Genomic DNA, 57,671 nt, shown 5'->3' on the forward strand with positions numbered 1-57,671 from the left:
AAGCTTGCTTGACCCGTGGCATGGTCGCACCCTCCGTAAGTTCTTGTGAAAACGCTCCGCAAGAGTGCGCTCGGCGAAACCGGCGCGCAAGGGTTACCTGTGCCGTAAAATGCGAAACATCTCATCGATCTCCATTCATCTTCATGAACCGAGATCGACACATAACCGCTTTTGGTTGAGTAAAATCACGCGATCCGCGTACACGCAGCAGCATGGACCTGTATGTCCGATTCTGACCCCAATCGGCGGTTGACGGATGTCTGCTATTCCGCCGCTGTTGGGGGATAAGCAGACATCCGTCGAACGGGCCAAAAATGACGCGAATGAGCCAAAGAGAGGTCCAGTCTACGACGCCGTGCAGACGTTACCGCGATCTTTACGAGGGCTCGAAGATGTTGTCGCGGTCCACCGGACCGCTTGGGTCGTCGTTCAACCACGCCGCAGTCAAACAAAGGGTCGAAGTGGCCGATGCGAACCCACCCAGGCAGTAGACAGCCAAGATCATTCATCCACGTATTCTTAAAGCCATCGCCGCGGACTTCACATCGAGCAGCGAACATACGGCATTTCCACTGGCACCGGCTCCTTGGAGCTGAGTGTGATCCGATTCTCTCCGGAGATTTTCACGTCGAATGTTACGTCTGAAGCCGCGACACCGTCGGAGCACGAAGCAATCACTCGCACATTCGGCCCGTCATCGTGCAACGATTTGACAGTGCATTTTTGAAATGTGCCGGTTATTTGCTTTCCCTGGACGATTAAGCCGCCCGCGTGGAGATCAGCATCTTGCTTGAACGCAAGCTTGTTATTCTCTTTGGTAAACACCTCACCGCAGGCCGAGGCGTCGACCGTCCAAGCTCCGTTCAAATCCGCAGCCTGTGTCGAGGCCGATTGCGTAACGAGAAGCACTAACAGCGCCAACGGATTGAAGGTTCTCATGAAACTCTCCGATTAAATGGTCGATAGACTACCCGGACCCCGTTCGATCGGACGTGGAATTGTAGCTAAATCGGTCTCTTCGACGCGGACGGGCGTAGCACCCCGACGTGGCCTTTCGTATCGCTCCGAGTGCGGCAAGTTAGCGGACCTTTCGTTGATCTAAGTCAATAAGTTCTCCGAGCACTCGGTCTCGCCCGTACAGCTCACGGTGACGCAGCCGGCTGCGGCATGGTGATCGTCGCGTTATTCACGACCGACGTCGGGGCGGCGGTCTTCACCTTGGCGATATACGGGCGAGAAGCGCGGGCGGCCTTCGTGATCAATCAACTCGATAAGCACTTGCCTGCAATTCTGGCCGTGGCGTGCATGATCGTCGCGGTCGAGGTGATCGCGTTGCTGGTGGCTTTCGGCTGAGGCCTTCGCGGGACCGCAAGCGCGGTCCGCTGGTGTGCTAGCCGGACGGCCGTCGGCCTCGGGTGCGCCGATGTGTTCGCTGTCCGGCGATCAACGCAGCGAAGGCGATGATCCCGATGCCGTCCACGACGAGTGTGTAGGTCTCCATGCAACAGCTGTTCCCTTACTGCCGAGCGTCCGCAGCCTAATCGAGTCTCGGTGTCCGCTCTGTTCGGTTTACGACACTGGGAACGTCGATCCGCCGCGCTCCGCGCCCGCCCACGCGTTTCCGCGCCTCGGCCAGGCTTCCAACGCTCAGCCAGACGCGGGGTCTCAGTGGGCTCGGCAGGATCGCCAGCGAGCGCGGCCCGGCCGTGCCTTGCCACGGCTCCACTTCCGATATTGCCCCCTTCTGAGACATGCGCGTCGGGCCAAATGGCCGCTTTGCGCCGACAGCTGCCGTCCCCGCGAGGTCGCGTTTTGAACCCAAGGCGACACAGGCGCTATCGTGCGAACGACGCACGATAGCTATCCGATGAACGTGGCGCCCCGTTTAGCCGAAATCGCATAGCGCGGGAGGGGTTGCTTTGCCTAACCTCCCGTCTGGATTAAAGTGGAGATCGCCCTGGCCGCGAACCATGACGCGCCGGGGAGGAGCCAGGCTCGGTCGGGCCCAGGAACGCAGCAACCAAGGAGGACTGCTCGTCAAACTCGGATGGAGGAGCTGATGCTCATGAGCAGGCCGGAAGCTCATCTTCAAGATTTGCAGATGATGGAGCGATGCTTTGAAGTCGCTCGACTTGGAGCGAAGAAAGGAGAGCTGCCGTTCGGCGCCCTGATTGTTTCTCGAGGACAGGTCATTGCCGAGGCGACAAATTGTGTTTCATCGGAGAGCGATGTGACGCGCCACGCCGAGCTCGTGGCACTTTCCGCGGCACAAAAGGTCCTCAAACGAAAGCGTCTGCAAGATTGCACCTTGTATTCGATCGTTGAACCTTGCCCGATGTGTTCGTTTTCTTCAAGGGAGGCGCGAATTGGTCGGGTGGTGTTCGCCCTCTCGTCTCCTGTGATGGGCGGATATTCGAAATGGGACGTGCTGAAGGACGACGATTTATCGAACAAGCTACCAGAGGTTTTTGGACCTCCGCCGGAGATCGTTTCCGGCCTGTTGGCAGCGCAGGCCGAGCGGGTCTGGAGCCAGTGGAACCCGCTCGCTTGGCGCTTCATAAAACGAAGAGGCTGCTTTGGATCGGCGGCGGATCTGCCTGAGCGCCATGCGGCCGCGCCGCGGCCCATCCTTTCGTGGGCTGCCTTGACCGCCTTTTTGGCTGCGCCGGCCCTGGCGGTGAGCAAGGCCTTCCTGCGCTCACGTCCGGGTTCGAAAGCTATGCCAAAGTTCGACCCGCAGTCCGACTCGTGAGCGCGCTGCCGACGTAGCCGTTCGGAATCGCCATCGAAATAACGCCGATCGCACAGGGGCTCGGGCCAGTTATCTTTTTGGCAACTCGGATTCGCACTTGTCTGGCCGGCGTCGCGCCGTGCGGGCAGCGGCACTGACGGCGGGATCGGACTGGTGTTAATGTTTGAGGTGCAGCAGTCGACGCGGTAAGCGGCCGTGAAGGTGCGGGAAACCGAGGTGAGTTCCAAGCCGTTGTTTGGCCCTGCGCAATGCCCTCACCGCAATAACAGCGTCAAAGGCTAATCGGCTAAGTCTAGGAAGTTGCCGTGGGTCGCTGACCACTGAACCTCCAATTTTGCGCAGTCTAGGCTTACCTGCGGGGCCGATCTTTATGAGCGCCGCTCTCGGAAGTATCCGATGGGCAGGGTTTAGAACAACGCGACAAGCGGCAAAGGGAATTCTGAATTCGGCAGCAATTCGGGCCACGATTTGCGACTCCATATCAGCCGCGACAGCCCCGGTGGTGGCATGGAAGTCCCGTCTCTCCTCAAAACTTGTCATCGGGGTTGCCACTCCAGCAATCGGAGAGTAGCCGGCGCCCGGGATCATCCGAAGGAGCTCCTGGGCCCAAGGGAGATCACTCGGATAAGCTTCATCTTTCCCGGCAAACACCGACGAAGCGATGACAACCTTACCCGGTCGGAGCTTCGGATCCAGCCCGCCGCATACGCCAAAGCTTATAATCCCGCGCGCACCTTTTCGGATGGCGTCACGCAAGTTAGATGCGGTCCGGTCACCATCGGCGATCATCGCTGTCATCCCCGCTATTCTGGCCTCAATTGCCAGTCCAACGACGGCGATCACAGCCTTCGCGTTGGGGGCACCAGTCCGATCCTCCTCTGCCTCATTTACGGTCACAAGCAGGGTCATCGCAGCCTTCTAAAACGAAAGTGTCTCTAGATTTAGCTTGCGATCCCAAACAAGGTAACTTGCGGGCTGTGCGCTTCTGCGAAATCTATGTAGGTGTGCTTTCGCGGTCACTAATCGTGGATCAGGCAGACAGCGCCGCCCCCTCGGTGATTTTCAGGCAAGTGCCGCTCCTGTGCCGCCACAGCCAGCCGAGAGCGACGGCGCGCTTGATACAGGTGCGGAATTGCTCGCCACTGCCGCCAGCCGTCAGAAATGGCTCATTGACGCGTTCGACGAAGATACGGCCATCCTCCACCGCTTGCCGTTCGCGATTTCGGCGACCCTGCGCGCGCAGCAACGAGATCGGCGAAGGGCTGCCGCTCGACGAATTTCATGCTGCCATCGTGATCTCGAGTGCGCCTTGCTGCAGCGCATGAGCCCGTTTGTGGCCCAACTCGGACCTCTGGTGAGGTGAGGTCTGCTATCGCGGCGTTATCGACGCCGGGCTTATGAGTACATGCCCTGGCTAGCCCCTCGGTTGGACGATCCTCGTCAGCATGGGGAAATGCTTGTTGCCGCCCGCAAACGGCGGGAACTGGACGAAATCCGCACGCATGCGCTTGATCACGTCTGAGCTCAGCGCGTGTGCGAGAGCTTCCGGGCTGTCGAACACCAGCTTGTTGCGCTGAATGTACGCGACCCGCTGCGACGGCAACCGGTCGACCCAGTCGATCCCAGTATAGATCTCGACCTGGCGAACGTTCGGGAAGGTCCGCATGATCGAGGGGTGATGGTCGAGATAATGCAGGTGCCACGCATTGAGGTCGTCAGCCGGCCCGGGATAGTGGACGAGGTAGCTGCACGGGTTCGTCGTTCCCTCGTGATGCGCGGCAAGGTCGACCGGGAACGAGCGCGTCACCATCGCCTGGTGCGTGACATCGAGTCCCGCAAGGCTCGGCAGGCCTTCACCCACCGCGAGGCCAGCGAGAACTCCGCCGCCGTCGAGTGCCGCTTCGCAGGCGAAGAGGTCCGGAAAGCGCAGTTGGACGGCTAAAGTCGGCCCCGGACCATCGGCCCCATAGGGGTGATCGACCGAATGCTCCAGCGGCGTGAACAGCAAGCCCTCGGTCATATGCGGAATCGATCCGATCATGGCCGCCGCGGCGGCAATATCATCGGACTGGATCCGGCGTTCGCCGGCCGGATCAGAGAACGTCATGAAGAACGAGATCATGAGGGAACTATCTCCGTTCCCTCCCCAGCGTGCAAACGGGCCACGAGCGCGGCGCGGACGTCGTCGGGCCAGGGTATGGCATGGTGGTCGACCAGCGACGTCGCGGCGAGGATCTGGCGGGCCTTCCACCGCGTCCCGTCCGCACCCGAGACGACGTGCGCCAAATGGAGCGAGGCGCGGCCGACCTTGACGATGTGCAGCGCGAACGTCAGGCGGGCGCCGAACTTCGATGGCCGGGAAAAATCACAGGTGAGATGCACCGTGGGCGTCCCGATCTTCCGGACCGTGATCAATTCCGGCCATGGAAAACCGATCGTTGCCCAGAACTCCTCGACGACGCCATTGAGGATGTTCAGATAGGACGGGAAGTAGGCGATGCCGGAGGGATCGCAATCCCCGAACCTTAGCTCGCGGTCGAAGGAGAACTGCGTCATCAGATCGCGACGACCGGGTGCCTGATGACACCGACGCCATCAACCCCGGCTTCCACCACGTCGCCCGGCCACAACCATTCCTGCGGAGACAGGCCGGCGCCAACTCCTTCAGGCGTACCCGTCGCGATGATGTCGCCGGGCTCGAGCGTCATGCCCGATGAAATGTCGGAAATCAGAACCGCAATGTCGAAGATCATGTATTTGGTATTGGAGTCCTGCTTCATGACACCGTTCTTGGTCAGCCAGAGCCGCAAGTCATGCGGATCGGGAATCTCGTCCGCCGTCACGATGCAGGGGCCGAACGGCGCATAGGTGTCCATGCCTTTGGAAAAGATCCACTGGCCCGCGCGGCGATTGTCGCGCGCGGAAATATCGATCATCACTGAATAGCCGAAGACGTGATCCATCGCTTTGTCGACTGGGATGCGCGTGGCGGTCTTGCCGATGATGACGGCGAGCTCGACTTCCCAATCGAGCTGCTGCGTCATCTTCGCATTGTGCTGGATGGCTGCGCCGGGACCGATCACGGAGGTCGGCGGCTTGGAAAAGACCACCGGCTGCTTCGGCAGGTCCTTGTCGGTATCGAGGCTCTTGGCGGACTCCGCGACATGGGCGCGATAGTTGAGCCCGATGCCAAAAATGTTCTTTCGCGGGCGCGGGATCGGGGCTTGCAGTTTCACGTCCTCGACTGGAACGGCCGAGCCGGCCGCGAAGCGGCCATTGGCGTTCTCAAGGCACTCCTTCAGCGCCGGCAACAGGGTCACGCCGTTGTCGATGAACGAGAGCATGTCGTTCGGCCATGCGAGATTGCGCGACGCACCGAGGCGCTCGACATCGACGACCAATCCGTTGACGACAACCCCGAGGCGGGCACCGCTGGTGCCGGAGGTGTAGGTGACAAGACGCATGTAAGCTTCTATCCGGCTCTTCTGGTTGAATTCTGCAAGGACGCGTCAGGCGGCGACCGGCTGATGGCCGGCATTGTCGCCATAGGCCTCTTCCCTGTAGAGACTGAGGCCCTCGATGACGGGCAGATCGTTGAAGCAGAACAGGCAGGCGTCCTCGCTCGAAGACGCGTTGCCGTGCTCGTGCCACGCCCAGGACGGAACGCAGAAGATGTCGCGCTCCTCCCATTCGAACCGCTTGCCGCCGATCACGGAATAACCGTGCCCCTTGGCGACCTGGTAGACGAAGCTTCCGGTGTGCCGGTGCGACTTCGTTGTCTCGCCCGGCCGCAGCAACTGCATGCTCGCGCCGATCGTCTGCATCACGTGCCCACCGGTGATTGGATTGACGTAGTTCATGAGGATGCCGTCGTAGGGCGATCCGTCGGTCGCGGCGGCATATTTCCGCAAAGCGTCGTAGGTCGGCTCCCACTCGTACTTGAACATGGGCGAATAGCCCTTCGACCATTTGGAGTCAGCCGGCCGAAGACCGGGATTGCCCCAGGTCCTGGTCATGTCGTCCACGGGGTAGCCGGACTCCTCCTGCTGGATTTTTGGATGCACGACGAAGAAGTTGGCCTCCAGCGCATTGACCAGCGGGATGTCGAGCCCATCCTGCCAGATGCAGACCGAGCCGTTGCCTTCGACGCCATGCTCGTGCCAGGTGCCGTTCGGCGTCAGCACGAAATCGCGCGCCCCCAACGTCATCTTGTGACCGTCAACGATCGTATAAGCGCCCGCCCCTTCCATGATGAAGCGCAGGGCGGAGGCCGAGTGCGCGTGCGCGGTCGCGACTTCACCGGGGTGCATCACCTGCAATCCCGAATAGAGCCAGCCGACCGCGGCCGACACATCACGGCGACCAGGGTTGTTGAGGTAGATCACCCGGCGCCCCGCTTTCTCCGGCGAGACCAGCTCCACCGAGCGCAGCACGTGCTCGCGCAGATCACTGTAGCGCCAGAGCACGGGAACGGACGCCGACTGCGGCTGCCACGGCTCGATCTTGTTGGCGACCGTCCACAGCGCGCCGGCTTCGAATTTCTCGAGATCCTTGTAGTAGGCCTTGAGCTCCGGAGTATCCTCGACATTGGCCCGGCCGATGACGTTTTCGCGCATCCCATCCTCCAAGTCCCGACTTGTGAGTCTTGCCTCGTAAGTCCTGTCTCATGGCGTCGCTGGCGCGACGCGTCCCAAACCATCATTCCGACTTGTCTGGAATTGACGTGAAGCCTGCCTGCTCGGCGGCGTCCGGTGCGAAACGTTCGCCCTCCACAAAGCCGAGCGGCCCCAGCGGACGGCGATTGACCCGCAAATCGAAAATGTCGAAGCGGTTGTAGTGCCCGACGATGTCATGCATCTGCTTCGGTTGAATGCAGCGGTCGAGATCGATGTCAGCGTAGACGATGCCTTCATCGTCGATCAGGGGAGCACCGACCACGCGGCCGTCCGGCCCGATGATCCCCGAAAATGCGCTCGACTTGCGCTGCAGGCGCGCCCGCGCATCGGGAACGATGGCCTCCATCGCCGCAATGATCTCTTCCGAGACCGTCGAGCAGGAGACGACCGTAAAAATCTTGCCTTCAAAGGAATGGGCAATGGCGCGCAACTTGATCGCCTCCGCCATGTCGTAGTCCGCCGGCGCGACGGGGAGCGAAATGTAGCTCGCAACGTGGACGAGCTCTCCCTGCCCCAACAGCGCAAAGCGCGCGAGCGTGTTGGTGTTCTCGCCACACGCGAGCCCGCCGAGACGCCCGATCTCGGTATCATAGACGCGCAGGCTCGACCCGTCACCGCCGGTCCAGGTCAGCTTCTCTGCCCAGGTCGGCACCAGCTTGCGGTGCTTGCCGAGCAGCGCGCCGTCCGGGCCAATGAAGACCAGCGTGTTGTAGATTGCTCCCAGGGACACCGGGCTGCGCTCGTTCACGCCGAGGACGACGTAGCACCCGGTATCGCGTGCAGCCTTCCGGACGACGTCGATCTCCGGACCCGGCACCAGGACCGATGCCTTGGCGAGCTTCTCGAACCATGCGCTTCCCGTGACGGGATCGGTGATCCAGTTCCAGTAGGGATAGCCTGGAACGAACACTTCGGGGAACGCGACGAGCTGCGCGCCATGGCCAGCTGCCTCACGCACCAGTGAGGCTGCCTTGTCAGCGGTCGCGCTCGCGTTGAGATATACAGGTGAAGCCTGGACGGCGGCAGCTTTAAAGCGCGGCAGCTTCAGCATTGGCACTACCCTGTCGCTGGCTCATGATCGCCTTCCGGAGCAGAGGTCCGCAAGCGTGACTACATAGCGCAGCGTTGACTTACTTCACATGTAAAAGTATGCTATCGCATATTTCTGGAGGGCGCAATGGCTGAACGGTCTTTTGCTCGCGAAGTCGAGGATCTCCGGCTCGGCGACGGCGACACCTTCCGCGGCGAAGGCATCCTCGCCATCACCAAGGCACTCCTGCAATCGGGCGTTGCCTATGTCGGCGGTTATCAGGGCTCGCCGATCTCGCACCTGATGGACGTGCTGGCCGACGCCAAGGACGTGCTCGACGATCTCGGCGTCGTCTTCCAGAGCTCCGCCAATGAGGCGGCAGCGGCGGCGATGCTGTCGGCCTCCGTGATGTATCCCCTGCGCGGCGCGGTCGCGTGGAAGTCGACGGTCGGCACCAATGTTGCCTCCGACGCGCTGGCCAATCTCGCCTCCGGCGGCGTCACCGGCGGCACCATGATCATCGTTGGCGAGGATTACGGCGAAGGCTCCTCGATCATGCAGGAGCGCACTCATGCCTTCGCGATGAAATCGCAGATGTGGCTGCTGGATCCGCGCCCCGATCATGAATGCATCGTCAACCTGATCGAAAAGGGCTTTGAGCTCTCGGAAGTCTCGAACACTCCGGTGATGCTCGAGGTGCGCGTCCGCGCCTGTCACATGCATGGAAGCTTTGCCTGCAAGGACAATGTGAGGCCGGCCCACACCATCAAGGACGCGCTGAACAATCCCAGGCGCGACGTCGGCCGCATCGTGCTGCCGCCGGCGGCCTACGAGCATGAGCAGGAGAAGATCAAGACGCGGATGCCTGCGGCGATCGGCTTCATCCGGGACAACAAGCTGAATGAGTGGATGGGGCCGAAGCAGGGCAAGGTCGGCATCATCATGCAGGGCGGGATGTACAACAACGTCATCCGCGCACTGCAATATCTCGGGCTGTCGGATGCGTATGGCAACGCGCAGGTCCCGCTCTACGTCATGAACGTTACCTACCCCGTGATCGACACGGAGGTTGCGGAGTTCTGTCTCGACAAGGACGCCGTTCTCATCGTCGAGGAAGGCCAGCCGGAATATCTGGAGCAGGCGATCAACACGGTGCTGCGCCGCAGGGACATCCAGGCGCGCGTCCACGGCAAGGACGTGCTGCCGATGGGCGGCGACTATACCGCGCAGGTGCTGCTTGGCGGGGTCAGAGAATTCCTCGAGAAGACCGAGCCGAGGCTGCTCGGCAACCGGCCGCCGGCGCCGGACGCAGTCCCCGTGCTCAATCACCCCGCAGTGGAGAAGCTGAAGCAGGTCGTGCCGGCGCGTCCGCCCGGTCTTTGCACCGGCTGCCCGGAACGACCGATCTTCGCCGCCATGAAGCTCGTCGAGGAGGAGCTTGGCCAGCACCACGTCTCCGCCGACATTGGCTGCCATCTGTTCTCGATTCTCCCGCCCTTCAACATCGGCGCGACCACCATGGGTTTTGGCCTTGGCCCGGCCTCGACCTCCGCATTCAACGTCAAGGCCGACAAGCGGTCGATCGCCGTGATGGGGGACGGCGGCTTCTGGCACAACGGGCTGACCAGCGGCATCGGCAATGCGGTCTTCAACAAGCATGACGGCGTCTTCGTCATCGTCGACAACTACTACACTTCGGCGACCGGCGGTCAGGACATCCTGTCGTCGCGCGCGATCAACAAGCGACGTAACACCAACAATTCGATCGTGCAGGCCGTGAAGGGCATCGGCGGCCGATGGGTCCGGCAGATCGACCGCACCTACGATGTCGGCCGGATGCGCGACACGCTGAAGGAAGCACTCACGACCAAGGAGGAAGGTCCCAAGGTCATCGTCGCCTCCTCCGAATGCATGCTGAACAAGCAGCGCCGCGTGAAGCCGCAAATGAGCAAGGCGATCAAGGACGGGTTGCGCATCGTCAAGGAACGTTTCGGCGTCGACGAGGACGTCTGCACCGGTGACCATGCCTGCATCCGCCTCTCCGGCTGCCCGTCGCTCTCGGTGAAGCAACTGGACGATCCTTTGCGCGACGATCCCGTTGCGTGGATCGACAACTCCTGTGTCGGCTGCGGCAATTGCGGCGAGGTCGCGGAAGCGGCCGTGCTGTGTCCCTCGTTCTATCGCGCGGACGTCATCCACAATCCGACCGGCTGGGACAAGTTCAAGTCCAAAGTCACCATGGCCGTGATCGGCTGGCTGCAACGGCGGCGTGAGCGCCGGCGTCCGTCGCTCGAGGCGCTGGCATGAGAGACGAGACCGTCCGACTGGCACTACCTGCCGCGGGTGACGCGACCGAGCGGCCGATCTCGATCGCCATCGTCGCGATGGGCGGTCAGGGCGGCGGCGTCCTGACCGATTGGATCGTCCAACTGGCCGAGAACCATGGCTGGGTCGCGCAGTCGACATCGGTGCCAGGCGTCGCCCAGCGTACCGGCGCCACGATCTACTACATCGAGGCGATGCCGCCGCTCGATGGCCGCAAGCCGATCCTTTCGCTGATGCCGACGCCCGGCGATGTGGACGTGGTCATGGCGGCCGAATTCATGGAGGCCGGACGCTCGATCCTGCGCGGTCTGGTGACGCCCGACCGCACCACTCTGATCGCGTCCAATCACCGGTCGTTTGCGATCGGCGAGAAGATCGCGCCGGGTAACGGCATCGCCGACAAGGGTGCGGTGACCGGCGCGATCGGGGTGGCCGCCAAGACCGAGATCATCTTCGACATGAACGCGCTGGCGAGCGCGAATGGCAGCGTCATCTCGGCCGCGATGCTCGGCGCGCTTGCAGGCGCCAGCGTGCTGCCCTTTAGCCGCGAGAGCTATCTCGACGTAATCGGCGCCGGTGGGAAAGGCGCTCAGGCCAGCATCCGCACGTTCGAGGCTGCGTTGGACCGGGTGCAGTCCAAATCCTCGGAGCCGGCGATGCCGCTGCCACCCAGGGCAGCCGATAACGCTCCCTCTCCCGCGGCTGTGGATCCGCGTCTTGCCGGTCTCATCGCCCGACTGACGCAGGAGCTGCCCGAGGCCGTACAGGCCATGAGCCGGGCCGGGCTGAAGAAGGTCGTCGATTTCCAGGACGCCGCCTATGGCGGCGAATATCTCGACATCCTCGGCAAGCTCCACGCTACCGATCGGAGCTCTGGCGGCACCTCCCGAAACTTTGCCTTCACGCAGGCCGCAGCAAAATATCTCGCCAACGCCATGACCTATGACGACGTCATTCGCGTCGCCGATCTCAAGACCAGATCCAGCCGCCGTGCACGAATCGAAGACGAGATCGAGCTGTCGCGGGACCAGGTGCTCCAGACCACCGAGTTCATGCATCCCCGCATGGAGGAGGTCATGGGCATGCTGCCGGCGAGCCTCGGCCGCTGGCTTGGCGGCAAGCCGCGCCTCCTCGGCTGGCTCGACCGTCGCGTCAACAAGGGACGTCGGGTGCGGACCTATGCGCTGCCCTGGTTCCTCACGCTCTATGTCGTGGGCGGACTTCGCGGCATGCGCCGCCGCTCGCTGCGTCATGCCGTTGAAACGGCCCATCGGGACGCATGGCTCAAGGCCGCGGCAGAGGCGGTCCAGGCCAACTATCAGTTGGGCGTCGAGATCCTGCAATGCCGGCGGCTGGTCAAAGGCTATTCCGATACCCACAGCCGCGGCCTGTCGAAGTTCGACAAAACGCTGGCCGCGATCAAGCTGGTTGAACAGCGCGAGGATGCCGCCGACTGGGCGCGCCGGCTGCGGGAAGCCGCGCTGAAGGACAGCGCGGGCAAGGAGCTCGACGGCGTGATCCAAACCATCAAGACGTTCGCATGACGTCGGGGACGGCACGGGATTGGATTGTTGCCGTTCGCTTCCGTGGACGTCAGGATCGGACGTCTTGACTGCGATTCTCAAGGCGTTAATCGGAGCAGAAGACACACTGTAATTCTCCCCCTCCCTGAGACACTCTGTACTCGATGGTTATGCGATGCCGGCAGCACTCAAAGAGAGCATTGGTCCCGCGTTTGGGCAGATTGAGACCCGGCTTTGGCTGCAACTGCTGTCTCTGCACAGCGAACTCTTTGCGTCCCTGAATTCCATGCTGAACTCGGAGTTCGGCTTATCGCTGGCGAAGTTCGACGTGCTCGCCCAGCTCGATCGCTACCGGGACGGAATGGCGCTCGGACAGTTGTCGCAGAACTTGAAAGTGTCCGGCGGCAACGTCTCGGGGCTGGTGCAGCGTCTTCTGGCTGACGATCTCATCAGCAAGGAAATGTCGGGCGAGGACCGCCGGTCGTTCATCGTGCGCGTGACGCCGAAGGGCGAAGCGCTGTTCAGGAAGGCGGCTGCTTTACACAAGAAGCATCTCAGCGAACGGCTCGAGAGTATTCCCGCCCAGGAGCTGGAAACCGCGCTTTCGGTGCTGCGGTCCCTCTCCTCGAAACTTCGCACCGAGAGCAAGAAGCAGAGTCGCAGGAAATAATGGCCAAAGAATCCAGGAGCAGATGGAGATCCGGTCCACCGCGGACACGGGACCAGCTGCAAAGCTATGTTCCCTATCTTTTCAACCGGCTCGCCAATCGCTGGAACCTCGATCAGAACCGCGACCTGAGCGAGCACAACATCAACAACGTCGTATTCCGGACGCTGTCGGTCCTGTTCATCTACAAGACCCTGACCGTGAACGAGATCGCCGTTCTCGCCGTCACCGAGCAGTCGACCGCGAGCCGCATGGTCGAGTCGATGGTGTCAGCGGGTCTCGTCAAGCGCGAGATCGCCGAGGAGGACCAGCGTCGCCGCGTCGTTGGCTTGACACCTGATGGCGATGCCCTCCTGCGAAAGATCTGGCCTATCATGGAGAAGAACTATGACCGGCTGACCGTGGGCATCGATCCCGACGATATCGAGGTCTGCGCCCGCGTGCTGGCCAAGATGGTCGAGAACATCCGCCAGAACCAGATCTGACCCCGTTTGTTTGAGCATGATCTTTTCGGAAAACCGCTTCACACTTTTCCGGATCATGCTCTGCGATCAGGGACTGAGACCGACGAGGCTGGTGCCACCACAGACATAGAGCACCTGCCCGGTCACGAAGTCCGAATGCTCGTCGAGGAAGAAACTGATCGCGTGCGCCACGTCCTCGCGTGAGCCGAGCCGCCCGACCGGAACGTTGCGCGCCATCCGCTCCTGCTGCTCGGAACCCTTCGGGATCACGCCCCAGAAATTGTCGGTCAGTATCGGACCCGGCGCGACCACGTTCACCGTGATCCCGCTCGACGCCAGCTCCAGCGCCCACGTCCGCGCCATGCCATGCACGCCGGCCTTGGTGGCGGAATAGGCCGAGCGCGTGGCCGCACCCATGGCGGCGCGCGAGCTCACGAAAACTATCCGCCCGAAGCGACGCGCGCGCATTCCCTCCATCGCCGCCTGGGTCAGCAGCATCGGTGCCCCCAGATGCAACTGCGCCAGCGTCAAGATGTCTTCCGGCTTCGCGTCGGGCAGCAGGTTCGGCAGGATGATGCCCGCATTGTGCACGAGACAATCGACGGCATGATCCCGGCAGACCTCCTGCGCAATTGCCCGCGTCTCCGCGATGCTGGTCAGGTCGGCGCGATAGGCCGTGAGCAGATCGTGGGTCCAGTCCGGCTTCTCCAGCCCGACCGAGACGACCCGCTGTCCTTTGTCGACGAGCTTCTTCGCCAGCGCTTCGCCGATCCCCGAATTGCCTCCGGTGATGAGTGTGGTGCGGGCCTGGCTCATGATCGGCTCCCTGCAGACGACATGTGTCACACCTGCCGCCGCTTGAGGTCGCGGAGATCGAAGAACGCGCCATCGCGCATCAGCTTTGCGACGAAATCCTTCAGTCCGCCGCGCTGGATCTTCTCGGTCGCGGTCAGCGGAAGTTGATCGACGAAGCAGATCCAGCCCGGCGCCTTGTAATAGGCCATCTGGTCCAGGCTCCAGCGCACGATGTCTTCGGCGAGCGCGCGGTCGGCGCCAGCCTCTTCAGTGATGATGACAGCCGCGACCTCGTCACCCCGCACCTCATCGGGCGTTGCGGCGACCGCGGCCTGCCGGATCGCGGGATGGCGGTTCAGAACGGATTCCACCTCGACCGCGGCAATGTTCTCGCCGGAGCGCCGGATCACGTTCTTCTTGCGATCGACGAAATGGAGGTCGTCATCCACATCGCGCGACACGATATCGCCGGTGTGGAGCCATCCGTCCTTCCAGGCCTCGGCGGTAGCTTCCGGATTCTTCAGGTACTCCCTGAAGAAGCCGTAGCGCGGGTCGACACCGGCGCGCCGCACCAGCAGCTCACCCGGCGTTCCCGCCGGCGTATCTTTGCCGCCCTCGTCCACGATCCGAACATCGACTTCGGGCGCCGGACGGCCGAAACAGCTCGTGCCAACCTTGCGCGGCTCGACATTGGCGGCAATCACGCCGCCGCTTCCGGTCTCGGTCATCGCCCAGGCCTCCAGCAGCGGAAAGCCGAAGCGCGCCTCGAACGGCGCGTGCAGCAGCTTGTCCACGCCAGCGCCGAAGCCGAACCGCACGGTGTGCGTGCGATCCTGCGCAGACGGCGGCGTGCTCATCAGCATCGAGGGCATGACACCGAGATAATGCAGGCAGGTCGCCCGGCTGTCCCGCACCGAATTCCACCAGGTGCGCGGATGGAAGCGATCGAGCATGGTCAAGCTGCCACCGACCGACAGCATCGCCATCAGCGAGACCGCCATCGCGTTCATATGGAACAGCGGCAACGGCGTGATCATCCGCTCGCCATCGCTCCTGAGATCGATCAACCCGCCGACATCACGATACCAGTCTCCGGAGTGCAGAAAATAGGTGTTGGTGAGCACGCAGCCCTTGGGCTGGCCGGTCGTTCCCGAGGTATAGAGCAACGCGCATTCGCTCGAGCCGTCACCCGCACTCGCCGGCCGCGCGCCACCGAACGGAGGCGGAATGTCGCCGCTGTCCGTCACCACCGGAATCGGCCGTCCGGCCTGGCGCGACGCCGTCTCGACCTCGTCGCGCCGTTCAGCGAGGACAAATGCCGCATTCATCTCGGAATGCGCGATGATGTATTCGAGCTCGCTGAGCCGCAAATCCGGGTTGATCGGCACCACGGAAACACCGAGCGCGTTCAGCGCGAACCACAGTTCGACGAAGACCGGCCTGTTCTGGAGCAGAAGCCCGACCCGATGGCCTTCGCCATAGCCGCGGCCCGCAAGCGCCGTGCGCCAGCGCTCCACCCGTTCGAGCATGGCACGATAGGAAATCTCGCCGGCCGCGATGCCGTAGATGTCGGCTGTCTCCGGCAGCACGTTGAGAAAGCCGGCCTCCCCCCGGCGGAGGGCGATCTCGCGGAAGCGGGCATGGACTGTGGACGCAGCGGCCAAGGGCATACTCACATGAAGAGCTGGATATTGCCGAACGGCGCGTCGAAATTGACGAGATCGACACGCTTGAGCTTGATTTTCAGGCTATCGCCGACCTGGACGAGGTCGTGCGACGCCCACCCCGAATAGCGTTCCAGCAAGTCGCCGCGCGTCTCGGTGTAGATGTAGGACGTGCGCGCCTTGAACACGCCGGCCGCGGCATCGCACGCAACGATCTGCGGCGCCTGGAGCAGATGGTGGCAGCGGCTCTTCGGCTTCTGGCTGAAAGTACGCTCACCAGCCAATCGCTCGACACGCACCTTCAACAGCAGCAGGTCCTCGTACATCAACGAGGGCTGTAGCACCGGGTCCTGCTGCTGCCATTCCAGCGGCATCCAGTAGCGCCCTTCGGGATGAAACAGGTCGAGCCACGGCTGCCATTGCATCGTGTCGAGAAGCTCCGCCTCGCGATAGATGAAGTCCGCGATGGTTTTCTCGTTGATCATTCCGCGGCCTCGAAGTGCTTGTCCATGTCCATGGTCATGAATTTGGCCCAGGCATGAAACTGGTTCCGCATCTGGCGCTCCGACGTGCCGTTGATGACCGCAGTGACGTCCTGCTCCTCATTGCTCTCGTAGAGCCGGCGCAGATTGACCCATTGATTGCCGTTGGACTTCAGGCCTTCCTGCGCGCGCTCGTACATTTCGAGATCGTCATGCCCGACGATCGAGGTCGGCGCGTTGATGAAGCGATTGTACATCAGCGCGCGCTCATAGAGTTTGTCGGGCGCGCCGACCAGACGATAGACCCAGCTCTCCACCAGCGTCTTGTCCACCGCAATCGGGATGAAATTGCGAAGAATCTGCACCGCACCCTTGACCATGATGTTCGGGAAATAGACCGTGTTGTGCCGGACCTCTCCCAGGATCTCGTGGGTCCGCTGCTCGCCGTAGGTTGCGACCATCCGGCCTAGATAGCCGTCGATGTCCGAATAGTTGGAATGGATGGAATTGGCGACGCCGGTGTGACCATGGCCGTTCGGCCAGATCCGGATGCCGCTCTGCTCATAGAACTCGTACGGGCTCATGAAGGGCCCGTAGAGCTGCACGGCCATCGGCGTCTCCGTGGAGTCGCCCTGCTCGCGCTTCCAGACCTTGACGGCGGTGCCGGCCGAGCTCTCATGCGCCACCATCGGATGGCAGGTGTCGGTCTGATTCTCGACCAGCATCTTCCAATTGCAGGTGTGCATGTAGCGGATCGGTGCGGCCTCGACGGCGAGCTTCCCCTCCGGCGAACGGTCGACCATGTTGTCGATCGTCGACAGGCTTTCGCCAAAATAGTCCTCGAAGGAGACGCCGCTGTCGCTCAGTCGCGCGAAGATGAAATCGCGATAGATGACGACGTTCTTGACCTTCGATAGCCCCTCGTTCGCCTGGGTGTCCGTGAAGCCGGTTCCCTCGTAGCCCTTCTTCAGGGGGATCGCGAGCAGCGAGCCGTCGGTCTTGAACGACCAGGCATGATAGGGACAGCGGAAGAACTTGCCGGTGTTGCCGCACGGCTCGGAGGCGATCTTGACGCCCTTGTGCGGACAACGATTGTAGAACACGTGGATGGAGCTGTCGCTATGACGGCTCGCCATGACCGGTTGCCGGCCGATATTGGCGGTGATGAAATCGCCGGGCTTCGACAGCTGGCTGGCATGCCCGACATAGATCCAGCTATTCGGGAACAGATGCTCCATCTCGAGCTCGAAGATTTCAGGGTCGACGTAGACGTCGCGATGCACCTCGGCGTCACGCACCAGCCGCTCGATCGCGCGGGCGTTCTTTCCATATTTCGCCATGGCGTCCCTTGCTCCCCGTTAGAGATCCAACACGAGCCGTTCCGATTTCGCACGCGACACGCAGATCTGCATGACCTTGTTGGATGCCTTTTCGTCGTCGCTGAGAATGACGTCGCGATGATCGGGCACGCCTGCGATCACGTCACACTGGCAGATGCCGCAATCGCCCCGCTGGCAGTCGTAGAGGACGTCGAGCCCTGCGGCTACCAGCGCATCGATGATGCTTTGATCTGCGGCAACACTAATGACCTGCCCCGTCGATTTGAGCTCGACCTCGAACGGCTTGTTGGGAGAGCCGGGCCGCTCCGCCTTGAACAGCTCGAAATGGATGCGATCTGCCGGGATGCCCCTGGAGAGCGCGCCCGCCTTCACCGCGTCGATCATGCCGGCAGGGCCGCAGACGTAGACGTGAGCCTCTACTGGCGCATCGCCGAGCGCCGCCGCAATATCCAGGCGGGACTCGTCGCTGTCGTAATGAACGGACAAGCCCTTGGGGCAGATGGCCTGCAACTGCGGCAGGAAGGCCAGCCGCCCAGGCGTTCGTCCGGCATAATGCAGGCGGTATGGGATTCCCCGCGCGTTCAGCTCCGCAGCCATGGACAGGATCGGCGTGACGCCTATGCCGCCGGCGAACAGCAGCACCGGCGCGGCTCCTTCTTGCAGAGGGAAATTGTTGACCGGCGCGGTCGCTCTCACAATGTCGCCGGTCTTCAGCGCATGCATGAACTGCGAGCCGCCGGTTGACACCTCCTCGCGCAGCACCCCCAGCGCAACAGTGCCTTGGGGCAGGCCCGGCAAAGCCATCAGGGAATACGGCCGGTCGCCCCCGTTCGGGAGCGACACGCGGATGTGCGCACCCGCTTGCCATCGCGGCACGGCTCCGCCCTCCACGCCGAACACAAGGCTCCGAATGAACGGCGTCTCCGCAACAACCGACTGCACCTTGAGCTTGAGCGGATGCGTGTCCATTCAGGCATCTCACAATATATGAATTTGCATATTTTTATACATGTAATAACTGGCTGTCAATCGTCGTTGCGGCGAGACTGGAATTGCAACGAGGCGCCGGCTTGGGCTACGGCAAGCAACGCGCCCATTCCGTTCAGCGGGCAAAGCGCCTTCGGTGACTACCTTGCGAAAACCGCAAGATGCACGCGGCGCCTCCGTGCGTTCGCTCTCAGTTGGACCGCGCTCCCATCAAACCGTCGAAGCAGTGGATCGCGTGCAAACGAGTGCTCGGCTTTGCCGACAGTAGATTTCTCTTGATTTTCCGGTGCACACGTCGCGCACACGCCGCCTTCTAACCAATTGAAAAATCTGGTCGCTCGCGCCAATCCATCATGGGCCAATATGATCCAGTTCAAGGCAAGTAGGACCGATTCTAGCGAGAAGCATTTCCTGACATTGGTCGAGAACGATTTTGATAACGATTACTGGGTGCGCCGCTGAGGTGAAGTTGCCGTTCATGACGGCCCTCTGACTCCGGCCCGCCTCGAGACGTAGGCCGTCAGATCGCGTCGTCGACGATCAAATGGGGCTTGCCTTGTGAGCAGGATTCGACACGTGCCCTAATGCGAAAGGTTGCGGCAAGGTTTTCCGGAGTCAAGACGTCGGCCGCCGTGCCGAAATCGTGCAACGTTCCATCAGAGAGGATAGCGACCTTGTCGGCGAATTTGAGTGCCAGGTCGAGATGATGCAGCGCGATTAGCACGAGCATACCGCCCTCATGCGCAAGGCTGCGCACCTGCCGCAGCGCTCCCAGCTGACGGTGCATGTCGAGTGCGCTCGTCGGCTCGTCCAAGAGCAACACCTGCGGTTCGCGCACGAGACATTGGGCAAGCCCGACGAGCTGGCGCTGTCCACCGCTCAGCTCGGAAAGGATTTCACTGGCAAGATCGCCGATATCGAGTGCAGCCAGCGCCCGGTCCACCGCCGCCAGATCAGACCTCTCAAGACGCCAGCCGCTGACCTGCTTTCGCGCAAGAAGGACGGACTCGAATACAGTCAGAACTGCGCTTGCCGATTGATCCTGGGGCATGTAGGCGATCGCGCGATCCGCATCGCGCACACCTTCCAACCGGCACTCGCCGGGCCCTGGAAGAATGGCTGCCAGGCGCCGGAACAGCGTCGACTTGCCAGCAGCATTCGGTCCAATGACGGCCACCACTTCGCCGCCATGACACGGCGGGAGCGTCACATCGCGCAGGACCTGGCGCGAACCGAAGCGAGCGCCGAGGCGATGCGTGCTCAGCACTACCATATGTCTCTTCCGCTCTTCAGGATCAGACAGAGGAAAACCGGCAAACCGATCGCTGAGGTGACGATGCCGATCGGCAGGACGGCGCCGGGTACCGCGATCTTGGCCAGGATGGAGCTGACCGACATGATCAGCGCACCAGTCAGCGCGCTCGCGGGCAGCAGGAAGCGTTGGTCCTCGCCGACCATCATGCGGGCGATGTGCGGACCGACCAGACCGATAAAGCCGATCGTGCCGACAAACGCGACGGGGATCGCCGACAGAAGGGAAACAAGGATCAGGGTTTCAAGCCGCAGGCGCCGCACAGGAATGCCGAAGCTCGCCGCACGCGCCTCGCCAAGACGCAACGCCGTCAGTTGCCACCGGCGGCGCAGAAAGACCGGCAAGGTCAGACACACGACGAGCGCGGTGATGGCAAGCTTGGGCCATGTCGCCTTGGTGAGACTGCCCATGGTCCAGAAGACGATGGCCCCGACCGCCTGCTCGGCCGCGAAATATTGGGTGATCGCGAGCGCCGTGTTGAAACTGAAAACCAGCGCTATGCCCAACAGCACGATCATCTGGATCGAGGCCCCGCGCCGAAGGCTTGCCAGATGGATCAGGAAAGCGGTTGCCATCGCCACGACGAATGCATTGGCCGCGACGATGTAGTCGCCTGCTATGGGAACCAGCGCGACACCGAACGCGAGCGCCAGGGCCGCGCCGAAGCTGGCACCGGCAGAAATGCCCAGCGTGAACGGGCTCGCCAGCGGATTGTTCAGGATGGTCTGCATCTGAGCGCCGCCGATGGCAAGCGCCACACCGACTACGACGCCCATGAGGGCCGATGGCATGCGGATCGACCAAACAATGACGCGCGTCTGCGCATCCACCTCCGCCGACAGAACGAGGGCACGCACAACCTTTCCAAGCCCATAGCTTGCAGGTCCCGTCGAGAGGTCGCCGACCAATGCGATGCATACCCCGACCACCAGCATGAGGAGAACGATCCACCGCCTGGCGCTGAGCGCCTGATAGGCGTCGCGTCCGGCTAAAGACAGGGCTTCGGTGTGGACATCTGTCATCACTGGCTGTCCGAAAGGCTGACGCTATAGCCGGGGCGGAAGCCTATGGGCAGGAAGCGGCGATGGTATTCAGCAAAGGTTGCATTGGGGTCCAGATCCGCAAACAGGTCGGGGTGAAACCACTTCGCCAATTGTTGAACGGCGACAAATTCATATGGGCTGTTGTAGAACTGGTGCCAAATGCCGTGAAAATTCCGTGTCTTCTTTGCCGCGATACCGGTATAGGCGTCGCGAGTAGCGAACCATTCGAGCTTCTTGCGCGTCACCAGGGAATCTGCCCCGGGTCCGAGCGGAATCCAATGGCCGCCCGGCACATAGGCTTTCCAGTCGGCGCTGGTCACCACCACATGTTCGGGATCTGCGACGATGACCTGCTCGGGACTGATCTGCCCGAAGGTCGAAGGAATGATGTCGCTGCCGATATTGTGGCCGCCTGCGAGTTCGACATATTTGCCGAAATTCTCGGCACCGAAAGACAGGCAGCAATCCTGCGAGTAGCCACCGATCCGTTCGACGAACACATTGGGGCGTTTCGGTTGCTTGGCGGCGAGGACATTGGCAACCGCGGCCATGGCCTGGTGGCGGAATGCGATGATCTCCTCCGCGCGCGCCTCGCGCCGCATGATCCTGCCGAGGAGCCGAATGGTCGGCTCGGTGTTTTCCAGGGGGCGGTGGCGAAAATCGATATAGAGAACCGGTATGTTCAGTGCCGCGAGCTTCTCGATGTAGTTGGCGTCCTTGTTGGCCTCCATGGCTTCAAGGTTGAGCAGCACGACATCAGGCTTTTGGATGATCGCCGATTCGATGTCGATCAGGCTGTCCTCCTGCCCTTTGAAGGAAGGGAGCTTCGATAGCTCGGGAAACACTTCGAGATACTGCGCGTAAGTGGCCGGATCTGCCGCAATCAGATCGCTGCGCCAGGCAACCAAATGGGCCAAGGGATTTTTGGGCTCCAGCGAGGCGACGAGATAGAGCTGCCGGCCCTCGCCCAGAAGCATGCGCTTGACGGGCGCGTTGAGCGTCACCCGTCGGCCCGCGATATCAGTCAGGGTAAGCGCCGCCTGTGTCTGCGCCGGATCAGGCTCGGCTGCAAATGCCACCGTTGGAAGCAAAGCGAGCAGGACAAGAGCCCTCACCACGGAATGCACCAGCGATCGGTAATCTGTCATGGCCAGCTTCCTTTGGGGCGCGCAGTCTTGAGCCAGATGCCGAGCGCCGACACGAATGACAAGGCGTAGAGCGTGGCGACGAGCGGAAACGCAGCTTCAAGACCAAAGAGCTGCGTGATGCCGACGCCGGCAACGATGCCGCTCGCGGAAGCGATCTGCTGGGAAGCTTGCGCAAGGCCCAGAACCGAACCTTGCCGATCATTCGACACGGCTCCCGAAATGAGCGCGAGAAGCGCCGGAGTCGTTCCCCCAAGAAGCGCGCCCCAGATGAAATACAGGAGTGCGAATACGGCAACGGAGCCCGTGCTGCCCGCCAGATGCGTCACCAAAACGCACGCGGCCGAAATGAGCACGTTTCCGCCCAGTACGTAGGAAGGCGCGCGATTCTCGAAGAGTCGCGCCCATGAGGGTGCGGCCACGACAAAGCCGCACGCGAGCAGCCCGTAAGTGAAGCCGGCGACCCAGTGCCGGGCGCCAAATATTTGGGTCATGTACAGTGAAAAAGGAACCTGCAGGACCATGCGACTGGCGAGCAGCATCCCCATCAAGGCGAGAACAGCTGCGATCGGAACACCCGCCGACGCCGTATGTTTTGCGGTAGCTGCGCTTCCGCGATTGACGACAACGGCTCCCAGCGCCGGTACGGGCAGGCTCGACCAGGCAACGGCAGCACACAGCGCACAAATTATCCCGGCCGTCAGATTTACTGCGGCAAAAGGGAAGCGATCGAGAATTAGGCCGCCCAGGAAAGCGCCGGCCAGCGAGCCCACATTGGTGGCAACCTGAAGCCAGGCGAAGAGGCTTGCGCGATCCTTCCCGCCGGTAATCTGCACGCCATAGGCCTGCGCTGGGGCGATATATCCGGCGCAGGCTCCCTGCAAGAAACGCAGCGCCATGATAGCCCAGACATCCTGTGCAACGGCAACAAGGAGTTGCGTGACCGCCAGACCGCCAAGCGCGCGAACCATCATCAGCCGATTGCCGTAACGATCGCCGATTCGCCCCCAAAGGGCGCTGGTCAGTGACATGCCGATCATCGGACCAACGTAGACGCCAACACTTGCCAGTCCGAAGACGCTGTCGGAAGGGCTAAGCACCTTGATTTGGATCGGCCAGAACGGACCACTCATTTCCATGGCCCCCATGGAAACGAATTGCAGGCCGAACAGCAAAACAAAAACGGGTCCGAAGCCGCGCACCGCGGCGGAAGCATTAGTCATTCGGCTCCCGCCATTGGATTTGGCAGCTCGTGCTCAAGACGATAATCGCGATAGCGTTCCAGATGCATCCGTAGCACAGAGCGGCTCGGCCAGGGTCTCTCGAGAAAGGCCTTGCGTTCTTCCACCCAGAACGCATCCGACAACATGCGCGGCCTGAGCGTATCGAAAGCTGCCTCGGTTTCTTCCCGCAAGATGCGCCAAAGGTTTGTGTTTGGAAGTGCATAATGTTCGTCGAGGCACAATGCGACTTCATGAAGATGGCAGACGAGGCAGGCATCGATGACGAATGAGCGCACGAGGCTGATATCGTCATCAAATGTGGTCGGTAAGATCCCCTTGCGCGTGAAGGACTTGAGCTGATGCCCTCGCTCCCTAAGCAGGGGCGCAAAGCTGCGGCCATCGCCGAAATCGCGGATCAACAGTTTTCGCGGATGGCCGGCTTCATCGAACAGGATCGTGCTGTTTTGCTGATGCGCCTCGAAGGCTATTCCATAAAGCAGATACATGGCGAGCGTCGGCCGGAGGACCGTCGTTACATAGGCGCGGAAGAACGCAAATATCGCTGCTTCGCTCTCATCGCCGCCTCTCGCAATCAATTCGCAAATGAGCGGGCGGCCGTTGATCGGGCTTGCCGTCAAGAGTGACGCGACGGTGACCGGCAGCAGTCCGTCTTTGCGGGCGAGAGCGTCAGAGTTACGGTAGACAACCGAAAGAAAGCGCCCCGGATGCTCGTCGCCCGTTACGGGGTGGTGCAGGATCGCCCCTAGCTCTTCGGTGAAGATCTCCAACCTGTCGGAAATATCCGGCTCTTTCGACAGAATATCGGAAATCAGGGTGCTGAGACGCGGCCCCATGTGGATCGACTTGGCCTGCAGGGTGCGCTGCTCGCTGGTCATCCAGAGCGCCACCGGCAGCTTGATGAAGGGCCTCGGCTCCTGCGTGTTCGGCAGCATTGTGCGGAACGACATCGACGGCAGTGTCACGACCTCCGGGCCATCCGGGTCGAAAACTCCGGAAGCTATTTCAGATGCGAATTCACGGAGCACGAAATTTTCAAGGTGCCAGATATGGACAGGCAGAGGCAGCCAGTCCTCGGGAGACTTTCCGCGTTTATTCAATCCTTCGGCCCAGTCGCGCCAGAACTCGGGAAAATTTTGTGCGAACCATTCCGAATAGCTGCCAACATGCGGCATCTTCTCCACATAGGACCATTCTCTGCGCAGCGCTGCGACTCGGACGCGCACACGGGCACCGAACTCAGGCGACAAGGCGGTGACGTCCCCGGGCGACAGGTCGGGTTTGGCCTTCCACGTCGGATAGAAGGGGTGACCTTCCAACGCGCCCCATTGATCGAGAGTCATGGCCGCCAGATGCGGCGGCAGGCTCTTTTCCAGATATGCGAGGAATCCTCGCGCGCCTACTGCGGCTACCTTCCCTCGCAGCTCGGCGCTCCATTCCTCCCGGTGACGGCGCGCCAGGACATCGTTGCGCATGCTGTCCTCGACGTCGCGTATCAAACGCTGGACGCCGTCCGATGCAGGCGAGATCGCCAAGGCGGGGGCGACCTCCCGGATGAAGTCGGATGGATCATCGATCCGGTATCGGACACCGGCCTCGTCCAGCGCTTCGATAGAACCACGATTTTGCAACATTCCGGCGGGCGCACGACGCAGGTCAGCGAAATGCAGGACGCGGCGCGACTGCCAGAGGGGAAGCCATGCCTGGTTTCCGTCGCGCGACCACAATAACGCGTCTGGTACAAGAAGACGCTCGGCGAACAGGCAGCGGACCAGCCGTCCGAGCGCATTGCGCGATGCGGCCAACCAAAGCTGCGCGGCCTGCGCCTCAGCTTCGGCATCTGCGGAAGAAGACATCCTCTTGTTCATTACGCTTCCTCAGGCCAGTTGGCGGGCAAGCAAGCGGGCACGCCTTCGGTGAACCCACCGTGGTATTGGAGCGCCCAGTTGTAGGTTTTCGTGATCGCGGGAGTTGTCACATCAAGCCGCGCGGCCAATTCCACGAGCAGCGCCTGTCCGAAGGCTATGTCTTCGTGGAAAGCGCGGCTTGCGCGATCGATGACAAGGCCCGGCCCGTCCGGGTTAGGAACAAGTGGGGCGTGAATGCCGGCGTAAGCACGGTTGGTTCGCAGCAGCGTATACATGGTCCGCTTGTCCTCGATCTGGCTGCCATAAGCCTCGATCAATTCCTGGCGGAGCGGCTTCACCGAACTCAGATCAATGCCGAGGCGTAATTCGACCGCACGGCGGATTGCCTGGTTTTCCGCATCGCACGCCTCCAGCAATTCAGCGCCGGCGCGCGGGCAATCGCTCCACCAGCAAAGGGGGCGATCGAACGGCTTGTTTTCCCAAGGTGCGCCGGGACCGACCAAAGCATAGAGCACGGCGGGATGCATCAAGGCGTTGCCCGGCGTCAGCGTGATTTCCAGATAGTCCTGCAGCAGCGTGACGGGAGCTTCATAAAGGCGGCTCAGCATCGCCTGCAGTGTGGCGCCGCTCGCTGCGACCTCGCGACGATGAAGCGCCGCGAAGAGCTGAGCCTTGGCCCCTCCCATCCGTACCCGATCGCCTGGGACCAGGTCGAAAGCCGTATGGGGCACGTCCTTCAAGCCCCAGATCACCACATTGTCTGTGCCTGTTAGGGCTTTGGCTGCCAGCCAGTTGAAGCCGCAAAAGCCGGGAATCGCACCGACATAGACGCGCCTGTCCCGGGGGAGATGCCGCGCGAAGTCGTGGAGAAGCGCAGGCCGCGCCTGGGCCGGCTGCGTCACGATCACCATGTCTGCGTTGATGAGTGCCTCTCTCGGATCGGTGCCGACATAGTCGGGCCGCCCGGTCAAGACGTGGCCGTCGGGCGTTTGGGCCTGCCAAACACCGTCTCCGCTCGTCCACCGTTCGGCAATGGCAGCCGCTCCGGTCAGCACGGAAACGGTGATGCCTGCACGCTGCTTGAAGAGCACGGCATTCAAATGCCCCGTGCGCCCTGCACCGCAGATCGTCACCTTCATGCTGCGCGCGCCCTACCCGGTAGCCACGCATCGAGCTGTGCGGCGATTGTCGGATCCAGCAAATCGCGCTTGGCCATCCATTCATCGTCGAAGACCGAGCCGAGATATTTCTCGCCCCCGTCCGCAACTGGCGTGACCACCGTGCCGGACAGCTTGCCGGCCGCAATGTATTCGAGCGCCTTGTATATGGTGCCCCCGGTCGAGCCTCCGACCAGAAGACCGTAGCGCCGTGCGATGAAACGTGCTGTTTCGAAGGCTTGGGTATCGGTAACCTGTACCCCTTCATCGATGCATCCATAGTCGAGCACCTTGCCGATTTCATCGCCGGCGGGCGTTCCCGTGCCCGACTGGTAGTAGGGATGGCCGGGTTTGCCGAAGACGATCGAGCCGGCCGGCTCCACGGCGATCGTGCGGACCGCTGGGTTAACCCGCTTCAGACGCTGGGCGATGCCGGTCATTGACCCGCCGGTGCCGACGCAGCCGACAAATGCGTCGACGCCATCTGGAAGCTGTGCCAGGAGTTCGTCGACGAAGCCAGCATAGCCTTCCGGATTTGCCGGATTGTCGGATTGGTTCATGAACAACGCGCCAGGAAGCTGGGCACCGAGTTGCGCGGCCAGTCGTTGGCGCTCCACCACCGCAACCTCGTCCTCCCGATAGTCGCCTTCGACATAACGAATTTCCGCGCCCAGCGCGCGCATCGTGCGGATCTTGTCCGGCGCGGCGTGATGATCGACAACGGCAATGAAGCGCAGGCCCAATTCCAAGGCGGCTATCGCCAGTCCAATCCCGGTATTTCCGGACGACGATTCAACGATCGTGCCGCCCGGCACGAGCCGCCCATCCTCGAGTGCCGCAAGCACCATGCTGTGCGCCATGCGGTCTTTCATGGAGCCGCCCGGGTTGTTCTTTTCAAGCTTCAGCACGAGCGTGGTGCCGCTGTTGGGTACGGCAATCGGCATCACCGGAGTTTGGCCGATCAACTGGCTTACTGTCGTGCAAAGCATTGTGCCTCTCCTATTGTGTCGGGAACGAGCGCTAGCTGCCCTTTTGCGTCCTGAACCACGCAAAGACGGCCCGGCATCGGGTGGCGATGGAATTGGTTCTCAAGGAGGTCCATCTGGTAGCCGCTGGTATTGGCATAAACCAGAAGATCTCCCGCCCGCGGAGCGATGGGAAAGGTGAGCCATCGATTGCTAAGGACGTCTTCGTCCAGGCAACTATGGCCCGCCAGATAGGCCCGGATAGGTTTCGTAGCGGCCGGCGGCGATGTGGCCGGAATCAGGATGGGATCGACGAGGAATTCGGAGCCAAACCAGGTTTCGCAAGCGCTGAAGCTGCTGCCCTCCACGAAGATGACATGAGCATCAGGGCCAACCGCTTTCACGCGTAATACCCGGAAGACGGATATAGCGGCTTGATCGGCCAGTGCTCGACCGGGCTCCATCCCCAGCATCAGCCCTTCCTGGACAAGATAGTTCGCGATGCTGCGGCCATCGGCCATCGGCGCGCGCAGGAGGCTCCGTAGCCAGCCGGCAGCAGAAAGCGCTCCACCGTAAGGATAGAAGGAGCCCGGCACCCTCCCCGTGCGGTAGTCCTCGGGCATCTGCGTCTCAAGATGCGCTTGATAGGCATATCGATCGACATATTGGATCGGCAGCCCGCCCCCAATGTCGATCATGCGCGGCGCAAAGCCTTGTGCGCGGGATTCGTCGATCAGGCCAGCGGCTTCTCTAATGGCTTGCGCACGAGATTCCCAGCTATAGCCACTCAGGTGGAAGTGCAGCCCGTCAAAGCACAACCTGCTATCACCAGCAATGCGCGACAGACATTGCCGGATGGCCGCCGCCGGCATGCCGAAGCGACTCTGCGTCTGGTTAGTAGGACGCAAGCGCAGCAGTACCGCCTGAGCCGGGCCCACTGCCGGAATGCAGCGGATCAGATCCTCGAGCTCTTCCGGTGAATCCACCGATATGAGAGCACTGCAGTCGATAAGCTCTTTGTGGAACAGAGCCGTCTTCGCCGGGCCGGTTGCCACAAGTTGTGTGCCATCGGCACCAAGCCGTCTGGCATCCCGCAACTCATAAAGGCTTGAGACGTCAATGCCCGCTCCTGCGCGCAAAGCTCCGGCCAACAGAGCGTGCGATTTGTTGACTTTCGCTCCGTAGTAGATCGCGTTCGCGACACCGCTCTCTCGCAAGACGTCTTTGAGTGCGGCGAGATTGGTCTGCAGCTCATCGGGCCAGATCAGATTGACCGGGGACCCATGTTGGATAACCCAATCGATCAGCAGCGGGCCGTTGCCCGCCAGCAGCTCTGCCGTGCCTGGCCGCAGAATCGGCAAGAGACCTACACCGGGCTTATGGCCATGCAAGGTCACGCCCCCGCCCTTTCGGCATGGGCGACAGTGCGTTCCGTCGGAGCCAGGTGGCGCAAGCTCTCCAACGACAGGTTGCAGCTGGGAAGGCTCTGATCAAAAATATGTCGCGTCGTCTTGCAGGGAAACTTTCGACCACTGCGCGCCATCGCGAGGATGCTCGCAGGCGTGATCGTCAGCCCCGGCCGCCAGCTCTCGACCCGCACCGCGCCGTAACCCAAGAGAACCACCGGCACGAACGGCAGTTGCAGACGGTGCGCGACGGTCAGCCGGTGATGACCGTCCATCACACAGAGGACATCCTTCTCTGCCGTAATCGGAACCGTCCAGCAACCTGCGCTGAGGATCTGCGCCTGCAGCTCCGCTACCCTGTCCGGATCGACCTCTTCGGTGGGGATCAAGCATGTTGGCGAAAGGAGGCAAACTTGCATATCGACCAGCCTGATCCTTGTCAGCAGCATCCGTTCATGAAACGCCCTACCAAGCAGTAAGAGCAGCGATTACATGTCGACGGTCATCGACAGGAGATATGTGCGCGGTGCACCGAGGAAAAACGTTCCGAAAGAAGCCACGCTGGACCAGTAAGTCGCGCCGGTCACATTCTGAACGTTCGCGCGAAAAACCGTCTTCCTGCCGTTGACCGCCGTCGTGTAGCGGGCGCCGAGATCGAGCCGCGTCCAATCCGGGATCGGCTGCTTGTTTGCGCTATCGATGAACTGCTTGCCCGTGTAGATGACTGCGCCATTCAAAGTGAGCCCCCTCATCCATGGGAGATCCCACTCGGCTCCGATATTTGCCTGTATGTTCGGAACCCCGATTGGCGTGTTGCCCACATTTGCCGCAACGGCCGTCTTGGTCAGGGTGCCATCCAGCAACGAAACGCCTCCGAGTAGACGAACATCAGGCATGAGTTCGCCGTAGACGTTGAACTCGAGCCCTCGGACTTGCTGTTCGGCGGTCGCCGCGAAACGCCCGGCGGACAATTCTCCGCTCGCCTTCGATATCTCGAATGCGCTGAAGGTGGTTGCGAACCGGCCAAAGTCTACCTTGATGCCGGCCTCGTACTGCTTGGCGATGTACGGTGCAAGCACTTCGCCGAAATTGGAGGCGGTCTGCGGCGCGACATCGCCCCGGCTCAGACCTTCGATGTAGTTCGCGTACAAAGAGACGTTGTCCCGGGGCCGGATGACGAGACCGACCACAGGCGTGGTCGCGCTCTTGTCGTAGGACGACGTCAGCGTTCCGACATTTGAGAGATAGTTGTTCGCTTCAATGCCCTGGCGCCGTACACCCAAAGTCAACAGGACGCGCTCATCGAGTACGGACAAGGTGTCGGCAATCGAGAGCCCAGTGAGTTCACTGTCCGAGAGCCGAGGGCGTCCAGCGATCTCGTTTGCGAACTGAGTCGACGCCTCGGTCGGACTATAGATATTCGAGGTGACCAAAGTGCCATTGGTCAACCGCCGGTACAGTGCATCATGATAGACCGAGGCCTGGAAGGCGACGGCATGGTGGACGAAGCCGGTATCGAAACGGGCGCGGACACCGCCATCATATGTGGTTCGATCGATGCTAAGCCCGAAGAATTGAGGCGTCGAGGTGGTATCTCCGCTCGTGTTGATAATCGTCGGGAGACCAAAGAATCGCTCGACATTGGTTCGCGATCCGCCCACGTCGGCGAACAGCGTAACCTGATCGCTTATATCGTATTCGTTCCGCAGCAAGGCAGATTGATCGTTGATGCGCGACCATTCCCAGGGTTGCGTCACGTTCAGCCGACCGTCCGGAGCCTTTGGCACTTGTAGGCCGGAAGCCATGAGAAAGGGACGTGATGGAGCGTCGAAGCGATCGGTCTGGGCGATGAGGTAGAGCCAAGACCTGAATCGCTCACCTTGATAGTCGAGGGCCAGCGATCCGACGCCCGTCGCTTCAGATTGGCGGTCAATGGGCGTGTCGCCGTCGCGCGCGCTGCCGCTGGCACGCACGCCCCATTCCTTGCTGTCGCCGTATCGCCTCGCAACATCCCAATGACCGCCGAACTGTGCGGCCGAGCCATAGTCCACGGTGAAGCGGGTCAAATCTTCTCCTGCGCGCTTAGGCACGACATTGATGACGCCGCCGACGCCGCCATTGGGCGCGATGCCCGAGAGCGCGGCTGAGGGACCCTTGAGCACTTCGATGCGCTCGACGTAGTCCGTAAAGATGCGATATGTCGGCGCGATCCCGTAGAGGCCCTCGAAGGCGAACTCACCGTTGTTGCCTTCGTTGACCGGGAAGCCGCGAATGTAGAAGGAATCCAGAACGCCACCCGTGGGATGGGAACTACGCACGGATGGATCCAGGATCAAGGCACCCGCAGCCGTCGCCGCCTGCTGGTCCCGGATGAATTTGTCCGTGAAGCTCGTCACGTTGAACGGTGACTTCATTGTGTCGGTGTTTCCGAGCAGTCCAAGCCGTCCTCCCTGAGCGACCTGACCGCCTGCAAACGCGGGCACGACACCCGACTGCGACGGCTTCGATTGCATCGCGACCGTCTCCGGTTGCGGAGCACCAGGCACCCTGGCGCGGCGTGACGTTGACTGGACCCGGACAGCGCTTCGTTTGGCTGGTGCGCGGCGGACCGACTGCTGCGTCGGAGCGTCGACCGTAACTGGTGGAAGGGAGTTGGCGTCCTGCGCTGTTTGAGATCGAGCAGGCGACTCTAACCAGCCTAGCAAAGCCACCCCACTCAGCAATTTCGCACCAAGGCGAACTGCCGCCCCAACCTCACCTGCACGTCGCATTCCAGAAAGTCCCTCATCAACAGCACGTCGCCACGCGAAACAAATCCGCGCCCGACCGACGTCTGTGGCGCGTGAATCAGCTTCTCCGCAGACTCGAACTTCGGATCGGTTGCTCGATCCTTGTATTGCAATGTCAGATTGCCATGGTCTGCATCGCCTCTTTAGAGAGGCGCTATCGTGACCGCAACGCAAATGCGTGCGCTGCGACTTAGAATGTCTCGATCACCGACGTCTCGAGTCAGTCGACACCGTGCTTGGAGAGATTCCAAAGGTCCGCTGGAAGATTGCAAATCAAGACTGTCGAAGTTTTTCAGGAAAGATATTCGAGAGCGCTCTCGCCAGAGAGCCATGCTTTCCCTTGACGCGGCAACGCTCCGGACCTCGTCGTGGACAGGCTGCTGCGCGTCACCATTTCGCTCCTGCCGCCCTCACTGCGACGACGTACCGCAGCACAAGATGTGCGACCTTCTTGACGTCACGCTGCCGCTCACGCTGCGCACACCGGAGCAACGACCACGGCGATCACGCAGTTCAGATCGTCGTCCTTTATGATCGTCGTCGGCTATCAGGAATTGACCTACGTCGCCAACCGGATCGTGCCCGATACCTCTTTAAGGAGTTCGAGACCTTCGGCATCGCCAGTCTCATATGTCTGCTCGTCTGCAGCATCCTCAGTGCGGATCCGGCGATACAGCTCACCCTGCCCCGTGCCCCGGCACGGTCCCGCTGAGATGATGCGGTGCCTTATGCGATCCCCATCGAGACGTTGCAAAAAGGACGGTGCTGGATCGATGCCGCCCAACGAGTTGATCCCAGAGTCGTTTGAACCATTTCACGTGGGCCGCCACTCTCTTACCGTCGCGATGAGCCGGGCCCACATAGCGTGTACGCAGTGTGGTAGTCTTTCGATCGGAGGAAACGAGAGCCTTGATCTCGTGGCCGATATGCCCAGCGGAACGATCCTCAATATCCTTCGTGCGGTTGATATCCTGAACGCGTGGTTCGTCGTCCTGACTATCCTTCTCGGGACCGGCGCGCTGACCCTGCACGGATACGACCTGTGGCGCGTCCAGATCCGGTCCGCGTTCGATTGGCTCGTGCCGGGCGCGCTCCTGCTCGATTACAGGAGCGGGCACCTGTGACCTTTCAGCTGAGCTCGCAGTCTGCACGTTAGCGCTGTGATGCAGACAACGACGTGCCGTTTCGATTTCACCGTCGCTGGCGCCGTGATTTCGTGCCCACTTCTCAGCGGTTGCTTCCGAGTATTTGGCGACATAGAACCGAACAACGGCGCAGGAGACGCCTGCTGTGGCCGTTTGAGTGAGCGCAATCAACGCTACAAAGGCTGAGACTGCTCCTCTGATCATCGCGATCCCCGTGAGAGAACTAACGCAGCTAACTTCGAACGCCTCTGCTTTGGTTCCGCTCGCCATTGATCTTGGGATGAGGGTGCGCGGATCCCACTGGCTGGGCATAGTTGGCACTCGTCCAGCTCCGCCGTCCAGTCATTGGTGGGAAGCGCGGCGACAATTTCAGTCCCGAGCGTTTACAAGTTATCTATAGAATCGCAGCAATGATGCAGTGATTTTGCGCGAGTGATTTTCGGCGCTCTCGCTCCACGCGCGCTGAAATACTTGCGCGCTGTGCCGCGTTGGCGGAAACGGAAATTGAGAGAGCCAAATCGCGTTACCAAGAGTTGGTTCTCACACGCTTCTCTTCCTTAAGAATAAGTAAAGCGCGGGAGCACCTATGCGTCCAGGTAGTTCGCGCAACGAACCTATGCCGATCAGGGTTTGGTGAGATACCTTGACGGACCGATCGTTAAGCCGCGTGAGCTTCCAGGAAACGCTCGGCGTAATGGCAGGCGACGAGGCGGCCGTCGAGCGGGCGCAAGGGTGGACGCTGCGAGCGGCAGAGGTCTGTCACATGGGGACAGCGGGTCGAGAAGACGCAGCCCTTTGGTGGATCGAGCGGCGAAGGCACCTCGCCCTTCGGCACGACACGCTGGCGTTTGCGGCCAAGACCCGGCGTCGCGTCGAGCAAGGCCTGCGCATAGGGGTGCAGCGGCCGCGCAAAAATGCGCTCTTTCGATCCGTGCTCAACTGCGATTCCCAGATACATGATCATCACGTCATCTGCGATGTGACGCACCACGCCGAGATCGTGCGAGATGAAGAGGTAAGCCAGCCCCAGTTCACGCTGGAGATCGACCAGGAGATTGATAACCTGCGCCTGCACCGACATGTCGAGCGCGGAGACGGGCTCGTCGGCAACCAGCAGCTTCGGCCGCAACATCAAGGCGCGCGCGATCGCGATGCGCTGGCGCTGGCCGCCCGAGAACATGTGCGGATAGCGGCCATATTGCTCCGGCCGCAACCCTACCCTCGCCATCATGTCGAGCGCCTGCGCCAGCCGCTCCTGCTTCGAGAGCCCGGTGTTGATGATCAACGGCTCTTCCAGTATGGCGCCGACGCGCTTACGCGGGTTGAGCGACCCATAGGGGTTTTGGAACACGATCTGTACGGCTCGGCGCAACATCTTTGCGGTGCTGGCCGAAGGATTGATCGCATCCACCCCATCGAGCATCAGTGTGCCGGCGCTCGGCTTCTCGATCAGCGTCACGAGCCTTGCGAGCGTCGACTTGCCGCACCCGGACTCACCGACGATCGCGAGCGTCTTGCCGGCCTCGAGCGCGAACGACACTCCGCCCACGGCCTGCAGATGCGCGCGGGCTCGGAACCAGCCTTGCTTCATCTCGTAGCTGCGCTTGAGATCGGTGGCCGTCACAAGCGCCGTCATGACACGGTCTCACGCTTGAGGGTGGACGCCCCGCCGGTGCCGGCCCGATCGGCCGCGATGCGCTCGTTCCGTGTCGGGTCGCCGAGCGGATAGTGACAACGGATCAGGCCGTCCATCCAGGGGCGCAGGTCGGGACGCACCTTGTCGGCCAGCTGCGTTGCATAGGTGCAACGTGGATTGAACAGACACCCCCGCGGCCGATCGTAAACCCCGGGTACAACGCCGGGAATGGTGGCGAGCCGTCCGCCGTCGCTCGCCTCCGGGCGCGCCGCCAGCAAAGCGGCCGTATAGGGATGCTGCGGCGAGGCGAACAGGCTTATGGTCGGGCGCTGTTCCATGATCTGGCCGGCATACATCACGGCGACGCGCTTGGTCGTGTCCGAGACCACGCCCATGTTGTGAGTGATAAGGATCAGCGCCATGCCGCGATCGCGATGCAGGGACAACAGAAGATCGAGGATCTGCGCCTGGATGGTGACATCGAGCGCTGTCGTCGGCTCGTCGGCGATCAGCAGCTTCGGATTGCACGCGATCGCCATCGCGATCATGACGCGCTGGTTCATGCCGCCCGAGAGCTGGTGCGGATAGGCCGACAGCCGCTTCTCGGGGGACGGAATGCCGACTTGCTCGAGGAGTTCGACCACGCGCCGCCGCGCGGCCTTGCGATCCATCCCTTCGTGGATGTGCAATGTCTCGGCAAGCTGATAGCCGATCGTGAAGGAGGGATTGAGCGACGTCGTCGGTTCCTGGAAGATCATCGCGACGTCCTTGCCGGTGAGCGCGCGCCGCTCGCGATCGGTCAAGGTCAGCAGATCCCGCCCCTCGAACCGCAGCTTGTCGGCCTCGACGCGCCCCGGGTATGGCACAAGTCCCATCAAGGCCAACATGGTAACGCTCTTGCCGGATCCGGATTCTCCGACGATCCCCAGCACATCGCCTCTTTCGAGCGTGAGGTCGATGCCATCCACAGCGCGCACCATCCCGCTTTGCGATGGAAACGCGACCGATAGATTTTCAATCTCGAGGAGCGGCATCAGGTCGCCTTTCGACAGTGATCATGCGCTATCGCTTGAGCTTGGGATCGAGCGCGTCACGCAGTCCGTCCCCGAGAAGGTTGAATGCCAGCACGGTTATGAGAATCGCCAGGCCTGGAAGTGTGACGACCCACCAGGCCCGCAGCACAAATTCGCGCGCATCCGCCAGCATGGTCCCCCATTCGGGCAAGGGCGGCTGCGCACCGAGACCGAGAAAGCCAAGCGCGGCGGCGTCCAGGATCGCCGTCGAGATGCCGAGCGTCGCCTGGACGATCAGCGGCGCGGCGCAATTCGGTAACACCTCCTTGAACATCAAGCGAAGCCGGCCGGCGCCCGCGACTTTGGCCGCGGTGACGTAGTCTTTCGAGACTTCGCTGATCACTGCAGCGCGCGCGATCCGCACATAGTGCGGCAGGAGCACGATCGCGACCGCCAGCATGGCATTCATCAGGCCGGGCCCAAGGATCGCAACGATCACGATCGCGAGCAAAAGGCTTGGCAGCGTCAACGTAATGTCCATCAGCCGCATGATCGCGATCTCGATGACACCGCGAAAAAAACCCGCCACCAGCCCAAGGATCGTTCCGGCGACCACCGACAGCGTCACCACCGCGATTCCGATCAGAAGCGAAAGCCTTGCTCCGTGAATAAGACGGGAAAGGATATCGCGGCCGATCGCGTCAGTGCCGAGCGGATAGGCCATCGATCCTCCCTGCTGCCAGAACGGAGGTTTCAGAAAGGCCGCATTGTTGGTGACGATCGGAGAATGCGGCGCAACGAAATCGGCGAACAGTGCAAGGAGGATCAGAACCACGATCACGGCGAGACCCGTCACGGCGCCGAAATTTACCTTGAAATCCAACCAGAATTCCAACAGCGGATGCGGCGGAGCTCCGGCTGCGACGACGGGATTTTCGAGGGCTTCGGCGGTCATCTCGTGTACCGGATTCGGGGATTGATCAGCCCGTACGTGACGTCGACCAGTAGATTGACGATCATGACGATCGCACCGATCAAGAGCGTGCCGCCCTGCAACACCGGATAGTCGCGGCGATTGATACCCTCGATCAGCCATTTGCCCACGCCGGGCCATGAGAAGATGGTCTCCGTGAGGATCGCGCCCGTAAACAGGACACCGACCTGCAGCCCGATCACCGTCACCACCGGAATCAGCGCATTGCGCAGCGCATGGATCGCGATCACCCGGAAGCGCGGCAGCCCCTTGGCGCGAGCGGTGCGAATGTAATCTTCGCCCAAAACCTCCAGCATGGCGGACCGTGTCATGCGGGCGATCACGGCGAGCGGCACGGTGCCGAGCACGATCGTCGGCAGCACGAGATGTGACAAGGCCGAACGAAACGCGCCGAAATCGCCGTCCAGCAGCGTATCGATCAGCAGAAAACCGGTCACTGGTTCGATGAAGTACTGCACCGCGATCCGGCCCGACACGGGAGTCCATCCGAGCTGCACTGAAAAAAGCAGGATCAACAGCAATCCCCACCAGAAAATCGGCATCGAATATCCGGTGAGCGATATCCCCATCACGCCATGATCGAAAATAGAGTTGCGGCGAACCGCAGCGATGATGCCGGCTGGCAATCCGAGGCACAATGCAAACAGGATCGCGCAAACAGACAGCTCGATCGTCGCCGGGAAAAGCATCAAAAATTCGGAGATCACCGGCTCATGGGTAACGATCGAGCGGCCGAGGTCGCCATGCGCCATCCGTGACAGATAGAGGCCGTACTGGACCAGCACGGGCTGATCGAAGCCGTAGTCAGCGCGCAATTGCGCGAGCCGAGCCGGATCGATGCCGTGTTCGCCCGCCATGGTCTCGATAGGATCGCCGGGTATCAAGCGGATGAGAACGAACACAAGCAACGTGATCCCTATGAAGGTCGGAACCACGAGACTCAGCCGGGTAAGAGCGAACCGGAGCATGCCGTCCTCAGTCATCTCGAAGGAAGGAGACGGGCAAGAAAAACGGCGGAGCGGTGAAGGCCGCTCCCCGATCTGGCCTCCTACTCCTTGACGTCGACGCCGTAGAAGTTGTGGCGCCCGAACGGCGACAGCTTGAAGTCGACCACCCTCTTACTGACGGGCTTCAACTGCACCGCGTGCGCGATGGTGAACCACGGAGCCTGTTCCTTGAAGATTACCTGGGCCTGCGCATACAACTTGGCCCGCTCGGCCTGATCGCTGACGGCCTTGGCCTTTACGACCAGGTCGTCGAACGGCTTGTAGCAGAACTTGGCGATATTCGAACCAGATGCCGATTGCGCCGAGTCGCAGCCCAGCAATGTGTGCAGGAAGTTGTCAGGATCGCCGTTGTCGCCGGTCCAGCCCAGCATACCCATCTGGTGCTCGCCGGCCTGCATCCGCTTGCGGTACTCGCCCCATTCAAATGACTTGATTTCGGCTTTCACGCCGATCTTGGCGAGGTCGGCCTGCATCAGCTCGGCGATGCGCTTAGCATTCGGATTGTAGGGGCGTTGCACCGGCATGGCCCATAGATCAGTTTCGAACCCGTTCGGAAATCCTGCGTCGGCCAGAAGCTTCTTTGCCGCGGCCGGATCATAGGGATCGTCCTTGACGTCGTCGTTATACGACCACATCGAGGGTGGGATGGGATTTTTGGCCGCGATGCCGGTCGACAAATAGACGGCGTCGATGATCGCCTTCTTGTCGATCGCCATGCTGATGGCCTTGCGCACGCGCACGTCGTCGAAGGGCTTTTTTTGCGTCTGGAAGGCCAGATAACCGACGTTGAGGCCCGGCTGTTCCAGGATGGTGACGTTCGGATCTTTCTTCATCGCGTCGATGTCGGCCGGATTCGGATAAGGCATCACGTCGCATTCGCCCTTCTGGAGCTTGGCCCAGCGAACGGATGCATCCGGCGTGATCGCGTAAACGAGGTCGTCGATCTTCGCCTTTCCGCCCCAATATCCGGGGAACGCCTTGTACCGGATCACGGCGTCCTTTTGATACTGCACCAGATAAAACGGTCCTGTGCCGATCGGATCCTGGTCGATCTTTTCGGGCGTGCCGGCCTTCAGCATTGCATCGGCATATTCCTTCGACTGGATGGCCGCGAAAGGCATCGCGAGGTCGGCAAGAAATGGGGCTTCCGGTTGATTGAGCGTCACCTTGATGGTGTAATCGTCGACCTTCTCGACCGACTTCAACAATTTCGGCATCCCCATGTCGCCGAAATAGGAATGGTTCGGACTCGTCACCTTGAAATACGGATTGTCCTCCTTCCATTGCCGCTCGATCGAAAATATGACGTCGTCGGCGTTGAAGTCGCGCGTCGGCTTGAACGACTTGGACGTCGAATGCCACTTCACGCCCTTGCGCAGGTCGAAGGTATAGGTGATGCCGTCCGGCGAGATCGTCCACTTTTCTGCGAGGGCCGGCACCACTTGCGTGCCGCCACGTTCGAACTCGACGATGCGGTTGTAGATCGGCTCATTGCCGTCGAACGAGGTGCCGGTGGTGTTGACACCGGGATAGAAGTTCTCGGGGCTGCCCTCCGAGCAGAAAACCAGGGTTTTGGCAGAAGCAGCCGAAGCGAACACAAGCGCCGAAGCGCAGACGGTGGCGAGCAGAATTGATCTGTCCACTGTTGGAACTCCAGGTGAATTCTTTGGGCGCGGTGGGCCCAGGCGCCCAAGACGGCGAACGAGCTTGCTATCGGGTATTGCCGCTGTCAATGCGTAGCCGGTGCGCGCTGCGGACCGCCAGCCTTGCATCGACCCCTGACAGCTCATCGGGGTTCGAGGCGGGGAGCGCTGCCGCCTGATCTCACACCAACCAAACTACGCTATCTCATCCAATCCTTCGCATGAGGGGGCTTGGCCAGCAATGCACCAAATGATGTCTTCCCATCGCCGCCGGCGTATCCAGACTAGACCTGCACCGAGCTCAGCTTCTTCAGGCAGCGCAGCGCAAACGATGATCGGCTGTGGCGGATACCCGGAATGCGATAGAGCTTCTCGCGCAAAAAGCGTTCGTAGCCGGCGGTACTTTCGACCGCGACCTTCACGACGTAGTCGTAATCGCCGGTGGTGAGATAGGCCTCGATCACCTCCGGCAAGCTCGTGAGCAGCTGACCGAAACGTTCGAGCATCTCCTCGTCGTGGCGATCGAGCGTCAGCTCGATGATGACCGTTTCAGGCAGGCCCAGCTTGTCCTGATTGAGCAGCGCGACGTAGCCATCGATGTAGCCCTGCGTCTCCAAACGCTTCAGCCTGTTCCAGCACGGCGTGGTGGAGAGCCCGACCCTGTCGGCGAGTTGCGCCGTCGTCAGGCGTGCATCCTGCTGCAAGGCGCGGAGGATCTTGCGATCGATCTCGTCGAGCCGAAGCGCATCCTTGCGCGGAGTCTTGACCGGCCCTGTGGCACGTCCGACTGGCACCATACCAAGAACTCCATTCTCGACTTACGACCGATATGCAGAACATCCATACTGCCAATTTAGACTATACCCAGATTAAAAGAACAACAATCCTGACCTTTTCCAGTACGGTATGCCAACAAAACGAGACATAAGCGGTGTTTGTTCTCGAACTTCGGACCAGCGATATGCACGCCGCGCTCGGCCGCCTGCTCGACCAGACTCGCGTCGCCGGGCTTCGGCTTGCTGCCGTCAGCGCGCGGGCCGACGCGAGCGAATGCCGCATCTCGGCTTCCATAGACATCGATGACCGCGACATCATCGACCGGCTCGTTCGTCGGGTTGGCGCGTTGTTCTGCATCGATGCGATCGAGGTGAGAGGTGAATGCCAATGCCCGACTCCGACCTCACACATGACACCATGAGCCCGCGGCGCGAGGCAGTTCGTTCCGAGCATCCGCCTCTGAAGCTCCACGTTCCGGAACCGGCGGTGCGCCCGGGCGGCACGCCCGATTTCTCGAACATCCGCATCCCGCGCGCAGGCCAGGTCGATCGTCCCGAAGTCGATGTCGACGCCGAGGCGATCCGCGACCTCGCCTTTTCCGTCATCCGCGTGCTCAATCGCGACGGCGAGGCTGTGGGTCCCTGGGCAGGCCAGCTTAGCGACGACGAATTGCTCACAGGCTTGCGCCACATGATGACATTGCGCGCATTCGACGCGCGCATGCAGATGGCACAACGTCAGGGCAAGACGTCATTCTACATGCAGCATATGGGCGAAGAAGCGGTGAGCTGCGCCTTCCGCAAGGCGCTTCTTCCGGGCGACATGAATTTTCCGACCTACCGCCAAGCGGGACTCTTGATCGCCGGCGGCTATTCGCTGATCGAGATGGCCTGTCAGATCTACTCCAACACGCATGATCCCCTGAAGGGGCGCCAGCTGCCTGTGATGTATTCCTCACGGGAGCACGGCTTCTTTTCCATCTCCGGCAATCTTGCCACCCAGTACATCCAGGCGGTCGGCTGGGCGATGGCATCTGCGATCAAGAACGATACCAAGATCGCCGTTGCGTGGATCGGCGACGGCGCAACCGCCGAGTCCGACTTCCACGCGGCGCTGGTGTTCGCCTCGACCTATCGCGCGCCGGTCGTGCTCAATATCGTCAACAATCAGTGGGCCATCTCGACCTTCCAGGGCATCGCACGCGGCGGCTCCGGCACATTCGCAGCGCGCGGTCTTGGCTTCGGCATTCCGGCGCTGCGCGTCGACGGCAATGATTACCTTGCGGTCCATGCGGTCGCGAAATGGGCCTGCGAGCGTGCACGCCGCAACCTCGGCCCGACCCTAATCGAGCACGTGACCTATCGCGTCGGCGCCCATTCCACCTCGGATGATCCCGCGGGCTATCGGCCGAAGACGGAATCAGAGGCATGGCCGTTGGGAGATCCCGTGATCAGGCTGAAGAACCATCTGGTCGTGCGCGGCGTCTGGTCGGAGGAACGGCACAAGCAGACCGAAGCCGAGATCCTCGACACCGTGGTCTCGGCACAGAAGGAAGCTGAAAGCTACGGCACGCTCCATTCCGAGCAGCGACCTTCCGCGCGCGACATGTTCGAGGGCGTGTTCGCGGAGATGCCGCCGCATCTGCGTCGACAGCGCCAGGAAGCCGGGGTCTGAACCATGCCACGACGGACAATGATCGAAGCGATCCGCGACGCCATGGACGTCATGATGTCGCGCGACGAAGACGTCGTCGTATTCGGCGAGGACGTCGGCTATTTCGGCGGCGTGTTTCGTGCAAGTCAGGGCCTGCAAGCGAAATACGGAACGAGCCGCTGCTTCGATACCCCGATCAGCGAACTCGGCATCGTCGGCATCGCCGTTGGCATGGCGGCCTATGGATTGAAACCTTGTGTCGAGATCCAGTTCGCCGATTACATGTATCCAGCTTACGATCAGATCGTCTCCGAGGCCGCGCGGCTTCGCTACCGCTCCAACGGCCAGTTCACCTGCCCGCTCGTGGTCCGCATGCCGACCGGCGGTGGCATTTTTGGCGGGCAGACGCACAGCCAGAGCCCGGAAGCGCTGTTTACCCATGTCTGCGGCATCAAAACGGTGGTCCCCTCGAATCCGCGCGACGCCAAGGGTCTCCTGATCGCGGCCATCGAGGATCCCGATCCGGTCATCTTCCTCGAGCCGAAGCGGCTCTATAACGGCCCGTTCGATGGCCATCATGACCGGCCGGTGACGCCATGGTCGAAGCATGATCTCGGTGAGGTCGACGACGGACATTTTGCGATTCAGCTCGGTAGTGCCGCGATCCGCCGACAGGGAAGCGCCGTCACCATTCTCGCCTACGGCACGATGGTTCACGTCGCCGAGAGCGCCGTAACCGAGACCGGAATCGACGCAGAGATCATCGACCTTCGCACGCTGCTGCCGCTCGATCTCGACACCATCGAGACGTCAGTCAAGAAGACCGGACGCTGCGTGATCGTGCACGAGGCGACGTTGACCTCGGGCTTCGGCGCCGAGCTCTGCGCGCTGGTCCAGGCGCGATGCTTCTATCATCTGGAAGCGCCGATCGTGCGCGTCGCCGGCTGGGACACGCCCTACCCGCATGCGCAGGAATGGGACTACTTCCCGGGACCCGCGCGAATCGGCCGCGCGCTGATCGAAACGTTGGAGGCCTGAGATGACGGAGCGTGCCGTCAAGCTGCCCGACGTCGGCGAAGGCATCGCCGAAGCCGAACTGGTGGAATGGCATGTGAAGGTTGGCGATGTCGTGCGCGAGGATGCCGTGCTCGGCGCCGTCATGACCGACAAGGCGACGGTGGAAATTCCCTCTCCGGCGGAGGGTCGCATCATCTGGCTCGCCGGCAAGGTTGGCGACCTGCTCGCCATCGGCTCGGACTTCGTTCGGCTTGAGGTGGATGGAAAGAGCGAGCCGGCGACGGAGGAGACGAAACCGGCGCCGCATGCGGCTAACCCTTCGGCCAAAACGCCTGATCATGCCGCAAGTGCCCCGCGCGCACCGTCGAGCGAGCCGACCGTCGCACTGAGGCCGCGGCCCACCGCAGCGCCGCAACTCCGCGCAGACGAACGGCCTTTGGCCGCCCCCGCGGTCCGGCTCCGGGCGCGAGAAGCGGGCGTCGACTTGCGCCAGCTTCGCGGCACGGGCCCGGCCGGGCGGATCACCCACGATGATCTTGATGCCCATCTCGCCCGCACCGGCGCGGCAACGACGCGCTATCCGGCGAGAACAGCGGTTGAAGACATCAAGATCGTCGGCTTGCGCCGCAAGATCGCCGAGAAAATGTCCATTGCAAGCTCGCGCATTCCGCACATCACCTATGTCGAAGAGGTCGATGTCACTGCGCTCGAGGATTTGCGCGGCAAGCTCAACAGCCAGCGGCGCTCCGACAAGCCGAAGCTGACGCTTTTGCCGTTCCTGATGCGCGCGATGGTGCGCGCGATCGCCGAGCAGCCTCGTCTCAATGCCCATTTCGACGATGAGGCTGGGATCGTCCACCAGCACGCCGGCGTCCATATCGGGATCGCCACGCAGACGCCGACCGGCCTGGTGGTACCCGTCGTTCGGCATGCGGAAGCGCTCGACCTCTGGACTTGCGCCGCCGAGGTCGCGCGGCTCGCCGAAGCGGCACGGAATGGCAACGCCACCCGCTACGAACTCACCGGCTCGACCATCACGATCACCTCGCTCGGCGCACTGGGCGGGCTCGTGACGACTCCCATCATCAATCACCCTGAGGTCGCGATCATCGGCGTCAACCGTATCGCCATCCGTCCGCATTGGGACGGTGCCGCCGCCTTCGTGCCGCGCCAGATGATGAATCTGTCGTCCAGCTTCGATCATCGGGTTATCGATGGGTTCGACGCGGCCCAGTTCGTGCAGCGCATCAAACTGCTTCTTGAAACGCCCGCCATGATTTTCATTGACGCGTAGGACGATGACCGAAGTTACCTGCAAGCTGCTTGTCATCGGCGCTGGCCCCGGCGGATACACCTGCGCGATCCGCGCTGGCCAGCTCGGCATCGATACGATCATCGTCGAAGCCCAGAAGCCGGGCGGCACCTGTCTCAATGTCGGCTGCATTCCTTCCAAGGCCCTGATCCATGCGGCCGGCGAATATGAAGCGATTGCTCGTGCCGCGGAGGGGACGAGCGCGCTCGGTATTTCCACTGCAAAGCCAGCGCTCGACTTCGCCAAGACCATCGCCTGGAAGGACGGTATCGTCCGGCGCCTGAACGGCGGCGTGGCCGGCCTCCTCAAGAGAGCCGGAGTGAGGCTCATGGCCGGGTACGCTCGATTTCGCGACGGCAAAACCGTCGAGGTCGAGACGCAATCCGGCGCACAGGTGATCCATGCCGAAACGGTGGTGATCGCGACTGGCTCCGAGCCGGTTGCGCTTCCGTTCTTACCGTTCGGGGGCCGCGTGATCTCATCGACCGAGGCTTTGGCGCTCACCGAAGTTCCGGAGAGGCTTGTCGTGGTCGGCGGCGGTTATATCGGCCTCGAGCTTGGCACCGCGTTCGCGAAAATGGGGGCGGCCGTCACCGTCGTCGAGGCCGCACCACGAATTCTCCCGCAATATGATGGCGACCTGAGCGAGCCAGTCGCAAGGCGCCTAAGCGCGTTGGGAGTTACGGTCCTGACAGGGGCAAAGGCGAAAGCGCTCGTCGCTGACGGCACGGCGCTCGCGATCGAGACCGCGAGCGGCGAGCAGACGTCACTCGAAGCCGACAAGATCCTCGTTACGGCTGGCCGCAGGCCCGCGACAAGAGGTTTTGGCCTCGAGACGCTCGATCTCGACATGGACGGATCTTTCATCCGGATCGACGACCGATGCCGCACCTCGATGCACGGCATCTCGGCGATCGGCGATGTCACGGGAGAGCCGATGCTGGCCCATCGCGCCATGGCGCAAGGCGAGATGGTGGCCGAGATCATCGCCGGCCGTCGTCGCGCCTGGGACCGGGTATCGATCCCGGCTATTTGCTTCACCGATCCCGAGATTGTCACCGTCGGCCTGTCACCGGGCGAGGCAAGCGGCAAGGGTTTCGACGTCAAGACAGACCTCTTTCCGTTCAAGGCCAACGGCCGTGCCCTGACACTGGATCGGGAGGACGGTTTCATCCGAACCGTGGTGCGGGCCGACAATCATCTCTTGCTCGGCATCCAAGGTGTGGGAGCCGGGATCGCCGAGCTTTCGGCCGCGTTCAGCCTTGCGCTGGAGATGGGCGCGCGCCTGTAGGATGTCGCCATGACCATCCATGCGCATCCCACCCAAAGCGAAGCTCTTCACGAGGCTGCGCTGAGGTCGCTAGGTCACGCGATTCATATCTGAACGTGTTGCTTGATGCCGGCCTGGTGCATTGCCGCGTGCTGCTGGATCTCATCGGCGCGTGTCCGCTCCTCGTGCGCGAAGCCGGAGGAAATTACCCCTTCAACACTGCTTCGATCTCCGCACGTCGCGGCATGGCAGGCGCAGTCCCGGCGCGCGTCACCGAGATTCCCGCCGTGGCCGAACCGAAGCGCGCGGCCTCGAGCGGATCGACGCCGTCCGCGAGAGCCGCCGCGAAGCCGCCGACGAATGCATCGCCCGCGCCCGTGGTCTCGACCACTCTGCCCGCGTCAAAGGGCGGCACGTGCAGCGAGCGGTCCGGCGCGTGAAACAGCGCTCCACGCTCGCCGAGCGTGATCAGAGCTGTTCCGGCTCCCTTGGCCAGCAGCACATCTCCGGCTCGGCGAGCGCCCGCAAGGTCGCTCACGGCAATCCCGGTCAACGCCTCAGCCTCGGTTTCGTTGGGGACGACGTAGTCGCACAGCGCAAACAGACTGCTATCAAACTTGATCGCAGGGGCCGGGTTGAACACCGTGATGCTTCCTGCGGCGCGCGCGATTTCGAGCCCTCGCTGCGCTGCATCCACTGGCTGCTCAAGCTGCGTCACGAATACGCGGCTGGTCCGGATAGCATCAGCCGCCCTGTCGACATCGGCCGGGCCGATACCGCCGGCCGCCCCGGGCACCACGATGATCGCGTTGTCACCGCGCGTCTCGTGGACATAAATGAACGCGGCGCCGGTCGGGGCCTCCGTGGTCCTGGCCACGCACGGCTTGATTCCCTCGGCCTCCCAGGTCTTGATCGCAAGCTCGCCGAAGGCATCGCTACCGATCCGGGAGATGAAGCTCACGCTGGCGCCGGCGCGCGCGGCGGCCACAGCCTGGTTCGATCCCTTGCCGCCGGGTCCCATCGCAAATCCCGATCCCGCAATCGTCTCACCGATCGCGGGCATGTTGCCGGCGCGGAACGCCAGGTCGACGACAAAAACCCCAAGGACGGCGACACCATTCTTGTTCATGTCATCACTCTCCGTTCAGCCAGATGGCACGCAGCGCACAGAGAACGTCGGCGTCGAGCAGCGAATCGATGCTCTTTGGCATGTTGCCTCCCTCCCTTTGTTCGAAATCGTCCGGACTCTGGCGGTCCAGGACCCGGTTGCCGTCATTATGAGGCGGCTTCTCTAGTCTCCATACGGAATCCAGATGTTCTTCACCTGCACGGCATGGCGGAGCAGGATCGGCCCCTCACTTGCGGCCTTGTCGTACCAGTCGAGCGCGAGGCCATGATCGACCAGCGTGCGCTTGAGATTGCCGATCGAGAGCCGTTCGGCTGCTTCCGAGGTGTCCTGCGACCCAAAAACCCAGAGCGCGTCGACATCGTCGTGTTCGGCAAGAACCCTCGCAAGTCCGTCGCGAGCGCCAGTGACAATATTGACGACGCCCGCCGGCACATCAGACGTCTCCAGCACCTGGTAAAAATCGGTCGCGGCGAGCGGATGCCGCTCGCTCGGCACGACAACGACCCGGTTGCCCATCGCTACCAGCGGCGCGACCAGACTGACGAAGGCAAGCAGCGGCGCCTCATCGGGACAGGCGACGCCAACCACGCCGATCGGCTCATGCATCGCGAGCGCCACACCGCGCAGCGGCGGTGCATGGACGGTCCCCTCGAATTTGTCGGCCCAGGCACCATAGCTGAACAGCCGCTCGATGCTTGCATCGATTTCGGCGCGCGCCTTTGCGCCTGATAAACCCGTCATATCGGCGACACGCCGGGCAAACTCGTCACCGCGTGCGGAAAGGTTCTCGCCAAGGTAATAGAGGATTTGAGCCCGATTATGCGCCGTGGTCCTCGCCCATGACTCGGCGGAGCGCGCCGCGGCAACGGCATTACGGATATCCTTGCGGTTGCCTTCGCCGGCCTCGCCCAGATGCCGGCCCTTCGGCGACAGCACAGCACGCGAGTAGTTTCCGTCGGGACGCACCTGCTTGCCGCCGACGAAAAGTTTGGCCGTCCGATCGATCGGCGGCACGCCAAATCCGGCGCCGTCGCCAGAAGCAGCCGGCAGTGGCGATGCCTTGACCCTCGCCTTGCGTCCGCTCCATGCCTTCGGCTTGAGATATTCATACATGCCTTCACGGCCACCCTCGCGGCCGAAGCCCGACTCGCGATAGCCACCGAATCCGACGCTCGCGTCGAACAGGTTGGTCGCGTTGACCCAGACCACGCCGGCCAACAGTTTCGGCGCGATGTCCAGCGCAAGACCAATCGTCTCGCTCCACACGCTGGCGGCAAGTCCGTAACGCGTATTGTTGGCAAGCATCACGGCCTCGTCGGGCGTGCGGAACGTCATCGCCACGAGCACCGGGCCGAATATCTCTTCGATCGCGACTGTTGACGACGGATGCACCTTCCAAAGCAGGGTCGGCGGATAGAACCATCCTTCCGTCGGCATCGCGCCGGACGCCTGGTACTTCTCGGCCCCTTCCCTCACCCCGGTCTCGACCAGCGAGGTGATCCGCTCGAGCTGCACCGGCGCCACTACCGCGCCCATGTCGATCGCCTTGTCGAGCGGCATGCCGACACGAAGCGTCTCCATGCGACGGATCAGTCGCTTGCGGAAGGTCTCCGCGATTCCCTCCTGCAAGAGCAGGCGCGAGCCGGCGCAGCAGACCTGTCCCTGGTTGAACCAGATAGCGTCGACGACGCCCTCCACCGCGCCATCGATGTCGGCATCGTCGAAGACGATGAACGGCGATTTGCCACCGAGCTCGAGCGTCAGGGATTTGCCGGAGCCGGCAGTCGATTGACGGATCAGCCGCCCGACCTCGGTCGATCCGGTAAAGGCGATCTTGTCGACGCCGGGATTCTCAACGAGCAAGGCGCCAGTCGCACCGTCGCCCGTCACGACGTTCAACACACCCGACGGCAGACCGGCCTCGGCCGCAAGCTCGGCGAACAGCAAGGCGGTAAGGGAGGTAAACTCTGCCGGCTTCAGCACCACCGTGTTGCCCGCGGCCAGCGCGGGTGCGATCTTCCAGGCCAGCATCAGCAGCGGAAAATTCCACGGGATGATCTGCCCGATCACACCGATCGCAACCTGGTCGGCGAATTCGCGCTCCTGCAATTGGGCCCAGCCGGCGTGATGCAGGAAATGGCGCGCGGCGAGCGGCACATCGAGATCCCGGGTTTCCCGGATCGGCTTGCCATTGTCGATCGCCTCGAGCACGGCAAACAGCCGTGCATGACGCTGCAACATGCGCGCCAACGCATAGAGATGGCGCGCCCGGCCGTGACCGCCGAGCTTTGCCCATGGCAACTGCGCAGTGCGCGCGGCGCTGACCGCCGCCTCCACATCGGCGGAAGAGCCTTGCGCAATCCGGGCCAGCGTCTTGCCGATGGCAGGCTCGATCGTCGTGAGGTGCTCGCCCGAATGCGGCGCGACAAATTTGCCGTCGATGAAATGCCCGAACGAGGCGTCATGCCGCGCCAGCCAGGCGCGCGCCTCACCGTCTGCCTCGGGGGCGGGACCGTATTCCATCGTCTCGAAATAATCTGCGACGCTCATCGCTGGGTCTCATCCCACGGGGTGGCGGTTGAAGGCCGAGTAGCGACCGGTGACGTGATGCTCGAGCTGCCGCTCGATGTCGGCGAGCAGGCTCGACGCGCCGATACGGAACAGATCCGGCTCGAGCCAGTCGCGCCCCAACTCCTCCTTCATCAGGAACTGATAGTTGAGCACGTCCTTTGCCGTCGAAATTCCGCCGGCCGGCTTGAAGCCGATCCTGTGTCCCGTGCGCTCCTGATACACGCGGATCATCCGTAGCATCGCGAGCGTCACCGGCAGCGTCGCATTCACGCCTTCCTTGCCAGTGGATGTCTTGATGAAGTCGGCACCGGCCATCATGCAGACCATCGACGCCTTTGCGACATTGCGCAGCGTCTTGAGATCGCCCGTGGCAAGGATCGTCTTCAGATGCGCGTCGCCGCAAGCGGCGCGAAAATCGCGAACCTCCGCGTAGAGGGCTCGCCAATCGCCGGTCAACACATGCTCACGGGTGATGACGATGTCGATCTCCCGCGCGCCGTCCCGGACGGACGCCTCGATCTCCTTGAGCTTCAGGTCATGCGGCACAAGACCTGCGGGAAATCCGGTGGAGACCGCAGCGACCGGGATGCCGGATCCGTTGAGCGCCTCGACGGCGGTCGCAACGAAGCGATGATAGACGCAGACAGCGCCAGTATGCAGCTCGCGCGCAGCAAAGCCGAGCGCCGCTAGGAGATCGCCGCGCACTGGGGCCTTGGCCTTGGCGCAGAGGCGTTTCACCCGCTCGGTCGTATCGTCGCCGTTGAGCGTCGTCAGGTCGATGCAGGTAACCGCCTTCAGAAGCCAAGCGGCCTGCGCGTCTTTCTTGACCGTTCGCCGGCCCGGCAAGCTCGCAACACGCCTTTCGGCCGCCGATAGGTTGATCCTGATCTCGTCGACCCAATCCATCTCGAGCGCGTGGCCGCTGTTGCGCAAGACCGAGTGCGTATGCCCCTCGCCCCGCGCATGAGGCTGCACGGCTACAGCGGACGCATCCTGTATCAAGACGCTCTGCTTCATCGACGCGCCCGTGCAGTCCTAGCGAATCGACGAGATCGCCAGATAGATTGAATGAACTGATCGCAGCATGTGATCCTCCCTGGTCCTGTCTGCCCGGGGGTTTGCCGCATGGGCGACGGATGGCATCGCTGGGATGTTCCGTTAACCCTCGACGGGCAGCATGTTATAATTATAACATTTCGGCGTTGGCAAACTCACAACATTGTAAGATCATTGTCAACCGGATAAGCAAGCTCGGTGACCAAAATGGCCGAAACACCGAACGCTCGATCAAGCGAAACGCGCGTCCAGCGCCTGCAGAGACTGCGCCGCGCCGTCGAGACGAGCGGAGCGCTGCACTTGAAGGACGCGGCCGGGCTTCTCAAGGTTTCCGAAATGACGGTTCGACGCGACCTCGCCGGACCGGAGGCAGCGCTCGCTTTGCTTGGCGGCTACGTCGTCAACGCGGCTGCGCCGACCGGAATCAAGTACGCGTTCGAGCAGGAGATCGACCAGCACACCCAGGACAAGCGCCTCGCCTGCCGGTCTGCTGCCGCCTCAATCAAGGAAGGCGACACAATCTTCATCGACTGCGGCACCACGATGCAGTCGCTGGCGGACTGCCTGCCCGAAGATCTGCCGCTCTCGATTATCTGCTATTCGCTGAACGTGGCCACGATCGTCACGCGGCGACCGGCCACGCAGGTGATGCTGATGGGCGGGCTCTACCACCCGTCATCGCAGTCATTTGCATCGGACGACGGCCTTTCCTACCTGCGCCGGCTCGGAATCAACAAGGCGTTCATATCCGCCGGTGGCGTACACTGGACCCGCGGCACCAGCTGCTCCAACTTTCATGAGGTAGCGATCAAGCAGACTGTGATCGCGACCGCGATGGAGAGCATTCTGGTCGTCGATGCCAGCAAGCTCGGCAGCCTCAAGCCGGCCTTCTTCTCCGATATCGGCGCGTTTTCGCGGATCATCGTCGGCGGCTCGGCATCGTCAGACATGCGCAAGCATTTCCGCAGCCTTCCCGTGGAATACATCACCAGCGCAGCCTGATCCGGACGGGGGCTGGTTCGCCCGGATCAGGTCTGCTTGGCGATGCGCGGCCTGTGACCACGCATCCCGGTCGCTCAGTTGCAGGCGGGCTTCGCCTTGTTGCAAGCGTCAGCCAGCTCCTGCGGCGGCTCCTTCTTGAAAACCGTCCGGTAGGATTCCAGCACGTTGGACTGCGTCACCGGCAGCGACTGCACACCGATCCAGCCCGGCGTTTCCTTGCCGAGCAGCGCGTTCATCATTGCCATCGCTTCCGCCACGCCCTGGTCATAGGGGCGCTGCGAGCCCGTCGCCTTCAACGGACCACCCTTGGCGATCTCGATCGCCGATTGCAGGCCGAGATCGACCGTGGTGACGGGAATGTCGATGCTCTGCGCCCGCATCGAGCTCAGCGTATCCAGCGCGGGCTGATCCCAGACGGCGAACAATCCCTTCACATCGGGATTGCCGGTGAGGAAGTCGCCCGCGATCTGCGAGACTTTCGGCGGATCGGTGAAATCGACCTGCTTCATTTTGATGTCCGGACGGTTCGCCTTCATCCATTCCCGAACGCCCTTTGTGCGCTCGTTGGTGCTGAAATAGTCGACGCCGAAATTGACGAGGCCGATGGTGCCGCCTTGCGCAACACAGGAAGCAAGGATCTGTGCCGCGATCTGGCCGTTGCCCTGGCTGTCCGCAGAGACCATCGAGGCATACTCTTCTGGGTGCTTCAGGCCGGTCGGGATGCTGTCCATCAAGACCAGTTTGATGCCGGCCATGGCGATCTTCTTATAGGTCGGTGCCGTCGCCGTGAAATCGACCGGGATCGAGATAATGCCGTCGGGATGCTGCTGGATGGTGTTCTCGATGTCGGCGATCTGCTTGTCCACCTGATATTCGGCGGATGCGACGCCCGTCACCGTGACACCGTACTTCTTCAGCGTATCGGTGATGCCCTGGATCTGGAGCTGCGACCAGTCGAGGTTGACCGTCTGCATGGAAATGCCGACCTTGAAGTGCTTCTCCTTGATTTTTGCGGCGTCAGCTTCCGACAGCGCGAGCACCTCGGGCGACGCCGCCTTTTCGCCGTGGGGCCCCTGACCGACGATCGATTTCGGTCCAAGCGTCGCGAGATCGACGCCCTTGACGCAGGTCGCAGGCACTTCGGCGCGGGCCGAGGGGACGATCGAGACGGCTGTCGCCGCGATCAGCGCGGTCAGCGGCAAGGTTTGTCGTAAGATTGGCTTCATTATTTCCTCCATTTTGGCCGCCGATTCACTGGAGGGCCGGCGGCCTTGCCCCCACCCAAGCAGCGCAATGATCCTGTGCTCATGCGCTGCGCTTTAGTCTGACTAGCGTTTCGTGAAGGCGACCGCGGCAACGATGATCGCGCCCTTGATCACGAGTTGCATCGGCGAGCTCACGCCGAGCAGCACAAGACCGTTGTTGAGGGTGCCGATCATCAGGCTGCCGAACAGCGTCCCCAGGATGTAGCCACGCCCCCCGAACAAGCTGCAGCCACCGAGGATCACCGCGGCGATGACGTCGAGCTCCATTCCCTGCACGACGTCGGGCCGCGCGGCATGTGAACGCGCCGACAGCACCAGCGCCGCGAGGCCGGCCAGCGTGCCCGTCAGGACAAAGGCCGCTGTCGTCACCCATTTGGTGTTGATTCCGGAATAGAGCGCCGCGGTCGGGTTGCCGCCGACCGCGTAGATGCGACGGCCGAACACGTTGTAGTGCAGCAGCAGGATGCCGAGGATCGTCGCGACCAGCGTCCAGGCGATCGGCACCGGTATGCCGAGGAACGTGCCTTCGCCGAAGATTGCAAAATAGGTCTCGTTGGTGATGATCACCGGCTTGGTGTTGGTGACCATCATCGCCAGTCCCCGCGCCATGCTCAACGAGCCGAGCGTCACCAGGAAGGATGGGATCGACAGCTGTGTGGTCAGGATGCCATTGAGCAGCCCGATCAGCGCGCCGGTGCCCAGCCCTGCGACCGCCCCCACAACCCAGCTGTTGTTGATCTGGCTCATCGCGAGCGCGGCCGCCATGCCTGATAGCGCCAACGTCGATGCGACTGAAAGATCGATCTGGCGCGCGACGATGATGAACGTCATGCCCACCGCAATGATCGACACCAGCGTCGTCTGGCGTCCGATATTCAGAAAGTTGTCAACCGACAGGAACCAGGGTGAGGACAGGCTGAATACGACGAGCAGGACCACGAAGGCGATGTAGAGCATGTAGGGCCGCTCGCCCCGCAGCAGGCTATGCAGAAGCTTTCGGCGTCGGTCGGATCGGGTCGACGAGGCGACAACGTTGGGCGCGGTGAGTTCAGTCATGCGGGCAGCCCCTGCGATACGCCAGCCTGGTACATTTGAAGAAGATGGTGGAGCTCTTCGGCATCGTCGATCTCCCCGCGCATGAGCGTTCGAGCCACATGGCCATTGACGATCACGGAGATGCGGTCGCAGAGCTCGATCAATTCGACGAGATCCGACGAAACGACGAGGACGCCGGTGCCGTCGCGAACGGCATTCCGGATCACACCGTAAATTTCCTCTCGTGCGCCCACGTCGACGCCAACCGTCGGTTCGTCCAGAAGCAGCACGCGCGGTCGCGGATCGTTCCACTTTGCGAACACGACCTTCTGCTGGTTGCCGCCGGAGAGCGTCCGGACCAGGCTGGAGGCGCCCTGCGCCTTTACCGCGAGCTTGGTGATCGCGGCCGTCGCACGCTTGGCTGCGGCGCGCTGCTGCATCCAGCCCCACCGCGAGAAATAGGGAATACGCGACAGGGTGACGTTGCGCTCGATCGAATGGTCCAGGACCAGGCCCTGCACGTGCCGATCTTCCGGCACTAGCGCGATGCCCTGATCGATCGCATCGGCCGGGCTCTTCGGTAGCCATTGCCGGCCCTCGATCTCGATTGCACCGCTCTCGAGCGGCCGGAGGCCGAACGCCGTCTCGAGAATCTCCGTGCGTCCGCTGCCGATCAATCCGGCGAGGCCGTGGATCTCGCCCTTCAGCAAGGACAGATCGACGGCGCGCAGCCGGTCATTGAACACACCCGACAGGGACAACACCGGCGACGGATCGAATGCGCGCTTCGCTGCGGGCTCGGTGCGCGACGCTGCGGGCGCCAATCGATCGGTTCCGACGATCGCATTCACCAGCCGCTTCATGTCGGTGTCGGCGGTGACGAAAGTGCCAGCATTGGCCCCATCACGGAGCACTGTGACACGCTGCGAGATCTCGAAGACCTCGTTGAGCCGATGGGTCACATAGATCACGCCGACTCCGCGGCGCGTCACCTTCCCGATCGCATCAAACAGGATTCGGACCTCGTCCGACGTCAGCGACGATGTCGGCTCGTCGAGGATGAGCAGCCTCACCTCGCCCATCAGCGCCTTTGCGATCTCGGTCATCTGGCGATAGGCGAACGGCAGCGAGCCGACCGGCGCTTTCGTATCCAGGGGAATGCCGAGCTCCGCCAGGAATGCCGTGGCCTGCGCCATCAGTTCGCGCTTGCGGACAAAGCCGAAACGCATGCGTGGCTCCCGGCCGAGCAAGAGATTGTCGGCGACGCTAAGCGATTCAACCAGGCTCAGGTCCTGATAGACGACCGCGATCCCCGCCTCGCGCGATTTCGCGGGACTGTCGAACGCCACGGGCCTGCCCGCGATCTCGATCGTGCCGCTGTCGAGGGCATGAACACCGCTCAGTATCTTGATCAGCGTGGATTTTCCGGCGCCGTTCTCGCCCAGCAGCGCGTGTACCTCGCCGGCTCGCACCTCGAGATTTACGTCGCGCAGCGCACGCACTCCGCCAAAGCGCTTGTTGATGCCGTTGACCATCACAAGCGGCGCCGGGTGCCGTGCGGCAACCGAACCAGACGGCTCCAAGCTCTCCTCCGTCGTCAACCCCACCACTGGTACGATGGTGACATTTTGTTATTTTTGCAACTTCGTTTGTTATAATTCTATCAGATTGGCCGACTGTCAATGGGAGATCGCCCGGGCGTCTGAGGACACGACGATCCAGCCGCACCTCACGCGGCCGTCACCATCATGCAATAGGAGAAGTATCGTCGGCATCGACATGCGGCCCACGCGCGGGCGCGGCTGGTTCGCCGTACCCGGCCTCTGCGCCACAGCTTCATTGGTTCAAGGCTTGGAGGTTGCGGGCTTCACCATGAGGAAGAGGCAGTCGACCTTACCGAAGCGGTGTCTTTCTTTGGCAAAGACGAGACGTTGAAGCTGACGTCACTTTCTCGAAGAGCGAATTGCCCTGGTCTCGAGCCTGCGCTCTGGATGACCAGACGTCCTCATTTCAGGCATCACGCTTCATGATCCATTCGACCGCTGGGCTCGGCACAAAACGCCATTTGCGTAAAGGGCCGGCCATCACGTTGAGATAGTACATCTCGAAACCATGAGGGGCGCCGCAGGGATGGTGCCCGCGCGGAACCAGGACTACGTCGCCGTCATGCACCGCCATCGTCACGTCGAGTTGTGAATCGTCGGTGTAGACACGCTGAACACCGAAGCCGCTCGATGGTTTGATACGATGATAGTATGTTTCCTCAAGATAGGTGATACGCGGGAAATCGTCCTCGTCGTGGCGATGCGATGGGTAACTCGACCAGTGGCCCGCAGGGGTGAAGACCTCCGTGACCAGCAAGCTGTCGCAGTAGTCCTCGTTCTCCATCGCGATATTGTTGATGTAGCGCGTATTCGTTCCCTCGCCGCGCTCGGTCAGAACAATCCCCTGTGGACCGATCCGGCGTGCCCCGTGCAGCCCCCTGCCGGGGGCAGAACACACGGCGATCGTGCATTCGGTCTCCGCCGTCGCCTCCCAAGCCGCACCGTTCGGCAGATAGACGCAATGTGGTGGCGTCTTTTCAAACACGCTCATGCGCTCGCCGAGACTCCCCCAATCCTGCCCACCGCCAGTCACGGAGGCCTTGCCCTCGACCATGACCAGGACGACCTCACGGTCTTCCGTCGCTTCCGCGGCACGCTCGCCCGGACGCAGCCGGTAGAGCGAGAAGCCGACATAGCGCCAGCCGGCCGATTGTGGCGTGATCTCATGCACCTTGCCGTGTGTGCCAAAGGGCTTGCGTAGCAATTCCGCCATGTGTCTCTCCCGACGTGCCGCACGGTCGACGGCATGACAACCAATCGTGTTACGCAAGCCCGACGCGTGCGGCAATCTCCTTGAGCGTGCAGCGGCTCGCGAACGAGGCTGTCCTGCTTGGCCTCGATGACGATCCAGCCAGAATAGCCATGTTCGGCGGCAGTCGTCAGCGCCGGCTCGAAATCGATGCAGCCTTCCGGATCGCCCGGTACCGTGAACGCTCCGCCTGCGCCGCGGTCAGTCGGATCGTCTTGGTCATGCCGCCTGCTCCCGCGCCACCGCGCGCGCCTCGTCCCAGATCTCGCAGAGCCGGCGGTAGCGCCGTGCCATCTCGGCGACCGCCGCCTCGTCGGACGTCTCCCCCTTGAACCATGCCCGCGCCACCTCGCCGAAGATGGTGCGCCCCACCGCAAAGCCCTTCACCAGCGCGAAACCGGCGGCGACGCGGAAGCTTGCGGCAAGTTCAGCCTCGGGCGCATCGAGACCGAGCACGACGATGCCGCGGGTATAGCGGTCGTGCTCCTCGATCGCCTTGCAGGCGGCATCCCAGGCGGCTGCGCTCGCCAGCGGTTCGAGCTTCCACCAGTCGGGATAGATACCGGCAGCGTAGAACTGCCGGATCAGCGTCGCTGTCGTTGCATCGTCGACCGGCCCGACTTTCGAGGCCACGATCTCCAGCAGGAATTCGAGATTGTTGCGCCGCGACGCCTCAAACAGGCGCTTGACGCTCTCCTCCTGCGCGGCGCGCGTCGCAGCGTCATCGTCCGGGTGGCAGAAGCAGAGCACCTTCACGACGTTTTCGCGCGCCCACTCACCGAGAGCCCCACAGTCTGGCCCCAGCTCCGGCTCGAAGGAGAGTGGCCGCGAGCCCGGCCATTCGCAGGGCCTGCCGATCCAGAGGCCCGAACCGGAGGCGGCGTGGAGCGCGCGCCGGCCGATGCGGTTGTCGCAAAGGATGCCGTAGCCGGGCTGCCCGCCCTGCACTTCGAGCGCGGCCTCGAGGCACAGCTTCTTGAAGGCGCCCCCCTTGGCAAGCGTATAGCCGTCCATCTGCTCGAGCTGCGAGCGATGGTCGAAGGCGAACACCCGGCATTCGGACCAGTCGCCCGACCGATTGGTGGCCCAGTGGACCTGTTCGAGCTCGGTGTCGTGGCGCAGCGCCTTCACCTTGATGCCGCGGATCAGGAAGAACTGGAGCTCCTCCCAGGACGGATAGGCCGGCGTGCAGCCGTGGCGGCTGACTGCAAAGGCGCCGCACGCGTTGGCGTATTCAAGCGCCTTCGGCCAGCGCTCGTCGTCGAGCCAGCCGCGCAGCAGGCCGGCGAAGAAGCCGTCGCCGGCGCCGAGCACATTGAAGACCTCGATCGGAAATCCCGGGCCCATCTCGCCGTCGTCGAGGCTGTCGGGGATGGCGGCAGCGAAGGCGACTGCACCCTTCGCGCCGCGTTTGCAGACGAGCGTCGCCGGGGTTAGCGCACGAACCGCTCGGAGGGCCGCGACCGTGTCGGTCGAACCGCCCGCGATGTGGAATTCCTCCTCCGTGCCGACGATCAGATCGAAGATATGGAGCGTGCCCTGGAGCTTCCTGGTGACCGCCGCGCTTTCGATGAAGCGGCTTTCACCCGCGCCATGGCCGGCGAGGCCCCAGAGGTTCGGGCGATAGTCGATGTCGAGCGCGGTGCGGCCGCCGTGGGCGCG

At 62.2% G+C, this 57,671-nt stretch carries 49 protein-coding genes and 1 pseudogene (1 of these 50 running past the window's edge); 12 read left to right on the forward strand and 38 right to left on the reverse strand.

From position 1 onward, the window contains the following. Positions 1–540: 540 nt before the first annotated feature. The gene (locus SO156_RS32340) at positions 541–939 is read right to left on the reverse strand and encodes a hypothetical protein (RefSeq protein WP_498537599.1); all 399 of its coding nucleotides are present in this window, start codon (positions 937–939) and stop codon (positions 541–543) included. Between the two features lie 228 nt (positions 940–1,167). On the opposite strand from SO156_RS32340, the gene SO156_RS32345 reads away from it, so the two are divergent. Together SO156_RS32345 and SO156_RS32350 are read left to right on the forward strand one after the other, a co-directional pair. Continuing rightward, positions 1,168–1,353, forward strand: coding sequence for a hypothetical protein (locus SO156_RS32345; RefSeq protein ID WP_498537600.1), 186 nt, complete (start codon positions 1,168–1,170; stop codon positions 1,351–1,353). Positions 1,354–2,065: 712 nt separating this feature from the next. Beyond that, positions 2,066–2,752 carry a nucleoside deaminase gene (locus SO156_RS32350; RefSeq protein ID WP_498537601.1) on the forward strand — a complete coding sequence of 229 codons (687 nt, stop codon included), beginning with the start codon at positions 2,066–2,068 and terminating at the stop codon, positions 2,750–2,752. A 156-nt stretch (positions 2,753–2,908) separates the two neighbouring features. On the opposite strand, the gene SO156_RS32355 is transcribed toward SO156_RS32350, so the two are convergent. From SO156_RS32355 to SO156_RS32385, 7 genes are all read right to left on the reverse strand, one after another. Beyond that, positions 2,909–3,661 carry a phosphorylase family protein gene (locus SO156_RS32355; protein WP_498537602.1) on the reverse strand — a complete coding sequence of 251 codons (753 nt, stop codon included), beginning with the start codon at positions 3,659–3,661 and terminating at the stop codon, positions 2,909–2,911. Positions 3,662–3,782: 121 nt separating this feature from the next. Then, positions 3,783–3,998, reverse strand: coding sequence for a hypothetical protein (locus tag SO156_RS32360; RefSeq protein WP_498537603.1), 216 nt, complete (start codon positions 3,996–3,998; stop codon positions 3,783–3,785). Between the two features lie 168 nt (positions 3,999–4,166). After that, on the reverse strand, positions 4,167–4,874 hold the full coding sequence (locus SO156_RS32365; RefSeq protein WP_498537604.1) for an EthD family reductase: 708 nt from the start codon (positions 4,872–4,874) through the stop codon (positions 4,167–4,169). Then, positions 4,871–5,308, reverse strand: a complete 438-nt coding sequence (locus SO156_RS32370) for an acyl-CoA thioesterase (protein WP_498537605.1) — start codon at positions 5,306–5,308, stop codon at positions 4,871–4,873. The genes SO156_RS32365 and SO156_RS32370 overlap by 4 nt, the downstream gene beginning before the upstream one ends. Beyond that, positions 5,308–6,216, reverse strand: coding sequence for a fumarylacetoacetate hydrolase family protein (locus SO156_RS32375; protein ID WP_498537606.1), 909 nt, complete (start codon positions 6,214–6,216; stop codon positions 5,308–5,310). The genes SO156_RS32370 and SO156_RS32375 overlap by 1 nt, the downstream gene beginning before the upstream one ends. A gap of 45 nt (positions 6,217–6,261) precedes the next feature. Beyond that, complete coding sequence (locus tag SO156_RS32380) at positions 6,262–7,368, reverse strand: cupin domain-containing protein (protein ID WP_498537607.1); 1,107 nt, start codon at positions 7,366–7,368, stop codon at positions 6,262–6,264. Positions 7,369–7,450: 82 nt separating this feature from the next. Next, the gene (locus tag SO156_RS32385) at positions 7,451–8,479 is read right to left on the reverse strand and encodes a carbon-nitrogen hydrolase family protein (protein ID WP_458150027.1); all 1,029 of its coding nucleotides are present in this window, start codon (positions 8,477–8,479) and stop codon (positions 7,451–7,453) included. 126 nt (positions 8,480–8,605) lie between these two features. Between SO156_RS32385 and SO156_RS32390 the strand changes: the two genes are divergently transcribed. The 4 genes from SO156_RS32390 to SO156_RS32405 all read left to right on the forward strand — a co-directional run bounded on the left by SO156_RS32390 (position 8,606) and on the right by SO156_RS32405 (position 13,458). Then, a complete protein-coding gene (locus SO156_RS32390; protein WP_498537608.1) occupies positions 8,606–10,765 on the forward strand; it encodes a thiamine pyrophosphate-dependent enzyme in 2,160 nt (719 codons plus the stop codon). Beyond that, positions 10,762–12,327, forward strand: a complete 1,566-nt coding sequence (locus SO156_RS32395) for an indolepyruvate oxidoreductase subunit beta family protein (protein ID WP_498537609.1) — start codon at positions 10,762–10,764, stop codon at positions 12,325–12,327. The genes SO156_RS32390 and SO156_RS32395 overlap by 4 nt, the downstream gene beginning before the upstream one ends. A 154-nt stretch (positions 12,328–12,481) precedes the next feature. Then, on the forward strand, positions 12,482–12,976 hold the full coding sequence (locus SO156_RS32400; RefSeq protein ID WP_498537610.1) for a MarR family winged helix-turn-helix transcriptional regulator: 495 nt from the start codon (positions 12,482–12,484) through the stop codon (positions 12,974–12,976). Continuing rightward, on the forward strand, positions 12,976–13,458 hold the full coding sequence (locus SO156_RS32405; protein WP_498537611.1) for a MarR family winged helix-turn-helix transcriptional regulator: 483 nt from the start codon (positions 12,976–12,978) through the stop codon (positions 13,456–13,458). The genes SO156_RS32400 and SO156_RS32405 overlap by 1 nt, the downstream gene beginning before the upstream one ends. A 66-nt stretch (positions 13,459–13,524) precedes the next feature. Here the strand turns inward: SO156_RS32405 and SO156_RS32410 are convergent, their stop codons facing one another. From SO156_RS32410 to SO156_RS32480, 15 genes are all read right to left on the reverse strand, one after another. Then, positions 13,525–14,253, reverse strand: a complete 729-nt coding sequence (locus SO156_RS32410; RefSeq protein ID WP_458150103.1) for an SDR family NAD(P)-dependent oxidoreductase — start codon at positions 14,251–14,253, stop codon at positions 13,525–13,527. A gap of 26 nt (positions 14,254–14,279) precedes the next feature. Further along, entirely contained in the window at positions 14,280–15,902 is a 1,623-nt protein-coding gene (locus SO156_RS32415) for an ATP-dependent acyl-CoA ligase (protein WP_498537628.1), read from the reverse strand. A 2-nt stretch (positions 15,903–15,904) separates the two neighbouring features. Further along, positions 15,905–16,381, reverse strand: coding sequence for an aromatic-ring-hydroxylating dioxygenase subunit beta (locus tag SO156_RS32420; RefSeq protein WP_458150102.1), 477 nt, complete (start codon positions 16,379–16,381; stop codon positions 15,905–15,907). Beyond that, on the reverse strand, positions 16,378–17,718 hold the full coding sequence (locus SO156_RS32425; protein WP_498537612.1) for an aromatic ring-hydroxylating dioxygenase subunit alpha: 1,341 nt from the start codon (positions 17,716–17,718) through the stop codon (positions 16,378–16,380). Before SO156_RS32425 ends, SO156_RS32420 begins: the two co-directional genes overlap by 4 nt. An 18-nt stretch (positions 17,719–17,736) precedes the next feature. Beyond that, positions 17,737–18,687: a PDR/VanB family oxidoreductase gene (locus SO156_RS32430; protein ID WP_498537613.1), complete on the reverse strand. Its 951-nt coding sequence runs from the start codon at positions 18,685–18,687 to the stop codon at positions 17,737–17,739. Positions 18,688–19,225: 538 nt separating this feature from the next. Continuing rightward, on the reverse strand, positions 19,226–19,978 hold the full coding sequence (locus SO156_RS32435; RefSeq protein WP_498537614.1) for an ABC transporter ATP-binding protein: 753 nt from the start codon (positions 19,976–19,978) through the stop codon (positions 19,226–19,228). Beyond that, entirely contained in the window at positions 19,972–21,039 is a 1,068-nt protein-coding gene (locus SO156_RS32440; RefSeq protein ID WP_498537615.1) for a FecCD family ABC transporter permease, read from the reverse strand. The genes SO156_RS32435 and SO156_RS32440 overlap by 7 nt, the downstream gene beginning before the upstream one ends. After that, positions 21,039–22,208 (reverse strand): ABC transporter substrate-binding protein, encoded by a 1,170-nt coding sequence (locus SO156_RS32445; RefSeq protein ID WP_498537616.1) that lies wholly within the window; start codon positions 22,206–22,208, stop codon positions 21,039–21,041. The genes SO156_RS32440 and SO156_RS32445 overlap by 1 nt, the downstream gene beginning before the upstream one ends. Beyond that, positions 22,205–23,428, reverse strand: coding sequence for an MFS transporter (locus tag SO156_RS32450; RefSeq protein WP_498537617.1), 1,224 nt, complete (start codon positions 23,426–23,428; stop codon positions 22,205–22,207). The genes SO156_RS32445 and SO156_RS32450 overlap by 4 nt, the downstream gene beginning before the upstream one ends. Next, positions 23,425–25,314 (reverse strand): IucA/IucC family protein, encoded by a 1,890-nt coding sequence (locus SO156_RS32455; protein ID WP_498537618.1) that lies wholly within the window; start codon positions 25,312–25,314, stop codon positions 23,425–23,427. The genes SO156_RS32450 and SO156_RS32455 overlap by 4 nt, the downstream gene beginning before the upstream one ends. Beyond that, complete coding sequence (locus tag SO156_RS32460) at positions 25,314–26,453, reverse strand: NAD/NADP octopine/nopaline dehydrogenase family protein (protein ID WP_498537619.1); 1,140 nt, start codon at positions 26,451–26,453, stop codon at positions 25,314–25,316. The genes SO156_RS32455 and SO156_RS32460 overlap by 1 nt, the downstream gene beginning before the upstream one ends. Then, on the reverse strand, positions 26,450–27,460 hold the full coding sequence (locus tag SO156_RS32465; protein WP_458150092.1) for a PLP-dependent cysteine synthase family protein: 1,011 nt from the start codon (positions 27,458–27,460) through the stop codon (positions 26,450–26,452). The genes SO156_RS32460 and SO156_RS32465 overlap by 4 nt, the downstream gene beginning before the upstream one ends. Further along, positions 27,442–28,833: a Y4yA family PLP-dependent enzyme gene (locus tag SO156_RS32470; protein ID WP_498537620.1), complete on the reverse strand. Its 1,392-nt coding sequence runs from the start codon at positions 28,831–28,833 to the stop codon at positions 27,442–27,444. The genes SO156_RS32465 and SO156_RS32470 overlap by 19 nt, the downstream gene beginning before the upstream one ends. Then, complete coding sequence (locus SO156_RS32475; RefSeq protein ID WP_458150109.1) at positions 28,830–29,261, reverse strand: ParB N-terminal domain-containing protein; 432 nt, start codon at positions 29,259–29,261, stop codon at positions 28,830–28,832. Before SO156_RS32475 ends, SO156_RS32470 begins: the two co-directional genes overlap by 4 nt. Positions 29,262–29,330: 69 nt before the next feature. Then, positions 29,331–31,355, reverse strand: coding sequence for a TonB-dependent receptor (locus SO156_RS32480; protein ID WP_498537629.1), 2,025 nt, complete (start codon positions 31,353–31,355; stop codon positions 29,331–29,333). A gap of 1,193 nt (positions 31,356–32,548) precedes the next feature. Between SO156_RS32480 and SO156_RS32485 the strand changes: the two genes are divergently transcribed. Further along, positions 32,549–32,755, forward strand: a complete 207-nt coding sequence (locus tag SO156_RS32485; protein WP_458150090.1) for a hypothetical protein — start codon at positions 32,549–32,551, stop codon at positions 32,753–32,755. A gap of 679 nt (positions 32,756–33,434) precedes the next feature. Here the strand turns inward: SO156_RS32485 and SO156_RS32490 are convergent. The 7 genes from SO156_RS32490 to SO156_RS32520 all read right to left on the reverse strand — a co-directional run bounded on the left by SO156_RS32490 (position 33,435) and on the right by SO156_RS32520 (position 40,234). Beyond that, positions 33,435–34,412 (reverse strand): peptide ABC transporter ATP-binding protein, encoded by a 978-nt coding sequence (locus SO156_RS32490; protein ID WP_458150089.1) that lies wholly within the window; start codon positions 34,410–34,412, stop codon positions 33,435–33,437. After that, a complete protein-coding gene (locus SO156_RS32495) occupies positions 34,409–35,446 on the reverse strand; it encodes an ABC transporter ATP-binding protein (protein ID WP_498537621.1) in 1,038 nt (345 codons plus the stop codon). The genes SO156_RS32490 and SO156_RS32495 overlap by 4 nt, the downstream gene beginning before the upstream one ends. 28 nt (positions 35,447–35,474) lie before the next feature. Next, positions 35,475–36,380, reverse strand: coding sequence for an ABC transporter permease subunit (locus SO156_RS32500; RefSeq protein WP_498537622.1), 906 nt, complete (start codon positions 36,378–36,380; stop codon positions 35,475–35,477). Beyond that, positions 36,377–37,387, reverse strand: coding sequence for an ABC transporter permease subunit (locus SO156_RS32505; protein ID WP_458150086.1), 1,011 nt, complete (start codon positions 37,385–37,387; stop codon positions 36,377–36,379). Before SO156_RS32505 ends, SO156_RS32500 begins: the two co-directional genes overlap by 4 nt. An 80-nt stretch (positions 37,388–37,467) precedes the next feature. Continuing rightward, complete coding sequence (locus SO156_RS32510) at positions 37,468–39,069, reverse strand: ABC transporter substrate-binding protein (RefSeq protein WP_458150085.1); 1,602 nt, start codon at positions 39,067–39,069, stop codon at positions 37,468–37,470. 284 nt (positions 39,070–39,353) lie between these two features. Beyond that, positions 39,354–39,866, reverse strand: a complete 513-nt coding sequence (locus tag SO156_RS32515; protein ID WP_458150084.1) for an Lrp/AsnC family transcriptional regulator — start codon at positions 39,864–39,866, stop codon at positions 39,354–39,356. 56 nt (positions 39,867–39,922) lie between these two features. Further along, positions 39,923–40,234, reverse strand: a complete 312-nt coding sequence (locus SO156_RS32520; protein WP_458150083.1) for a hypothetical protein — start codon at positions 40,232–40,234, stop codon at positions 39,923–39,925. 29 nt (positions 40,235–40,263) lie between these two features. Here SO156_RS32520 and SO156_RS32525 point away from each other — a divergent pair, with 29 nt between their 5' ends. The 4 genes and pseudogenes from SO156_RS32525 (at position 40,264) to lpdA (ending at position 45,212) form a co-directional block, all read left to right on the forward strand. Further along, positions 40,264–41,520: a 3-methyl-2-oxobutanoate dehydrogenase (2-methylpropanoyl-transferring) subunit alpha gene (locus tag SO156_RS32525; RefSeq protein WP_498537630.1), complete on the forward strand. Its 1,257-nt coding sequence runs from the start codon at positions 40,264–40,266 to the stop codon at positions 41,518–41,520. A gap of 3 nt (positions 41,521–41,523) precedes the next feature. Then, positions 41,524–42,537, forward strand: coding sequence for an alpha-ketoacid dehydrogenase subunit beta (locus SO156_RS32530; protein WP_498537623.1), 1,014 nt, complete (start codon positions 41,524–41,526; stop codon positions 42,535–42,537). A gap of 1 nt (position 42,538) precedes the next feature. Beyond that, the gene (locus SO156_RS32535) at positions 42,539–43,810 is read left to right on the forward strand and encodes a dihydrolipoamide acetyltransferase family protein (protein ID WP_498537624.1); all 1,272 of its coding nucleotides are present in this window, start codon (positions 42,539–42,541) and stop codon (positions 43,808–43,810) included. Positions 43,811–43,814: 4 nt separating this feature from the next. After that, positions 43,815–45,212: pseudogene (gene lpdA, locus SO156_RS32540) on the forward strand (dihydrolipoyl dehydrogenase). Positions 45,213–45,303: 91 nt separating this feature from the next. Here the strand turns inward: lpdA and rbsK are convergent. From rbsK to deoC, 3 genes are all read right to left on the reverse strand, one after another. Then, positions 45,304–46,227: a ribokinase gene (rbsK, locus tag SO156_RS32545; RefSeq protein WP_458150079.1), complete on the reverse strand. Its 924-nt coding sequence runs from the start codon at positions 46,225–46,227 to the stop codon at positions 45,304–45,306. Positions 46,228–46,389: 162 nt separating this feature from the next. Continuing rightward, positions 46,390–48,777: an aldehyde dehydrogenase family protein gene (locus SO156_RS32550; protein WP_498537625.1), complete on the reverse strand. Its 2,388-nt coding sequence runs from the start codon at positions 48,775–48,777 to the stop codon at positions 46,390–46,392. A 9-nt stretch (positions 48,778–48,786) separates the two neighbouring features. Further along, entirely contained in the window at positions 48,787–49,797 is a 1,011-nt protein-coding gene (gene deoC / locus SO156_RS32555; RefSeq protein WP_458150106.1) for a deoxyribose-phosphate aldolase, read from the reverse strand. A gap of 264 nt (positions 49,798–50,061) precedes the next feature. Between deoC and SO156_RS32560 the strand changes: the two genes are divergently transcribed. Further along, positions 50,062–50,856: a DeoR/GlpR family DNA-binding transcription regulator gene (locus tag SO156_RS32560; RefSeq protein ID WP_458150077.1), complete on the forward strand. Its 795-nt coding sequence runs from the start codon at positions 50,062–50,064 to the stop codon at positions 50,854–50,856. A gap of 74 nt (positions 50,857–50,930) precedes the next feature. Here the strand turns inward: SO156_RS32560 and SO156_RS32565 are convergent, their stop codons facing one another. From SO156_RS32565 to SO156_RS32585, 5 genes are all read right to left on the reverse strand, one after another. Beyond that, the gene (locus SO156_RS32565) at positions 50,931–52,082 is read right to left on the reverse strand and encodes a substrate-binding domain-containing protein (RefSeq protein ID WP_458150076.1); all 1,152 of its coding nucleotides are present in this window, start codon (positions 52,080–52,082) and stop codon (positions 50,931–50,933) included. Positions 52,083–52,184: 102 nt separating this feature from the next. Continuing rightward, positions 52,185–53,177: an ABC transporter permease gene (locus SO156_RS32570; protein WP_458150075.1), complete on the reverse strand. Its 993-nt coding sequence runs from the start codon at positions 53,175–53,177 to the stop codon at positions 52,185–52,187. Continuing rightward, the gene (locus tag SO156_RS32575; RefSeq protein WP_458150074.1) at positions 53,174–54,739 is read right to left on the reverse strand and encodes a sugar ABC transporter ATP-binding protein; all 1,566 of its coding nucleotides are present in this window, start codon (positions 54,737–54,739) and stop codon (positions 53,174–53,176) included. The genes SO156_RS32570 and SO156_RS32575 overlap by 4 nt, the downstream gene beginning before the upstream one ends. Positions 54,740–55,166: 427 nt before the next feature. Continuing rightward, on the reverse strand, positions 55,167–55,973 hold the full coding sequence (gene iolB / locus SO156_RS32580) for a 5-deoxy-glucuronate isomerase (RefSeq protein ID WP_498537626.1): 807 nt from the start codon (positions 55,971–55,973) through the stop codon (positions 55,167–55,169). A gap of 255 nt (positions 55,974–56,228) precedes the next feature. Further along, on the reverse strand, positions 56,229–57,671 hold the 3' portion of the coding sequence (locus tag SO156_RS32585; RefSeq protein ID WP_458150072.1) for a bifunctional 5-dehydro-2-deoxygluconokinase/5-dehydro-2-deoxyphosphogluconate aldolase. The gene runs 468 nt beyond the window's last position; 1,443 of the gene's 1,911 nt are visible here — the last part of the coding sequence; the start codon falls outside the window, past its right edge; it ends in the stop codon at positions 56,229–56,231.

The sequence above is a fragment of the Bradyrhizobium sp. UFLA05-125 genome (assembly GCF_059803515.1).

Bases quoted from the DNA above. Each gene is read 5' to 3' on its own strand.
- SO156_RS32340 (WP_498537599.1), bottom strand. From the start codon at position 939: ATGAGAACCTTCAATCCGTTGGCGCTGTTAGTGCTTCTCGTTACGCAA.
- SO156_RS32345 (WP_498537600.1), top strand. From the start codon at position 1,168: ATGGTGATCGTCGCGTTATTCACGACCGACGTCGGGGCGGCGGTCTTC.
- SO156_RS32350 (WP_498537601.1), top strand. From the start codon at position 2,066: ATGAGCAGGCCGGAAGCTCATCTTCAAGATTTGCAGATGATGGAGCGA.
- SO156_RS32355 (WP_498537602.1), bottom strand. From the start codon at position 3,661: ATGACCCTGCTTGTGACCGTAAATGAGGCAGAGGAGGATCGGACTGGT.
- SO156_RS32365 (WP_498537604.1), bottom strand. From the start codon at position 4,874: ATGATCTCGTTCTTCATGACGTTCTCTGATCCGGCCGGCGAACGCCGG.
- SO156_RS32370 (WP_498537605.1), bottom strand. From the start codon at position 5,308: ATGACGCAGTTCTCCTTCGACCGCGAGCTAAGGTTCGGGGATTGCGAT.
- SO156_RS32375 (WP_498537606.1), bottom strand. From the start codon at position 6,216: ATGCGTCTTGTCACCTACACCTCCGGCACCAGCGGTGCCCGCCTCGGG.
- SO156_RS32380 (WP_498537607.1), bottom strand. From the start codon at position 7,368: ATGCGCGAAAACGTCATCGGCCGGGCCAATGTCGAGGATACTCCGGAG.
- SO156_RS32385 (WP_458150027.1), bottom strand. From the start codon at position 8,479: ATGCTGAAGCTGCCGCGCTTTAAAGCTGCCGCCGTCCAGGCTTCACCT.
- SO156_RS32390 (WP_498537608.1), top strand. From the start codon at position 8,606: ATGGCTGAACGGTCTTTTGCTCGCGAAGTCGAGGATCTCCGGCTCGGC.
- SO156_RS32395 (WP_498537609.1), top strand. From the start codon at position 10,762: ATGAGAGACGAGACCGTCCGACTGGCACTACCTGCCGCGGGTGACGCG.
- SO156_RS32400 (WP_498537610.1), top strand. From the start codon at position 12,482: ATGCCGGCAGCACTCAAAGAGAGCATTGGTCCCGCGTTTGGGCAGATT.
- SO156_RS32405 (WP_498537611.1), top strand. From the start codon at position 12,976: ATGGCCAAAGAATCCAGGAGCAGATGGAGATCCGGTCCACCGCGGACA.
- SO156_RS32410 (WP_458150103.1), bottom strand. From the start codon at position 14,253: ATGAGCCAGGCCCGCACCACACTCATCACCGGAGGCAATTCGGGGATC.
- SO156_RS32415 (WP_498537628.1), bottom strand. From the start codon at position 15,902: ATGCCCTTGGCCGCTGCGTCCACAGTCCATGCCCGCTTCCGCGAGATC.
- SO156_RS32420 (WP_458150102.1), bottom strand. From the start codon at position 16,381: ATGATCAACGAGAAAACCATCGCGGACTTCATCTATCGCGAGGCGGAG.
- SO156_RS32425 (WP_498537612.1), bottom strand. From the start codon at position 17,718: ATGGCGAAATATGGAAAGAACGCCCGCGCGATCGAGCGGCTGGTGCGT.
- SO156_RS32430 (WP_498537613.1), bottom strand. From the start codon at position 18,687: ATGGACACGCATCCGCTCAAGCTCAAGGTGCAGTCGGTTGTTGCGGAG.
- SO156_RS32435 (WP_498537614.1), bottom strand. From the start codon at position 19,978: ATGGTAGTGCTGAGCACGCATCGCCTCGGCGCTCGCTTCGGTTCGCGC.
- SO156_RS32440 (WP_498537615.1), bottom strand. From the start codon at position 21,039: ATGACAGATGTCCACACCGAAGCCCTGTCTTTAGCCGGACGCGACGCC.
- SO156_RS32445 (WP_498537616.1), bottom strand. From the start codon at position 22,208: ATGACAGATTACCGATCGCTGGTGCATTCCGTGGTGAGGGCTCTTGTC.
- SO156_RS32450 (WP_498537617.1), bottom strand. From the start codon at position 23,428: ATGACTAATGCTTCCGCCGCGGTGCGCGGCTTCGGACCCGTTTTTGTT.
- SO156_RS32455 (WP_498537618.1), bottom strand. From the start codon at position 25,314: ATGAACAAGAGGATGTCTTCTTCCGCAGATGCCGAAGCTGAGGCGCAG.
- SO156_RS32460 (WP_498537619.1), bottom strand. From the start codon at position 26,453: ATGAAGGTGACGATCTGCGGTGCAGGGCGCACGGGGCATTTGAATGCC.
- SO156_RS32465 (WP_458150092.1), bottom strand. From the start codon at position 27,460: ATGCTTTGCACGACAGTAAGCCAGTTGATCGGCCAAACTCCGGTGATG.
- SO156_RS32475 (WP_458150109.1), bottom strand. From the start codon at position 29,261: ATGCAAGTTTGCCTCCTTTCGCCAACATGCTTGATCCCCACCGAAGAG.
- SO156_RS32480 (WP_498537629.1), bottom strand. From the start codon at position 31,355: ATGCAATCGAAGCCGTCGCAGTCGGGTGTCGTGCCCGCGTTTGCAGGC.
- SO156_RS32490 (WP_458150089.1), bottom strand. From the start codon at position 34,412: ATGACGGCGCTTGTGACGGCCACCGATCTCAAGCGCAGCTACGAGATG.
- SO156_RS32495 (WP_498537621.1), bottom strand. From the start codon at position 35,446: ATGCCGCTCCTCGAGATTGAAAATCTATCGGTCGCGTTTCCATCGCAA.
- SO156_RS32500 (WP_498537622.1), bottom strand. From the start codon at position 36,380: ATGACCGCCGAAGCCCTCGAAAATCCCGTCGTCGCAGCCGGAGCTCCG.
- SO156_RS32505 (WP_458150086.1), bottom strand. From the start codon at position 37,387: ATGCTCCGGTTCGCTCTTACCCGGCTGAGTCTCGTGGTTCCGACCTTC.
- SO156_RS32515 (WP_458150084.1), bottom strand. From the start codon at position 39,866: ATGGTGCCAGTCGGACGTGCCACAGGGCCGGTCAAGACTCCGCGCAAG.
- SO156_RS32525 (WP_498537630.1), top strand. From the start codon at position 40,264: ATGAGCCCGCGGCGCGAGGCAGTTCGTTCCGAGCATCCGCCTCTGAAG.
- SO156_RS32530 (WP_498537623.1), top strand. From the start codon at position 41,524: ATGCCACGACGGACAATGATCGAAGCGATCCGCGACGCCATGGACGTC.
- SO156_RS32535 (WP_498537624.1), top strand. From the start codon at position 42,539: ATGACGGAGCGTGCCGTCAAGCTGCCCGACGTCGGCGAAGGCATCGCC.
- rbsK (WP_458150079.1), bottom strand. From the start codon at position 46,227: ATGAACAAGAATGGTGTCGCCGTCCTTGGGGTTTTTGTCGTCGACCTG.
- SO156_RS32550 (WP_498537625.1), bottom strand. From the start codon at position 48,777: ATGAGCGTCGCAGATTATTTCGAGACGATGGAATACGGTCCCGCCCCC.
- SO156_RS32560 (WP_458150077.1), top strand. From the start codon at position 50,062: ATGGCCGAAACACCGAACGCTCGATCAAGCGAAACGCGCGTCCAGCGC.
- SO156_RS32565 (WP_458150076.1), bottom strand. From the start codon at position 52,082: ATGAAGCCAATCTTACGACAAACCTTGCCGCTGACCGCGCTGATCGCG.
- SO156_RS32570 (WP_458150075.1), bottom strand. From the start codon at position 53,177: ATGACTGAACTCACCGCGCCCAACGTTGTCGCCTCGTCGACCCGATCC.
- iolB (WP_498537626.1), bottom strand. From the start codon at position 55,973: ATGGCGGAATTGCTACGCAAGCCCTTTGGCACACACGGCAAGGTGCAT.